This window comes from Neobacillus sp. C211 (assembly GCF_051842875.1).
In the GTDB taxonomy this organism is placed as follows: Bacteria; Bacillota; Bacilli; order Bacillales; family Cytobacillaceae; genus Neobacillus.
Map to the genome: position 1 here is coordinate 1 of NZ_JBPXRO010000006.1, position 57,671 is coordinate 57,671.

The 57,671-nt window shown below is 38.5% G+C and carries 57 protein-coding genes and 2 pseudogenes (1 of these 59 running past the window's edge); 41 read left to right on the plus strand and 18 right to left on the minus strand.

Features of this window, described 5'->3' with window-relative positions:
• The first annotated feature begins 125 nt into the window (after window positions 1-125).
• Window positions 126-1,475 carry an NAD-dependent malic enzyme gene (locus ACSU6B_RS07630; protein ID WP_410884072.1) on the plus strand — a complete coding sequence of 450 codons (1,350 nt, stop codon included), beginning with the start codon at window positions 126-128 and terminating at the stop codon, window positions 1,473-1,475.
• Window positions 1,476-1,683: 208 nt separating this feature from the next.
• Here ACSU6B_RS07630 and guaC read toward each other — a convergent pair whose 3' ends face one another.
• Window positions 1,684-2,667, minus strand: coding sequence for a GMP reductase (guaC, locus tag ACSU6B_RS07635; RefSeq protein ID WP_215007074.1), 984 nt, complete (start codon window positions 2,665-2,667; stop codon window positions 1,684-1,686).
• 287 nt (window positions 2,668-2,954) lie between these two features.
• Between guaC and ACSU6B_RS07640 the strand changes: the two genes are divergently transcribed.
• The 7 genes from ACSU6B_RS07640 (at window position 2,955) to ACSU6B_RS07670 (ending at window position 8,805) form a co-directional block, all read left to right on the plus strand.
• A complete protein-coding gene (locus tag ACSU6B_RS07640; protein ID WP_215007071.1) occupies window positions 2,955-4,418 on the plus strand; it encodes a sensor histidine kinase in 1,464 nt (487 codons plus the stop codon).
• Window positions 4,415-5,107: a response regulator transcription factor gene (locus ACSU6B_RS07645; protein WP_215007068.1), complete on the plus strand. Its 693-nt coding sequence runs from the start codon at window positions 4,415-4,417 to the stop codon at window positions 5,105-5,107. Before ACSU6B_RS07640 ends, ACSU6B_RS07645 begins: the two co-directional genes overlap by 4 nt.
• A gap of 15 nt (window positions 5,108-5,122) precedes the next feature.
• Complete coding sequence (locus ACSU6B_RS07650; RefSeq protein WP_410884074.1) at window positions 5,123-5,737, plus strand: hypothetical protein; 615 nt, start codon at window positions 5,123-5,125, stop codon at window positions 5,735-5,737.
• Window positions 5,737-6,396 carry a DUF2306 domain-containing protein gene (locus ACSU6B_RS07655; RefSeq protein WP_410884076.1) on the plus strand — a complete coding sequence of 220 codons (660 nt, stop codon included), beginning with the start codon at window positions 5,737-5,739 and terminating at the stop codon, window positions 6,394-6,396. The genes ACSU6B_RS07650 and ACSU6B_RS07655 overlap by 1 nt, the downstream gene beginning before the upstream one ends.
• A gap of 156 nt (window positions 6,397-6,552) precedes the next feature.
• Window positions 6,553-7,665: a DUF1835 domain-containing protein gene (locus ACSU6B_RS07660; protein WP_410884078.1), complete on the plus strand. Its 1,113-nt coding sequence runs from the start codon at window positions 6,553-6,555 to the stop codon at window positions 7,663-7,665.
• Window positions 7,666-8,000: 335 nt separating this feature from the next.
• Window positions 8,001-8,201 carry a Fur-regulated basic protein FbpA gene (gene fbpA, locus ACSU6B_RS07665; protein ID WP_142292131.1) on the plus strand — a complete coding sequence of 67 codons (201 nt, stop codon included), beginning with the start codon at window positions 8,001-8,003 and terminating at the stop codon, window positions 8,199-8,201.
• Between the two features lie 319 nt (window positions 8,202-8,520).
• Window positions 8,521-8,805, plus strand: a complete 285-nt coding sequence (locus ACSU6B_RS07670; RefSeq protein WP_215007058.1) for a hypothetical protein — start codon at window positions 8,521-8,523, stop codon at window positions 8,803-8,805.
• 45 nt (window positions 8,806-8,850) lie between these two features.
• Here the strand turns inward: ACSU6B_RS07670 and ACSU6B_RS07675 are convergent.
• Window positions 8,851-9,276: pseudogene (locus ACSU6B_RS07675) on the minus strand (multicopper oxidase domain-containing protein); the annotation flags it as partial.
• 181 nt (window positions 9,277-9,457) lie between these two features.
• Here ACSU6B_RS07675 and ACSU6B_RS07680 point away from each other — a divergent pair.
• A complete protein-coding gene (locus ACSU6B_RS07680) occupies window positions 9,458-9,997 on the plus strand; it encodes a hypothetical protein (RefSeq protein ID WP_439276688.1) in 540 nt (179 codons plus the stop codon).
• Between the two features lie 201 nt (window positions 9,998-10,198).
• Here the strand turns inward: ACSU6B_RS07680 and ACSU6B_RS07685 are convergent, their stop codons facing one another.
• Window positions 10,199-11,110 carry an EamA family transporter gene (locus tag ACSU6B_RS07685; RefSeq protein ID WP_410884083.1) on the minus strand — a complete coding sequence of 304 codons (912 nt, stop codon included), beginning with the start codon at window positions 11,108-11,110 and terminating at the stop codon, window positions 10,199-10,201.
• Between the two features lie 262 nt (window positions 11,111-11,372).
• The gene (locus ACSU6B_RS07690; RefSeq protein WP_410884085.1) at window positions 11,373-12,275 is read right to left on the minus strand and encodes a DMT family transporter; all 903 of its coding nucleotides are present in this window, start codon (window positions 12,273-12,275) and stop codon (window positions 11,373-11,375) included.
• 167 nt (window positions 12,276-12,442) lie between these two features.
• Here ACSU6B_RS07690 and ACSU6B_RS07695 point away from each other — a divergent pair, with 167 nt between their 5' ends.
• From ACSU6B_RS07695 to ACSU6B_RS07715, 5 genes are all read left to right on the plus strand, one after another.
• Window positions 12,443-13,345 (plus strand): VanW family protein, encoded by a 903-nt coding sequence (locus tag ACSU6B_RS07695; RefSeq protein ID WP_410884087.1) that lies wholly within the window; start codon window positions 12,443-12,445, stop codon window positions 13,343-13,345.
• 141 nt (window positions 13,346-13,486) lie between these two features.
• Window positions 13,487-13,996, plus strand: a complete 510-nt coding sequence (locus ACSU6B_RS07700) for a protease inhibitor I9 family protein (RefSeq protein WP_410884089.1) — start codon at window positions 13,487-13,489, stop codon at window positions 13,994-13,996.
• 80 nt (window positions 13,997-14,076) lie between these two features.
• Window positions 14,077-15,621 carry a spore germination protein gene (locus tag ACSU6B_RS07705; RefSeq protein ID WP_410884091.1) on the plus strand — a complete coding sequence of 515 codons (1,545 nt, stop codon included), beginning with the start codon at window positions 14,077-14,079 and terminating at the stop codon, window positions 15,619-15,621.
• 8 nt (window positions 15,622-15,629) lie between these two features.
• The gene (locus ACSU6B_RS07710) at window positions 15,630-16,739 is read left to right on the plus strand and encodes a GerAB/ArcD/ProY family transporter (protein WP_410884093.1); all 1,110 of its coding nucleotides are present in this window, start codon (window positions 15,630-15,632) and stop codon (window positions 16,737-16,739) included.
• The gene (locus ACSU6B_RS07715) at window positions 16,714-17,952 is read left to right on the plus strand and encodes a Ger(x)C family spore germination protein (protein WP_410884095.1); all 1,239 of its coding nucleotides are present in this window, start codon (window positions 16,714-16,716) and stop codon (window positions 17,950-17,952) included. The genes ACSU6B_RS07710 and ACSU6B_RS07715 overlap by 26 nt, the downstream gene beginning before the upstream one ends.
• Before the next feature lie 230 nt (window positions 17,953-18,182).
• Here the strand turns inward: ACSU6B_RS07715 and ACSU6B_RS07720 are convergent, their stop codons facing one another.
• The 3 genes from ACSU6B_RS07720 to xylA all read right to left on the minus strand — a co-directional run bounded on the left by ACSU6B_RS07720 (window position 18,183) and on the right by xylA (window position 22,673).
• Window positions 18,183-19,214, minus strand: coding sequence for an aldose epimerase family protein (locus tag ACSU6B_RS07720; RefSeq protein ID WP_410884352.1), 1,032 nt, complete (start codon window positions 19,212-19,214; stop codon window positions 18,183-18,185).
• Between the two features lie 12 nt (window positions 19,215-19,226).
• Window positions 19,227-20,729, minus strand: a complete 1,503-nt coding sequence (gene xylB / locus ACSU6B_RS07725) for a xylulokinase (RefSeq protein WP_410884097.1) — start codon at window positions 20,727-20,729, stop codon at window positions 19,227-19,229.
• Between the two features lie 612 nt (window positions 20,730-21,341).
• Complete coding sequence (gene xylA, locus ACSU6B_RS07730; RefSeq protein WP_410884099.1) at window positions 21,342-22,673, minus strand: xylose isomerase; 1,332 nt, start codon at window positions 22,671-22,673, stop codon at window positions 21,342-21,344.
• Between the two features lie 250 nt (window positions 22,674-22,923).
• On the opposite strand from xylA, the gene xylR reads away from it, so the two are divergent.
• The 3 genes from xylR to ACSU6B_RS07745 all read left to right on the plus strand — a co-directional run bounded on the left by xylR (window position 22,924) and on the right by ACSU6B_RS07745 (window position 26,123).
• Window positions 22,924-24,081, plus strand: a complete 1,158-nt coding sequence (xylR, locus tag ACSU6B_RS07735; RefSeq protein ID WP_410884101.1) for a transcriptional repressor XylR — start codon at window positions 22,924-22,926, stop codon at window positions 24,079-24,081.
• A gap of 42 nt (window positions 24,082-24,123) precedes the next feature.
• Window positions 24,124-25,095 carry a 2-hydroxyacid dehydrogenase gene (locus ACSU6B_RS07740; RefSeq protein WP_410884103.1) on the plus strand — a complete coding sequence of 324 codons (972 nt, stop codon included), beginning with the start codon at window positions 24,124-24,126 and terminating at the stop codon, window positions 25,093-25,095.
• Window positions 25,096-25,406: 311 nt separating this feature from the next.
• Complete coding sequence (locus ACSU6B_RS07745) at window positions 25,407-26,123, plus strand: CAP domain-containing protein (RefSeq protein WP_410884354.1); 717 nt, start codon at window positions 25,407-25,409, stop codon at window positions 26,121-26,123.
• Between the two features lie 654 nt (window positions 26,124-26,777).
• Here ACSU6B_RS07745 and ACSU6B_RS07750 read toward each other — a convergent pair.
• Window positions 26,778-27,257: a GyrI-like domain-containing protein gene (locus ACSU6B_RS07750; protein WP_410884105.1), complete on the minus strand. Its 480-nt coding sequence runs from the start codon at window positions 27,255-27,257 to the stop codon at window positions 26,778-26,780.
• Between the two features lie 159 nt (window positions 27,258-27,416).
• Here ACSU6B_RS07750 and ACSU6B_RS07755 point away from each other — a divergent pair, with 159 nt between their 5' ends.
• The 5 genes from ACSU6B_RS07755 (at window position 27,417) to ACSU6B_RS07775 (ending at window position 29,757) form a co-directional block, all read left to right on the plus strand.
• On the plus strand, window positions 27,417-27,830 hold the full coding sequence (locus ACSU6B_RS07755) for a hypothetical protein (protein WP_168242006.1): 414 nt from the start codon (window positions 27,417-27,419) through the stop codon (window positions 27,828-27,830).
• Window positions 27,831-27,927: 97 nt separating this feature from the next.
• Complete coding sequence (locus tag ACSU6B_RS07760) at window positions 27,928-28,398, plus strand: hypothetical protein (protein WP_410884107.1); 471 nt, start codon at window positions 27,928-27,930, stop codon at window positions 28,396-28,398.
• A complete protein-coding gene (locus tag ACSU6B_RS07765) occupies window positions 28,398-28,910 on the plus strand; it encodes a hypothetical protein (RefSeq protein WP_410884109.1) in 513 nt (170 codons plus the stop codon). The genes ACSU6B_RS07760 and ACSU6B_RS07765 overlap by 1 nt, the downstream gene beginning before the upstream one ends.
• 243 nt (window positions 28,911-29,153) lie before the next feature.
• The gene (locus ACSU6B_RS07770; RefSeq protein ID WP_369445955.1) at window positions 29,154-29,423 is read left to right on the plus strand and encodes a hypothetical protein; all 270 of its coding nucleotides are present in this window, start codon (window positions 29,154-29,156) and stop codon (window positions 29,421-29,423) included.
• A 37-nt stretch (window positions 29,424-29,460) separates the two neighbouring features.
• A complete protein-coding gene (locus ACSU6B_RS07775; protein ID WP_251026634.1) occupies window positions 29,461-29,757 on the plus strand; it encodes a DUF2085 domain-containing protein in 297 nt (98 codons plus the stop codon).
• Window positions 29,758-29,825: 68 nt separating this feature from the next.
• Here ACSU6B_RS07775 and ACSU6B_RS07780 read toward each other — a convergent pair whose 3' ends face one another.
• Window positions 29,826-30,299, minus strand: a complete 474-nt coding sequence (locus ACSU6B_RS07780) for a divergent PAP2 family protein (protein ID WP_215016966.1) — start codon at window positions 30,297-30,299, stop codon at window positions 29,826-29,828.
• A gap of 181 nt (window positions 30,300-30,480) precedes the next feature.
• On the opposite strand from ACSU6B_RS07780, the gene ACSU6B_RS07785 reads away from it, so the two are divergent.
• Window positions 30,481-31,317: an aldo/keto reductase gene (locus ACSU6B_RS07785; RefSeq protein WP_410884111.1), complete on the plus strand. Its 837-nt coding sequence runs from the start codon at window positions 30,481-30,483 to the stop codon at window positions 31,315-31,317.
• Between the two features lie 167 nt (window positions 31,318-31,484).
• Window positions 31,485-34,676, plus strand: a complete 3,192-nt coding sequence (locus ACSU6B_RS07790) for a DEAD/DEAH box helicase (RefSeq protein ID WP_410884113.1) — start codon at window positions 31,485-31,487, stop codon at window positions 34,674-34,676.
• A 40-nt stretch (window positions 34,677-34,716) separates the two neighbouring features.
• Here ACSU6B_RS07790 and ACSU6B_RS07795 read toward each other — a convergent pair whose 3' ends face one another.
• The gene (locus ACSU6B_RS07795) at window positions 34,717-34,998 is read right to left on the minus strand and encodes a YggT family protein (protein WP_410884115.1); all 282 of its coding nucleotides are present in this window, start codon (window positions 34,996-34,998) and stop codon (window positions 34,717-34,719) included.
• Between the two features lie 110 nt (window positions 34,999-35,108).
• On the minus strand, window positions 35,109-35,708 hold the full coding sequence (locus ACSU6B_RS07800) for an HAD hydrolase-like protein (RefSeq protein ID WP_410884357.1): 600 nt from the start codon (window positions 35,706-35,708) through the stop codon (window positions 35,109-35,111).
• Window positions 35,709-35,845: 137 nt separating this feature from the next.
• Here ACSU6B_RS07800 and ACSU6B_RS07805 point away from each other — a divergent pair, with 137 nt between their 5' ends.
• Window positions 35,846-36,034, plus strand: coding sequence for a hypothetical protein (locus ACSU6B_RS07805; protein ID WP_215003679.1), 189 nt, complete (start codon window positions 35,846-35,848; stop codon window positions 36,032-36,034).
• 103 nt (window positions 36,035-36,137) lie between these two features.
• Complete coding sequence (locus ACSU6B_RS07810; RefSeq protein ID WP_410884117.1) at window positions 36,138-36,569, plus strand: DUF1801 domain-containing protein; 432 nt, start codon at window positions 36,138-36,140, stop codon at window positions 36,567-36,569.
• A 106-nt stretch (window positions 36,570-36,675) separates the two neighbouring features.
• Here ACSU6B_RS07810 and ACSU6B_RS07815 read toward each other — a convergent pair whose 3' ends face one another.
• Window positions 36,676-37,485 carry an alpha/beta fold hydrolase gene (locus tag ACSU6B_RS07815; protein ID WP_410884119.1) on the minus strand — a complete coding sequence of 270 codons (810 nt, stop codon included), beginning with the start codon at window positions 37,483-37,485 and terminating at the stop codon, window positions 36,676-36,678.
• Window positions 37,486-37,746: 261 nt separating this feature from the next.
• Between ACSU6B_RS07815 and hemY the strand changes: the two genes are divergently transcribed.
• The 8 genes from hemY to ACSU6B_RS07855 all read left to right on the plus strand — a co-directional run bounded on the left by hemY (window position 37,747) and on the right by ACSU6B_RS07855 (window position 46,518).
• The gene (hemY, locus tag ACSU6B_RS07820; RefSeq protein ID WP_410884121.1) at window positions 37,747-39,153 is read left to right on the plus strand and encodes a protoporphyrinogen oxidase; all 1,407 of its coding nucleotides are present in this window, start codon (window positions 37,747-37,749) and stop codon (window positions 39,151-39,153) included.
• Between the two features lie 485 nt (window positions 39,154-39,638).
• Window positions 39,639-40,886 (plus strand): cation:dicarboxylate symporter family transporter, encoded by a 1,248-nt coding sequence (locus ACSU6B_RS07825; RefSeq protein WP_215003687.1) that lies wholly within the window; start codon window positions 39,639-39,641, stop codon window positions 40,884-40,886.
• A 251-nt stretch (window positions 40,887-41,137) separates the two neighbouring features.
• Window positions 41,138-41,641, plus strand: coding sequence for a GNAT family N-acetyltransferase (locus ACSU6B_RS07830; RefSeq protein ID WP_410884123.1), 504 nt, complete (start codon window positions 41,138-41,140; stop codon window positions 41,639-41,641).
• Between the two features lie 353 nt (window positions 41,642-41,994).
• Window positions 41,995-42,153 (plus strand): YezD family protein, encoded by a 159-nt coding sequence (locus tag ACSU6B_RS07835; RefSeq protein WP_410884125.1) that lies wholly within the window; start codon window positions 41,995-41,997, stop codon window positions 42,151-42,153.
• A gap of 219 nt (window positions 42,154-42,372) precedes the next feature.
• On the plus strand, window positions 42,373-43,443 hold the full coding sequence (locus ACSU6B_RS07840; RefSeq protein WP_410884127.1) for a sulfate ABC transporter substrate-binding protein: 1,071 nt from the start codon (window positions 42,373-42,375) through the stop codon (window positions 43,441-43,443).
• An 83-nt stretch (window positions 43,444-43,526) separates the two neighbouring features.
• Window positions 43,527-44,360 carry a sulfate ABC transporter permease subunit CysT gene (cysT, locus tag ACSU6B_RS07845; protein WP_410884129.1) on the plus strand — a complete coding sequence of 278 codons (834 nt, stop codon included), beginning with the start codon at window positions 43,527-43,529 and terminating at the stop codon, window positions 44,358-44,360.
• A 198-nt stretch (window positions 44,361-44,558) separates the two neighbouring features.
• On the plus strand, window positions 44,559-45,446 hold the full coding sequence (gene cysW, locus ACSU6B_RS07850) for a sulfate ABC transporter permease subunit CysW (protein WP_410884131.1): 888 nt from the start codon (window positions 44,559-44,561) through the stop codon (window positions 45,444-45,446).
• A gap of 1 nt (window position 45,447) precedes the next feature.
• Complete coding sequence (locus ACSU6B_RS07855; RefSeq protein ID WP_410884133.1) at window positions 45,448-46,518, plus strand: sulfate/molybdate ABC transporter ATP-binding protein; 1,071 nt, start codon at window positions 45,448-45,450, stop codon at window positions 46,516-46,518.
• Window positions 46,519-46,598: 80 nt separating this feature from the next.
• Here the strand turns inward: ACSU6B_RS07855 and gnd are convergent, their stop codons facing one another.
• From gnd to ACSU6B_RS07875, 4 genes are all read right to left on the minus strand, one after another.
• Window positions 46,599-48,002: a decarboxylating NADP(+)-dependent phosphogluconate dehydrogenase gene (gene gnd / locus ACSU6B_RS07860; RefSeq protein WP_410884135.1), complete on the minus strand. Its 1,404-nt coding sequence runs from the start codon at window positions 48,000-48,002 to the stop codon at window positions 46,599-46,601.
• A gap of 149 nt (window positions 48,003-48,151) precedes the next feature.
• Complete coding sequence (locus ACSU6B_RS07865) at window positions 48,152-49,498, minus strand: GntP family permease (RefSeq protein ID WP_410884137.1); 1,347 nt, start codon at window positions 49,496-49,498, stop codon at window positions 48,152-48,154.
• Between the two features lie 87 nt (window positions 49,499-49,585).
• Complete coding sequence (gene gntK / locus ACSU6B_RS07870; protein WP_410884139.1) at window positions 49,586-51,127, minus strand: gluconokinase; 1,542 nt, start codon at window positions 51,125-51,127, stop codon at window positions 49,586-49,588.
• A complete protein-coding gene (locus tag ACSU6B_RS07875) occupies window positions 51,127-51,852 on the minus strand; it encodes a GntR family transcriptional regulator (RefSeq protein WP_410884141.1) in 726 nt (241 codons plus the stop codon). Before ACSU6B_RS07875 ends, gntK begins: the two co-directional genes overlap by 1 nt.
• 253 nt (window positions 51,853-52,105) lie before the next feature.
• Between ACSU6B_RS07875 and ACSU6B_RS07880 the strand changes: the two genes are divergently transcribed.
• A complete protein-coding gene (locus ACSU6B_RS07880) occupies window positions 52,106-52,270 on the plus strand; it encodes a hypothetical protein (protein WP_410884143.1) in 165 nt (54 codons plus the stop codon).
• Window positions 52,271-52,289: 19 nt separating this feature from the next.
• Window positions 52,290-52,409 (plus strand): hypothetical protein, encoded by a 120-nt coding sequence (locus tag ACSU6B_RS07885; RefSeq protein ID WP_410884359.1) that lies wholly within the window; start codon window positions 52,290-52,292, stop codon window positions 52,407-52,409.
• Between the two features lie 59 nt (window positions 52,410-52,468).
• Here the strand turns inward: ACSU6B_RS07885 and ACSU6B_RS07890 are convergent, their stop codons facing one another.
• On the minus strand, window positions 52,469-53,323 hold the full coding sequence (locus ACSU6B_RS07890) for a hypothetical protein (protein WP_410884145.1): 855 nt from the start codon (window positions 53,321-53,323) through the stop codon (window positions 52,469-52,471).
• Window positions 53,324-53,552: 229 nt separating this feature from the next.
• Complete coding sequence (locus ACSU6B_RS07895) at window positions 53,553-53,894, minus strand: DUF3889 domain-containing protein (protein WP_410884147.1); 342 nt, start codon at window positions 53,892-53,894, stop codon at window positions 53,553-53,555.
• Window positions 53,895-54,046: 152 nt separating this feature from the next.
• Between ACSU6B_RS07895 and ACSU6B_RS07900 the strand changes: the two genes are divergently transcribed.
• The 5 genes and pseudogenes from ACSU6B_RS07900 to ACSU6B_RS07920 all read left to right on the plus strand — a co-directional run.
• Complete coding sequence (locus ACSU6B_RS07900) at window positions 54,047-55,051, plus strand: DUF3231 family protein (protein ID WP_410884149.1); 1,005 nt, start codon at window positions 54,047-54,049, stop codon at window positions 55,049-55,051.
• Window positions 55,052-55,217: 166 nt separating this feature from the next.
• Window positions 55,218-55,694 (plus strand): annotated as a pseudogene (locus ACSU6B_RS07905) (GNAT family N-acetyltransferase); the annotation flags it as partial.
• Between the two features lie 9 nt (window positions 55,695-55,703).
• Entirely contained in the window at window positions 55,704-56,276 is a 573-nt protein-coding gene (locus ACSU6B_RS07910) for a GNAT family N-acetyltransferase (RefSeq protein ID WP_410884361.1), read from the plus strand.
• A gap of 32 nt (window positions 56,277-56,308) precedes the next feature.
• On the plus strand, window positions 56,309-56,848 hold the full coding sequence (locus ACSU6B_RS07915; protein WP_410884151.1) for an HD domain-containing protein: 540 nt from the start codon (window positions 56,309-56,311) through the stop codon (window positions 56,846-56,848).
• 128 nt (window positions 56,849-56,976) lie between these two features.
• On the plus strand, window positions 56,977-57,671 hold the start of the coding sequence (locus ACSU6B_RS07920) for a tetratricopeptide repeat protein (RefSeq protein ID WP_410884153.1). It continues 724 nt past the right edge of the window; the window shows 695 of its 1,419 coding nt (coding positions 1-695); the start codon lies at window positions 56,977-56,979; the stop codon falls past the right edge of the window.

A 57,671-nucleotide genomic window follows, 5' to 3' on the forward strand; every position in this document is an offset into this window, starting at 1 on the left:
AACATACCAATCATTTATTTAAATGGTCAAAAGAAATTGTATAAAATGTTAACGATCAAAGAGGAAAATGGGAGTCACTTCTTCCCTTGCCCATTCATAGACAAGTAGTTTTGGAGGAATTAGATATGATTAGCAAACAAATTATTCGAACGTTGATGGTAGAAACACCTTCCTTCCCCGGTAATCTCGGGAAAGTAGCAACGACAATTGGTCTTGCAGGTGGAGATATAGGGGAAATAGAAACGGTAAAGGTAGGTCCAAATTACACAATACGTAATATTACTGTTCAGGTCGATCATGAGGAGCAGATAGAAGAATTGGCAGACGCTCTCTCCCGGTTAGACGGGGGAATTCGTCTTCATACTGTTTCAGATGAAGTCCTTCATGCACATGAAGGAGGGAAAATTCATATGAAAAGTAAAGTGAATCTTCAAACATTAGCTGATTTAAGAAGAGTTTATACACCAGGTGTGGCCGATGTTTGCCGAATTATCGAGGCAGAACCGGATAAAGCAAAAATTTATACGAGTATTGGTAATTCGGTAGCGATCGTTACTGACGGAACCGCGATTCTTGGCCTGGGAGACATCGGCCCTGTTGCCGGAATGCCAGTTATGGAGGGGAAGGCTGTTCTCTTCGACCAATTAGCCGGTATTAATGGGATTCCGATTCTTCTTAATACGAAAGACCCGGATGAGATTGTACGGACAGTGAAAAATATTTCTCCGGGTTATAGTGGTATTTTACTCGAAGATATAGGTTCTCCACACTGTTTCGAGGTCGAAGAACGACTTAAGAAGGAGCTGGATATTCCTGTAATGCATGATGATCAGCATGGAACGGCTGTCGTTACCCTGGCTGCCACGATATCAGCGTGTAAAAGTGCCGGTATTGACTTGAAAAATGCACAAGTTGGCCAGATTGGCCTTGGAGCAGCAGGGTTGGCGATTTCTCGAATGCTTATGGCATACGGAGTAAAGGCTGTATTTGGAGCAGATTTATCTCCGGATGCGAAGGCGAGGTTAGAGAACTATGGCGGTCATCCAGTTGATAGCATTGAACTATTATTGAGGAACTGTGATATCGTTATCGCTACTACAGGTGTTCCTGGACTGATTCAACAGCAATGGGTACGCCCAGGGCAGGTGATTTTAGCATTATCAAACCCTAAACCGGAAATCGAACCGGAATTAGCCCTGCAGGCGGGAGCTGCATATGCGGCAGATGGCCGCTCTGTTAACAATGTTCTTGGATTTCCTGGTATTTTTCGAGGAGCTTTAAACGCGCAAGCTAGTGAAATCACCCATCCTATGCTAGTCGCTGCCGCTGAAGCGATCGCAGCATGTACTAAACTTGGAGATTTGGTTCCGCATCCTTTAGATTTACATGTTCATGAAATGGTGACCGAAGCGGTTGAAAGAGCGGCTGTTCAATCTAATAGGAAAGTAGACGGAGCGGAATACCTGCCAAACTAGGATAAGAGGAAGTCGATCAAAACTAGTTCAATATCATCAAAATTCACTTGCTAAGCGGAAGCTATTCAGCCATTGCCCAAAGGGTTCATTGGTAAGGTGAGCTATTTTTCGTAATTCAATGAAATTGTTTAACAACAGATAAAGGACGCTTTTGGCGTCCCTTTTCCATTTATAACCACTAATAGTTTATACAGAACTCTTCAACCCTTTAATAGACCTTATCCCCATTAAAGATTGAATTCTTAACAACCACATAATCTACATTACGGATGGCTGCTAACTTATTTCCTCCTGCGTAAGAAATAGAGGATTGAAGGTCTTGTTCCATTTCTATCAACGTTTCTTTTAAAGAGCCTTTGTACTCAACAAACATTTTTTTGCCTTCTACATTTTTCTTTTCCCCTTTTTGAAATTCCGATGCTGATCCAAAGTATTCTTTATAACACTTACCATCTTTCTCGATCGTTTCTCCTGGCGACTCTTCGTGTCCTGCAAACAATGAACCAATCATCACCATGGTTGCCCCGAATCTAATGGATTTGGCGATATCACCATGTGTGCGAATCCCTCCGTCAGCAATAATCGGCTTACTTGCTGCCTTTGCACACCAACGCAGCGCAGCTAATTGCCAGCCGCCAGTCCCAAATCCAGTCTTAATCTTGGTGATACATACCTTCCCAGGTCCAATCCCAACTTTAGTCGCATCCGCACCAGCGTGCTCTAATTCTCTGACTGCTTCTGGAGTTCCGACATTTCCAGCTATGACAAAACTGTTAGGTATGTACTTCTTAATATGCTGAATCATTTTAATTACCGCATTGGAATGACCATGTGCGATATCAATGGTTATAAATTCGGGTGAAATCTGTTCATCCGCTAATTGTTTGATAAATTGGTACTCCTCCTCTTTAACTCCAACACTGATAGATGACAATAAACCGCGTGATTTCATATCTTTGATAAATGATAATCGCTTACCTGGCTCAAAACGATGCATGATATAAAAGTAACCATTTTCAGCTAAGTAAATGGCTATCTTTTCGTCGATAATTGTCTGCATATTTGCAGGAACCACCGGCAGCTTAAATGTATGCCCGCCAAAGGATACAGTTGTATCACACTCAGAGCGACTATTTACAACACTTTTTGCCGGAATCAATTGGATATCTTCATAATCAAATACATTTTCCATAATTGTCCTCCTTGAAAACAAACAGTAATTAGCTTAAATGTTCACTCAATGCAAAGATAGGGTTATCGGTTTCAATTGGTCTCCTATACATTGAGCTAATTCAATGATAGTCCTTTTTGGAATCAAACTACACTGTTTAAATAATTTTTATACTTTTTTTAGGATTGGTTTAGAAGGGATTTATAATTCCCGGTTATGATAAATAACAGAAAGCGTTGGCTGGCCTAGTTTGGAGATATATCAGGGTTCATTCTGTTCGAAAAAAAATGCGTTAAGGAGATTCGCTCATGTCGATCAAGACGAGACTACTACTATCCTATATGGCCATGACCTTCATTCCCATCGTGTTGTTCGCCTTAATTTCCACAACACTTGTTTCAGCTTTTTATAAGGATATGGCTGGAACCAGGGATGGTAGGGGAATGCCAGCCTTTTGGGAAACGGCCAATCAACGCAGAGACCTGATTGCCGGCGTGAAGTTTATGACAAAAAATGACCCAGACCGATTCAACGACAACGAGTTCTTGAAAAGCACGGACAAACAATTGAATCGTGTTCATTCAGGACTCGTGGTAATGAAAGATAATCGAACTGGCTTCACTTCCCCTTTCGTGAACCGCCTTGATCTAAATACTACTGAGATTAAGGAGATGCAAAGGGGACAGACTCATGGCCGATGGGGAAAAAGTCGTTTTTCAGTGGAAAAGTACGATATCACTCTTAGCGATGACACTACAGGTACAGTATATATATTTTCTGATTTATATCCTTTTTTCAAGGAAGCAAGAAAGTTTTTCCCGCTGCTGGTATTGTCGCTGCTACTTGTTATTGGCCTAACGAATGGTATTCTTACCTATTTAGTTTCCCGAAGTTTTATCAAACCTTTGTACACGCTAAAACATGCTGCAGAACAAATTAAAAAAGGGATCCTTGCTCATGAGGTGAAGTTGGACCGCAGAGATGAATTCGGAGAATTGGGGGCTTCCTTTGATGAAATGCGCGCCCGCTTGAACGAATCGATCCATCTTCAGCTACAGTATGAAGAGAACCGGAAAGAATTAATTTCAAACATTTCACATGATCTGAAAACGCCGATTACTGGAATTAAAGCGTGCGTTCAAGGCATTCAAGATGGAATCGCAGATACGGTTTCGAAAAGGGATAAATATATAAATATGATCGCGAAAAAAGCGGACGATATGGATCAATTGATAGACGAATTGATGTTGTATTCTAAGCTTGATTTAAAACGACTGCCATTTGATTTGAAACCTCTGGACATTCGCGGGTATTTGCAGAATTATATAGAAGAATTACGTCTCGACCTGCGGATGGAGAATATTAAGATTACGTTCTCTTCCGTCAGCGACAGACCGGTTCTCGTTATGGGAGACCATGAAAAGATGAGCAGGGTAATGATGAATATAATCGACAACAGCTTAAAATATATGAACAACGAACAAAAGGAAATCAAGGTGGAATTGTTCGACGACGAGGCAAAAGCAACAGTACACATCCTGGATAACGGACCGGGAATTGACAGCGAGGAACTCCTCCATATTTTCAAACGTTTTTACCGGGCAGAACCTTCGAGAAATACAGAATCGGGAGGTACAGGCCTTGGTCTCGCTATTGTCAAACAGATGGTCGAAGGACAAGGTGGAACCGTTTGGGCTGAAAGTCAATTAGGGGAAGGGACAAGCATTTATTTTACACTACCAAAGATCAATCATAAGGGTGAGGACGAGTGAAACGAATTTTAATCATCGAGGACGATCAGGTTATTGTGGAAGTGGAAAAAGATTATTTAGAAGCAAGCGGCTATGAGGTAGATATCGCTATTAGCGGAGAGGTGGGTCTAAAAAAGGCCTTGGAAGAGGAATATGATTTGATCATTCTCGACCTCATGCTTCCAAATACAGATGGATTTGAAATCTGCAGGCACGTCCGACAAGCGAAAAACATCCCAATTTTAATGGTTTCCGCCAAGAGGGAAGAAATTGATAAAATACGCGGGCTTGGCCTCGGGGCAGATGATTATGTGACCAAGCCCTTCAGTGTGGGCGAGCTGGTGGCACGGGTCAAGGCACATCTGGCACGTTATGACCGGTTAATGACAGATAACTTCGCGAGACAAAAAGACGAAATAAGGATTCGAGGAATTCGTATTGATAAGTTATCTCGAAAAGTGTTCGTAAATGAAACCGAAATTCCGTTTACCTCAAAAGAGTTTGATTTATTACTATTTTTGGCCATCCATCCTAATCAGGTGTTCAGTAAAGACGAGCTGTTTGAAAAGATTTGGGGATTGGATTCCATCGGGGACAATGCCACGGTAACTGTTTTTATTGGAAAATTGCGTGAAAAAATTGAAACGAACCCGTCAAAACCACAATATATTGAGACGATTTGGGGTGTCGGGTATCGGTTTAATGTATAACAAGGGGGGAATCATATGAGGAAATTGAATCTTACCCAGAGAAGATGGCTGATTATCTTACATTTATTATTTGCTGCAATCATGTTCGGGGTGGCCATTGTTTTTTTAATTCTAAGTATAACTGCGGCTAACACGAACGATGCTGGTGTGCTCAAGGCATGTTATATAAGTATGCATATGCTAGCCCAGACATCGGTTCGTGCATCCACGATTGGCACGGTGGTAACGGGGATTTTGCTATCTGTGCTTACGCAATGGGGCTTGTTCAAATTTTACTGGATTATCGTCAAAGAAGGTTTGACGGTCCTCTCAATCTTATTAGGTCCTTTCGCAATGTATACCTTAACGCTAAAAGCAGTAACGTTGACAACTAGTGGAGGGCTAAACGCTCTTACGGATCCATCGTTCACAGTAAACAAGTGGCAGCTATGGATCGGAATTATCCTTCAGATTATTTCGCTTGGAGCGATGTTTGTAATTTCGGTATTTAAACCATGGGGACAGCGAAAACAAAAAAAGCATCGAACCTTGCTTGAAGATGAAGGGGAGAAGAGACATGATTTAGAAATTAGGAAAGAAAAAGGAAACAGCAGAAGAGATTCGGTTGAAGAGTCTGGAGTGTGTAAGTAGTGAAACCTAAAAAAAGTTGGTGGATTTTATTTATTATCTCATTAGGAGTCATCATTCCTTTTGTGGTTCCTTATTTAACATTAAATCCCGCCAATAGCCGAGTATCTATCACATCGTCTGGCATGCAATTTCCCTTATTAATTGCACATATTGTAACAGCATGTTTGGCACTACTATCCGGTTTTTTCCAATTCGTTGGACATTTTCGAATCAAAACACCAAAAGTCCATCGCTTTCTTGGCAGAGTGTATGTAGGCAGTGTCTTAATAAGCGGTGGGCTTGGTCTAGTATATGTTTCGTATATTGAAAATTTTTCGAAAGCCACTTCTTTTCTTGTATTGTCACTTATCTGGCTTTTTACCTGTTGGAAAGGATATCGTACGGCAGTAAGAAAACAAATTGCAGATCATCGCAAATGGATGATTCGAAGCTTTGGTGTCACGTTAGTGGCAGTAAGCGGCCGAATAGTGGTGCCAGTTTTGCTGCTAACCTATTACGCGTTAAATGGCTTCACTCTTCCTGGAGGGAGAGTGAAGATGGTCGAGGAAGTTCTGAATGTAAATATATGGGTGGGGCTAATAGCTAATTTCATTGTCGTTGAGTGGGGAATCCTTCGTAAAGGTGTCAGGCACCATGTGAAAAATTCACATGGTGCCTGACACCTATTTTTACTGGTAAAAAACTAATAAATCGTTTGATTAGAATGTTGATAGGGTGTAAATAATCGAGAAAGAGGGATTTTTAGAAGGTTGATTGAAATATATTTATAGGGGATGGTCCCCTCAAAAGTTTAAATTAAGAAGGGGAATAGCGGTATGAAAACGCAAGATCATTATCCATATATTTATTTTTTCACGGAGCCAAATGTCGTGTTTGTTTACAAAATTGAAGGGGAAGATTATTTAACCGCATCTGAATTGTCGCAACAAGGAGAATGGGAAACGTATGAGATCCGCCACGCGGTTGAATTTCGATGCTTTAATCATGAAGCACATATTCCCCTTGTAGGGCGGGGTTATTTTCTTCGCCAAGACGATCTCAACTTCATGGCAGGAAAAATCAATCAACTCATTCAAAGTCAGCGGAAAGTAAGTTCCTTTAACTATCAGAATAAGGGCGCATTCCATCTAGTTTCTTCCGACTCGACTGCGGGTGCATTAAGGGTAGGCTTAGACCGGCCAAAGACGGTGATTGGATTTTATGATTTTTTTTCGATCGGGCCTTTATGGAAACTTGATCAAAAGGCGGGCCAAGATTTTCGTTTTGAATGGTTGAATGAGCATATTAATGTAGAGCAGGATGATTTTGAATTACAAAATAACTTTTCCAAGACGTTGTTAGAAATAGAGGATATTCCTGAGTTTGTGCCTATTTACATATGGACGGCCAATAATGGCAACGAACAAACGGGTCTTCGTTTTATTCTTCATTTATTAAAAGAGAAAGATAATGATATTGTTCTACTCAATACGACCGAACTTCATCATCAACGGATCGACTCCAACAATAAAAAACTATACTCCAGCATGCTTCACCCCAATCAATTAAAACAACTACTAGACCAAGCACTATCGACGGAACCTTTATCGTATCAGGAGCGTATCCAATTCCAAAGAGATTGGGAAGTACTGGCGCAATCGAAAGATGTCCTTCGTTTATGGAAGAATGGACGTGTTACCAGTGTTCCCGAAGATTATTTTGATGACCTCATCCTAAAAACAGTCGGCCATTTGCAAAGGGAGCAACAAAACAAAGACTTTATTAAGACTGGAAAAGTGATTGGTGAAACATTACATCAAATGGAAGAAATGGTTGGTGACTTTTATTTAGAATATCGAATCCGGCATTTAATTTATTTTGGATTCCTTGAGTTAAAAGGGATACCAAGATCAATGCGGCATTATAGTGTAAAATTACGTGAAAAATAGACCTGAAAAAAATTGTAAATTTTCCAATTATTGATTGACAGGAAAATCCAAGGATGATAATATCCTATTAAGTAATCAGATAAGTATTATCGGAATTAAAAGTGGTGAACAAACAAGGACACCTTTTGAAGAAATGATCTCAATCTTACGAATAAAATAACATAGTTACCCAGTCAACTGGAGACACAAATTAAAGTGTCTCCTTTTTGTTTTTAAAGATTAATACACTAGTCGACTATTCGGATAGAGACTTCTCGCACCTATGAGAAGTCTATTTTTTTATCTATTTTAAAAGAGCTGATTCTAATGAGACGATTAATAAAGGAGAGGATTTCATGGAAAATATACTTCGGAATGCTGTGGAACAAAGAAGGAAAACATTAATTAACATTCTGCTTACCTTTAAAATCTTTGATAGTGAGGAACAGCTTTTGAAGTTACCTTTAACAGATTTAGAAAATGAATACAAAAGATTAAAGTCGAATTGTCATCCTCATAGTGATACAGGCTCGATTCAATGGAAAAATAAAATATAAACTTAGGGCGAACAGTGATATTCACTGTTCGCCTATTTACTTACTTTTAATAAAATTTGTAAATCTTGTTTGTTTGTGAAACTAAGCCAGTTATTTGCTAAGCATTCCAACAGCCTAGTTTTTCAATAATCTCTGCATATTTGCAGGCACCAAAGGCAACTTAAACATATAGCTTCAAAGGATACGGTTGTATTACACGCAGATACTGAATCCAAACATACGGAATGTGTTACCTCTAGGTAGTCACTAGTCATTGAAATGAAAGTGTATGATTTTAATTTAGAACTTTATAAACATATTTTTAAAAGGAGATACACCGATGACAAACGAAGATTATGAATTAAATTTAGTAAATAAAGCGATTGAGAATGCTCCTGCTTGGTTAAATGATGACCTTGAAGGGATAGCAAAAAAGGAGAAAACCAAACTCAGAATAAGCTTTGTGGTTTCCGAACTTTATTCGAGATATACATTTAGCTACCGGCATATTACAGCATCAATGAATCATAGTTCAGAATGGTCCACTACTGCCCGAGAAAGATTGAACTTCATTGATAACAATATTGACTTAATTCAGTATATGATCAAGAGAATGGAAGAATAAATTAGGAAATTGATATAAAATGTATTTTTGACAGAGCACCGTCCATCATCGGATCACAATAAACGGTCTCATCATCTCATAATCCTCGTGCTCCAAGATATGACAGTGCCAAACATACAGCCCTGTAAAAGGACCAAACTTCATGATAGCTCGAGTAACTTGGTTAGGATTAGCTCGAACGGTATCCTTCCAGCCTCGTTCTTGTGGTTCGGGAGGGATCGCCGGACCCATATAATCGATGATATTCTCCCTTTTATACTTTTCTACATCAAACTCTCTACGGTCTAAGATTTGAAAATCAACTAAGTGGAGATGAATTGGGTGGGAATCCTTCGTTAAGCTAATAATATACCATATTTCAGTGAAGCCCAATTTTGGATTTTCAGTGATCGGGGCATCCCACTGTTTATTATCCAACAGGATCCACTCTCGACCGTATGGATCCATATTGTCATTTAAAGTTAAGTATCGGAAGAAAGGACGAGCTGGTGGGTGAAAAATTATTAAAGCAGCCATTCTAAGAGCTCTAGCGTTTATTGCCGTTATCATATTATCGATCGGTTTTTTTATATTAATATCCGCTATTCAAGAAGCATTGTTTATTCCTAAAGATTATATCATCTGGATTTTTAAATCACCCTACTCAGGGTTGGTGATTATTTTTGAGATTTATCTATTTATTGGTTTTTTCTATCTTTTCAATAAAGATTTGAGGGAGATCTGGAGAAATGGGAGACTTTTTAAAAAGTACAGAAAACTAGTGATTGCTGCTTTCTCCACCTTCAATGTTGTTTTGATATATACGATTATTTCAGCTGTTGCTGTAATAACCCACGACAAGATTATCGATTATTCATTTCTATCTCCACAAGGCAGGGAATATAGCCTTGTGGAGATTGTAAAGATTAATACAGGAGTGTACGGTAAGGGGCGTCCTTCTCTGTTTAAACACTCAAAGGGTGATTTCTTTTACATTATTGAACTAAATGATGGTACAAAGATTGATTTGACTCAAGTGGGTGGAGTAAAAAATGATGAAGATGAGCGTTTTGTCATTGAAAAACTTGATATTCAATTAGTAAACATGGGTATCACGAAAGAATCAAGTATGAAAAACTTCGAATACAGTAAGAAAGGCTTAGCTAAGGTCTATACTGATAAAATACGGAACATATTGGAAAATATGAAATAAAATAAAGATCAAGGATTCGCTCATTGAAACACCATATTCGCCCATAAAGGTTCAAAATTCGCCCATAAAAACCCGGAATTCGCCCATAAATCTCAAAAATTCGCCCATAGAAAGAATAGTAGGCAATAAAACTGGCGAACAGTGCACTGTTCGCCAGTTTTATTTTGAATTTGTTAGGCGGGGAATCCCACCACGACAATTTTATGTCAAAGATTCACTTTCTAAAGAGACTGATTCCACTTTAGTTGTGGGCAGTTTAACATTGCCCGCCACAATTCCGCCTAAAATAAGGGCCACTCCGAGCCATTGTGACAAACTTACGTTTTCGGCTAAGACGAGCGATGACAAGATAACCGCAACCGGAAGTTCTGAAGCTGTTAATATCGTTCCAAGTCCTGGGCCGATATGCTTCATTCCAATAGAAAATAAGAGCGGTGGCAATGCTACGCCAAATAGTCCAAGGATCAATCCATACGGTGCTACTCCCATTAAAACTGGTAAGTGGAATAAATCCGTTGGCGTGAAAAATAAAAAAACAGTGATCAATCCGCCAGTGGAAAGTAGAGCACTTTTCTGCACGGGTGGTGTATCTTTTTCCACGGAGCCGCTAAGAAAGATGAGAGCGGTATACGTTAAAGCGGAAAGCAGACCCCAAACTATCCCCTGCCATGATATATGAACGCCGCCTTCTGTAATAATGCCGGCTGCTAAAATAGAGCCAATGATTAAAATACCAATCGAAACCATTTTCCCGGTGCTTGGTGTTTTTTTATAAACTATCCACTCAATTAAAGAGCCAATCCATACAAATTGAAATAAAAAGATGATCGCAAGTGAAGCATCCAGGGTTTGCAGTGACTGATAATAAAATACACCTGTTAAACCAACAGGAATTCCTGATAAAAGTAATTTACCTATTTGAGGTAGAGAAAGTTTTTTCTTTTTCGAAAAAAGAGCGACCCCCCAGATTAGCAAGGTCCCAAGTAAGTATTGACTTCCTGTTACCTGTGTCACGGTAAAACCTGCCGTGTAAGCAAGCTTTACAAAGGTCGATAATACTCCGTAACAGCAGCCGCCTAAAAAAACAATTAGTGCATATTGCCAAGTTTTCATTTTTCCTACTCCTTTCATTCCATAAAAAAAGCCACACAGCTCTCATATGAAAGCTGTGTGGCGAAAATAGAGATATCTCTAGAAAAGTCCACAAACAAATGAATTTTGTTATTTAATTTGACTTTGTTACTTTAAAACAATTGAAAAAGAATGTCAATGAAATTATTCCTCGAAATAGAGCGGTCCTTATTGAACCGCTCTATTTTGTTATTTCTTATTGAAGTGGAAATAACAAAAAAAACCAGGTGGGATCAGACCTCTATTACGGTGTAGTTGTGGGAGTTTGCCCTTTTTTCGCAACGTTTAATTCGAGTTTTTCACTTAAGAAAGTGGAGCCCAGAACCAGGCCGCCGCCAATCATTTGAATCCATGTCATGCCCTCGCTTAAGAAAATTGAGGCAATGATCACAGCTGAAATCGGATCAATGTAGCTAAGAACAGCAATTGTTTGCCCCTTGAGTTCTTGGAGAGAAGTAAAGTATAAAAAATAAGCAAAACCCGTATGCACAATACCAAGGATCAAGATAAAAATAATCGAAGTTGGGTTTAAACGACCCAAGTCTAGATTGCCCTGCCACAGTACATAGGGAAACAGAACCAAGGCGCCTGCCATTAATTGCACTAACGTGATTTCGAAACCAGATAAATTTTTGATGAATTTGTTCATTAAGACTACACTTGCATAAAATGCGGCCGCTAAAAGGCCATAGAAAATACCGAGGGTGTTGTTCTGCGAACCGCTTGTACCGCCAGCTCCAGGATTAACGATTAAAAATAGACCAATCATTGCCATTACGATGCAAATAACCTTCACACTTGTTAGTTTTTCTTTCAGTAACCATGGTGCTAGGATCATCACAAATATCGGTGCAAAGTAATAGCTAATGGTGGCATTAGATATCGTTGTATACCGATAGGACTCAAATAAAAAAATCCAATTAAGGCCAATCGCAGCCCCTGATAATAGAAGAAGAAGCGCATTTTCTTTTAACACTTGATAAGATGGCTTATGTTTGACAAGGAAACTAACAAGAAGAAGGAATAGACTTCCGATGACCCCTCTTAAAAACGCTATTTCACTTGAAGACAGCTCAATCTTTTTTACAAAAACCCCGATGCTTCCAAAAATAAGCATCGTTAGGATTAGTCTCATTTTCCCTTTCATGTGGATCCCCCTAGTTCTTTATCTAATACCGAATGACTAATCTTTCAACTGCTGTTGCAGAAGGAGCATATTAAAATCATACCTTACTTTGTTATAAACTTGAATAACGTAAATTGTATGAAATGGATGATTTCGATTCATATTAAATGAAAGGAGGCATCCTGGAAATGAATTTTACTTGGTTATTTGGGCTATTATTTTTATCTCAACAAGTGAATATGCCAGACAGTTTATTAATCACTAACAACGGGCACCCTTTATCGGTTGTTAATTGTACTGATTTATCGATGAACTTACCTGGATTACCTATTATTAATACAGAAAAGTTAAAAAAATGTATGGATCAAATTGACAAACATGTTTATAAAATGCCTAAAAATGCAATGAAAGATGAGTCCGGAAAAATTATACCCGAACATGTTGGTTATCGCTTATATCGTCAGAGGTTCACAGAAAAAGTTTTTTCTTATTATTTTAACAATGGTTCATCTAAAATAGAGATCCCCTTACTTGCCATTTATCCAAGAGTTGACAGTGAATTACTTGGAAATATTCAAAATGAAAAAATCGGTAAATATGTAACATCCTTCAACACGTCTAACAAAGGACGAACCAATAACATTTATCTTGCAACCGAGGCTATTAATAATTTTGTTCTTTTCCCAGGTGAAATATTTTCCTTTAATAAAGTTGTTGGAAAAAGAACAGCAGGAAAAGGATACTTGCCTGCACCAGTGATCCTAAGAGGAGAATTAGCAAAGGATATTGGCGGTGGAATCTGTCAGGTATCATCTACCCTATTTAATGCAGTAGATAATGCCGGATTAGAAGTTACTCAGCGTTCCTCACACAGCAGAAAGGTAACATACATTCCACCTGGGCGGGATGCCACCGTTAGTTGGAATGGACCAGATTTTGTTTTTAAAAATAAATACAATCAACCAATTCTAATACAATCAAAAACGGTAGGAAACCAGTTAACCATCGAGATATATTCTTCAGATGTCATTAACTATACTCCTAAAAAAGTGCCACACCTTCCTTATGATCAAAATCACCTACCCAAGTAAGGTTACGGGGTAATATAAATAGTATTAAACGAAAGCTGCCTGTCTCTTGATCTTGAGTGATAGGCAGTTATTTTTTGCGACAGGGTGGATGAATACTATAGGGTAAAATTCCTTTCAGCTTAAAAAGGAGACGTAAAGATTATGAAGTGTAATAGTGGAGCCATTTTGACAGCAGGCATCATCCTTACTATTATGAGTGGATGTCAGGAAAGTAGTTTTGAGAACAATTTTACTTTAGATAAAGGAAAGATGGTGGAAGAAACGATGACCCCTTCAGTTCATGTAGATCCTGAAATTGACCTCTCAAGCGAACAAACCACCTCGATTATCATTGAATTTAAAACAAAACCAGCGAAAGTAGCTGTTATTGAAGCTGAAGCAAAGGGGATTCCATTAACAATAGAGGAAGCGCAGGAGCAGGTAGAAGAAAGTCATCAAACGTTTCAAAAGGAACTTCACGAGTTATTAGATAAGAACCAAGTCCCCTATACCGTAAGACACAAATATAAAACTGCCTTTAACGGTGTTTCTATGGAATTACCCGCAAATGAAATCAAAGGGTTGGCAGAATTCTCTTCTGTCATTTCAAAAATATCTCTAAATCGAAAAATCAAACTAGACCCTCCTATTTTACCTTCTGAACAACTGTGAAAATAAAGTAAGGTTGTTCTTATCTTTCGTACATAAAGACCCCTATAACTGGAAAACTATATAAAAATTGGGGGTGGTTCATGTTGAAGAAAAGGATCTTAAAGCCACTTTTTAAGAAGCTAAGTACGGAACCACAATTTCAGGAAAAGTCCAATTCACAGGAGATTGATTTAAAAAAACAAGATATTAGCAGTAATTATGATCAAAATTTAGCGACATTTAAGTCCATTTTCAGTGTTCCTAAAAATACGGATGTCAAGGTACGGGAGTTTACCATTCGTGCCCTAAATTGCCGTGCCTTTATCATTTTCATCAGTACAATGGTTGACTTAGAGCATATTAAAGAAAGCATATTGGAAAAATTATTGGGAAACGAGCAACCTTTAGTAAAGATTCCAGATATTGTTTCATACCCAATGGCAAAGACGTCCACCAATATAGAAGAAATTACTGAATTCATTTGTGGTGGAATCACAGCACTCTTTGTGGAAGGCGATTCTCAATGCTATTTATTTGAAACTACGAAAACTCGAGGCCGTTCAATCGAAAAATCAGATAATGAAGTGATTGTAAAAGGAGCAAAAGAAGCTTTTAACGAAAAGGTAGTTGACAATATTGCCTTAATCCGTAAAAAGATTAAAAATGAAAATCTTATCGTGGAAACTAAGATAATTACAAAGCGATCAAGAAACGATGTGTTTCTTGTCTATCAAAAGGACTTGGCAAATGATGAACTCATTCAAACCATAAAAGATAAGTTATCTTCGCTCGAAACCGATAGTATTCTCGATTTAAGTATTTTAGAGCAATACCTTGAGGAACGACCGAGGTCCTTATTTCCAACGATATTATATACGGAACGACCTGACCGGGCAGCTTCATTCATTGAAGAAGGTCACGTTATTTTGTTAATGTCAAATTCACCAAGCTGTCTTGTACTGCCTTGTACCTTTTGGGCATTGTTCCATTCACCGGAAGATCATTACCTACGTACACCATATGGTAACTTTATCAGGATTTTGCGATTTCAAGCTTTATTTGTCGCCGTTTTTGCCTCTCCTATTTATATTGCGATTACAAATTATCATGTAGGGATGATCCCGCCTGATTTATTAATGGCCATTGCTGGAACTAGGGAACGAGTCCCTTTTCCATCTGTTATTGAAATTTTAATGATGGAAATTGCTTTTGAACTTATTCGAGAAGCCGGATTACGTGTGCCATCCCCAATTGGCCCAACGATTGGGATTGTCGGTGCATTAATTTTAGGCCAAGCCGCTGTTCAAGCCAATATTATTAGTCCAATTGTTATCATAGTTATTGCCTTGAGTGGCTTAAGCTCTTTTATTATCAGTGATGTGAGCATGAATTTTGCGATCCGGATCACTCGCTTTTTGTTTATCTTTGCAGCTGCCTTTCTCGGTATTTATGGAGCCACTTCTTTATTTATCCTTGGACTCTTTTATTTAGTTTCCTTAAAATCATTTGGCACTCCTTACTTTGCACCCATGACGCCACATTCCTCCTCGTCAAAGGACTTACTTATCCGTCATGTTCCCTTTAAAGAAAGGTTTCGCCCAGGGTATGTAAAACCAAAGGATATGGTCAAACAAAGAAAGGGATAAAAAATCATATGAAGCAGCAACCTGGAAAGCTTGGTATTCGTGAATATGTGTCCATCGCTATTTTAATGGTGGGTGCGAAAGCAAGTGAAGACACACCTGCTAAACTGTATAATCAGGTCCAAAACGCAGCATGGATGATCCCAATCATAGCAGCTGGAATCTCTTTTATCCTGCTCTTTTTATTAATAAAAACTATGTCATTGTTTCAAGACAAAAATCTATTTTCGGTTATTCAAAAATTACTCGGACGATATATTGGTTTTTTTGTTTGCCTTCTGATATTGGTCATCAACTCATTTTCGATTTCGTTCGATTCAAGAACATATACAAATATCATTAAGACGTTTTATTTTCCAACAACACCAAATGTAATTATCTATGCCCTGTTAATGGCCGTTTGTACCTATGGGGCGAAAAAAGGAATTCAGCATATCGGTTCGGTTGCCTATCTTATCATTTTTTATGCAGTACTTTCCTTGTATCTTGCCTTATTTTTAAGTACTCAAGAAAGCAGTATGCAATCCCTTCTCCCAATTTGGGGTTCGGGAAAACTGGAAATTTTGAAGCAAGGCACACTTAATCTATCCCTTTTTTCTGAACTTCTTCTGTTTGCCATGATTAAACCTTACATCAAATCAAGCAAAGAATTTCGAAAAGGAACATGGATTGCCTTAGTTTATGTCAGCTTGCAATTGAGTGTTGCTATTATGGTTTACATCTGTTTGTTTGATACATCCTTACAAGGAATTGGTTATCCATTCCACACAGCCATTCGTTTTATTTCACTGGGAACTTTTATTCCGAATATCGAAATCATCTTTTTCGTCATATGGTTACTGGCGGCATTTATTCGTTTCACAGCATTTTTGTACATCAATGCCCTTATGTTTGGTCATCTATTTAAAATTAAAGACTTTGAATTCCTGATTCCATCACTTGCGACGCTTTATTTATTGATTGGATCCATTCCGGAATCAGCTATTGAGGTCATCCTAGGTATTAAACCGTTTATTTTATATACTTCTGGACCGGCGTTTATCACCATTCCAATCATTTTATGGTTGGTCGCATTGGTAAAAGGAGAATTTAAGCATGCAAAAAACAGGAACAGTATGTAGATTATTATTGCTTCTAGTCATTGTTAGCACATTAACTGGCTGTTGGGATCGTGCGGAACTTGAAGATAAAGCCTATGTGATCGGACTAGGATTAGATCACTCCAAACAAGACGGAAAAATCAAAGTCACCATGTTACTTGCCAATCCCGAAGTAGGGACTATGCAAGGGGGCGGCGGTTCAACAGAAAAGCCGCGAGAAATTGTCTCGTTTGATGCCAATGATTTCATTGCGGCAAAAGCGACAGGCAATGCCATCATCTCCCGTGATATTAGTTATGAACTATTAAAGATTATTGTGGTTTCCGAGGAATTGGCAAAAGACAAAAATTTTATGACAAGCTTTTACGACGTCGTAAAAGATAAAGAGATTCGTACGAGTAGTTATTTAGCAGTATCAAAAGAAAAGGCAAGTGAGTTTTTTGTAAATAATCGTCCAAAAATGGAAACAAGGCCACATAAGTACTTTCAATTCATGGTCGATCACGGGATTGAAAATGGTTTCATTCCAGATTCTACTCTATTCCGCTTTTTTACCACATTGGAAAGAGAGACTGACCTCTTTTTGGCGATGTACACAACAGCTGAAAGGGCAAAGAATCCTAAAATAAAAAGCGAAGATGAATACATGGCAGGGCAATTGAATGCAACAGGCGAGCTTGATGATACACAATTTATTGGGTCCGCAGTCTTCAGGAATGGAGTGATGATAGGGAAATTAAACGGTCAAGAAACACGCACGATTAATATTCTTGATGACACAACGAATATTAAGGATATATTGATGGATATACCAGATCCTTTTTCAAATAATCATAAACAGTTCGCAGCAAGAGTCTTAAAAACAAAAAGTAATAAAGTAAAAATGAACGTGAAGGGCGTTAGGCTAAAGATTGACATAATGATACCATTAAAGATTGAAATTATATCAAACCCATCAATGACCAACTATATCGAGAAAAAAAACCAGCAAATAATCAAAAAACAAATCGCTAATCATATCAAAAAAGTAAATGAAAGGTTATTTAAAAAAACCCAAACTAAATTAAAAGGTGCACCATTTCCCTTATCCATGTATGCTCGAAGGTATTTTGGAACCATTCAAGAATTTAAGAAATTCAATTGGCGAAAATCGTACCTAAATGCGGACATAAGGGTGCATCCGAGTATTGAAATTATTGATTATGGGAAACAAGCAAAACGAATGAAAAGGTAGGGAATAAGGATGAGCCTATTTATTTACGTTAGTCTTTTTAGTATTACTATATATACTATTGGATTTGCTGTATCACTATGGAAGGGAAAACAAAAGATGGGTGCAGTGGCCGTTTTTTTCCTGACCATTTGTATTATCATCCTGCCTTACTTCACGATATTATAAAATGCGGACAGTGACAGGCACTGTCCGCATTTTAATTGGCGGTTGGGGCTGGCACCGCTGTGTTCCTATTGAAAAATGTATTTTGTCTTGGATGTGTAAACTTGATCTTTTTCTACTATTAAGGAAGGGAAATTGTGGTCACCAGGTGGTTTCTGTGTTTCAAGACATAAGCCTAAATGCTTTTCCGCTTGTTTTCCTCTGATCGAAAAATCATTCCCTAACATATTGCCAGTATAAAAGACAACAGCGGGCTCATCTGTCTCAATTTCTAGTTTCCGACCGCTTTCCCGATCATATAAACTGATTTGCTTATGATTCTGAGCACTAAGGAGGAAGGGGTGGTCAAACCCGCCGCCAACTATTTCCGTTTGCGGATGGTCAGATTTAATTCCTCGAGCTACCTTTTGACCTTCTCTAAAATCAAATACTGTCCCTTCCACAGGGATAACCTTGCCAGTTGGAAGAAGAGAGGCATCTAGTTCTAAGAATGCATCGCTTTTTAACTTTAACTCATGATCAAGAATGGTTCTTTTTAAATTACCGCTTAAATTAAAGTAAGAATGGTTAGTTAGATTGACGATTGTTTTTTTATCAGAAACAGCCTTGTAGGTAATCAATAACTCATTATCCTCGTTGAACGTATAGATGACGGTAACATGAAGATTGCCTGGAAAGCCTTCTTCCATATCAGGGCTTGTATAGGAAAAGATGATATTCACTTCATTTTCTTTGTTCTCAACAGTAGAATCCCAAATAACGTTATGAAAACCATTCGGTCCGCCATGAAGGTTGTTTTCTCCATCATTTTTGGACAAGTTATAGCACTCTCCATCTATTTCGAAGGAAGCATTTTTCATCCGGCCGGCATTCCTGCCAATCACACAACCGAAATAAGGGGAGTGATCGATATACTCTTGCAAAGTGTCAAAACCTAACACAACATTCTCTAAATTCCCATGACTATCTGGAACATTAATTTCCGTAATAATACATCCATAGTCAATACAGGTTAATTCCATCCCATTCGCATTTGTAATGGTATAAGATGTAACCTTTCTTCCATGCAGGGTTCCAAATACAGTTTCAGTTAGCTTCATCATAATCCCTTTTTAATTCCCTTTTCGAAGATCAAATAATTGATGATTAATCGCAACAGTATGCGGATATATATCTTTGTACACTTGATAGAATTCCTTATAGCGCTGAACATTTTCTGGTTTTGGTTCATATACCTTATCGGCTTTAATGAAGACCTTTGCACATTCTTGAAGAGAGGTGAACCAATTCAATCCAGCTGCCGCAATCATCGCTGCCCCCATACCTGGGCCTTGTTCATTTTGTTGCTTCACGACTCTTGCGTTAAAGACATCGGCTTGTATTTGCAGCCATAATTCACTCTTCGCACCACCGCCTATAGAAATAACGGTATCAATGGTCTTGCCATAGTTGCGGAAGATTTCGACACTCTCATTAATTGAGAAAACAATTCCTTCGATGACCGCTCGAGTAAAGTCACCTTTGTTGTGGGAGCCGTCAATTCCAGTAAAAGTTCCTCTTATTTTTGCATCCGCATAGGGTGTGCGTTCACCTACTAAGAATGGAGTAAAGACTAGACCGTTTGCACCGATTGTGGATTGTGCGGCCTCGTCTAGTAGACTGTCGAATGATTGATCCTTGGCGAAGGTGTCCTTAAACCAGGTTAAGCTATAGCCAGCTGCAAGCGTGACACCCATGGTATAGTAGGAGTCTTTTTGTCCGTGATTGAAAAGATGAACTTTACCTCCGTAATTTTTGTTTTTATCGTTCTCATATGAAAGGAACACACCTGATGTTCCGATACTGCAAAGGGCCGTTCCCTCGGATAAAATCCCTGCTCCAATCGCACCGCAAGCATTGTCCGCCCCACCTGCAAACACTTTAGTCGATGAAGATAAACCAGTGAGCTCCGCAATCTCTGGTAAGAGCGTTCCGACGAGGTCTTCAGTTTCCACTAATAGAGGACATATGGCAGCAGAGATTTCAAATGTGCGAAGAATATCGGCACTCCATGATTTGTTGACAACGTCTAACATCAGCGTACCTGCAGCATCTGAGTAATCCATATGTATTTTTCCTGTTAAACGATAGCGGAGGTAATCTTTTGGAAGTAAAAATACGTTTGTATTTTCTAGGTTTTCGGGTTCATTCTCTTTTACCCAAAGAATCTTTGGTAAGGTAAAGCCTTCTAGAGCAGGGTTTTTTGTTATTTCAAGCAGTTTGCCGCCTAGCTGCTGATCAATTTTCTTGCATTGTGGGGTGGTTCTAGTGTCGTTCCATAAAATGGCGTTTCTGATTACTTGATGCTTTTCGTCAAGTAAGACTAACCCATGCATTTGTCCGGAAAAACTAAGACCCTCAATATCGTCGGGCTGTATGTTTGATTCAGTTACTAACTGCTGTAATGCTGCAATTGTTTGTTCTACCCAATCTTCGGGATTTTGTTCACTATATCCTGGCTGCTGCTGGATTAACAGGTAGTCTTTTGAAACCGAATAATTGACGGTGCCTTCTTGGTCAACGAGAAGCACTTTCACAGAGCTAGTCCCTAAATCTACACCGATTACATATTTCATGTTGATCTCCTCACTTTTTATAGAGTTGTATAGAACTTTTGTTATGGATGTAACTTCCTTTTATAATTAGAAAAATCCGCTGGAGGACAAAAATGCCTGAAAATTCACCAAAGGTGTTGCCAATAGCCTCCATTGGAGCCAAAAGGACCTGGATTTTCATCAGAAATGTCGCCAATAGCCCTTATTGGAGCCAAAAGGACCTGAAATTTCATCGAAAGTGTCGCCAATAGCCCTTATTGGAGCCAAAAGGACCTGATTATTCATCGAAAGTGTCGCCAATAGCCCTTATTGGAGCCAAAAGGACCTGAATATTCATCGAAAAAGTCGCCAATAGCCCTTATTGTAGACAAAAATACCTTAATTTTCACCAAAGGTGTCGCCAATAACCCTGATGATGGACAAAGCTTCCTAACTTGACATTAAAGCTGTCTTCAACCACAAGGCTGATCCAAAACTAATTATTATCATATGGTTATAAATAAACGCTATCCTTCATGTTTGTTTCAAAGGATAGCGTTCTAATCATTTAAGCTGTTTTCGTCCAAAATTATTCCATTTCATCCAATGAATTGGCCTTCTTCAGTTGGAGGGTCCATTAGAAAGGAAAAATTTTTAAACTTCTAATAAGTATTGGTTTAACAATGCTTTCAAGCGTTCGGTTTTACCTGATAAATTTTTAATTGTGTCATTGTTAAGGGCATATGTCTCAAGTGTGTGGAAGTTGGCTCTGCCTTGAACAATGTCCAGGCCAATTCCTTTCGTAAAGCTGCTGTAACGTTCGGCAATCACATTTTCAAAAACACGGTCTTCGATTAATTTATGAGCTACTTTTAAGCCTCGGGCAAAGGCATCCATTCCAGCTACATGCGCATGGACTAGATCTTCAACTTCAAAGGATGTTCTTCTTACCTTGGCATCAAAGTTTAAGCCGCCGCGGCCAAGACCACCGTTTTGTAGAATTTCATACATTGCTAGGGTTGTAGAATATAAATCGGTTGGGAATTCATCAGTATCCCAGCCAAGTAAAGGATTTCCTTGGTTTGCATCAACGGAACCAAGAAGGCCGCTTGTTCTTGCCACACGTAACTCATGTTCAAATGTATGTCCAGCAAGTGTAGCGTGGTTTGCTTCAAGGTTTAATTTAAAGTAATTCTCTAAGCCGTATTGTCTTAAGAAGGCAATCGTTGTTGCTGCATCAGTATCATATTGGTGGGTGGTAGGCTCTTTTGGTTTTGGCTCAATTAGGAATTGACCTGTATAGCCGATTTCCTTCGCATAATCAACGGCCATATGCATAAATCTTGCTAAGTTATCCAGTTCAAGTTTTAAGTCGGTATTTAATAATGTTTCATAACCTTCGCGGCCGCCCCAGAATACATAGTTTTCTGCGTCAAGCAGTTTGGCTGTTTCTAAACCTTTTTTCACTTGGGCTGCTGCATAGGCAAATACGTCAGCATTGCAAGAAGTAGCTGCACCATGGACGAAGCGAGGGTTGGTAAACATATTAGCTGTGTTCCATAATAGTTTCGTGTTACTTGTTTTCATGTAATCTTTAATCATTTCGACAATGATATCTAAATTTTTATTTGTTTCGCTTAATGTTCTGCCTTCAGGAGCAACATCACGATCATGGAAAGCAAAGAATGGTACACCAAGCTTTTCAAAAAGTTCAAATGAAGCTTCTACTCTTGCTTTTGCTAAATCCATTCCAGTGAATTGGTTCCAAGGTCTTTCCATAGTAGCGGCGCCAAATGGATCGGATCCATCTGCAGTAAAGGTATGCCAGTAAGCCACTGAAAAACGTAAAATGTCTTTCATTGTTTTCCCGCCAATAACTTCCTCAGGATTGTAATATTTAAACGCTAATGGATTTTTAGAATCCTTACCTTCATAAGCCACCTTGTTTACGCTTCCAAAATAGGTATTCATTTTTGTTTGAACCATGTTTTTTCCCTCCTGAAATAAATTGTTATTTAAAACTATGTAGCTTTAGTGGATGTATAGTCATGTTAGTTTGTTGTTTGGATAAACTAACTTTAATCTGATTATATCTTATAAAATTAAAGCGCTTTAATCAATAGTTTTTTTAGAATGTTTTATGTATATTTCCGATAAATATTGATTTATAATAGGATTATATAACTATAAAACATCGAGACTTAATTTACGCATTATACAAACGGGGTGCAAACTTGTGATTATTGCCGATCAAATGTTAGTGAAAAAAATGAATCAAAAGGTACTGTTAAATGAAATTGTTTCCAATTCTCCTGTTTCAAGGGCAAGGTTATCTGAAATAACCGGATTAAATAAATCCACTGTTTCTTCTCAAGTCAATACGTTAATTGAAAAGAACCTTATTTTTGAAATCGGACAAGGGCAGTCCAGCGGCGGGAGGAAGCCTGTCATGTTAGTTTTTAATAAAAATGCCGGATATTCTATCGGAATTGATATAGGTGTTGATTCTATAAATGGTATATTAACTGATTTAAAAGGAAATATTGTTCTAAATCAATATCATCATCTAGAGAAACCTTCACTTGATACGAACAAGGATGTTTTATTTTCGATGATTAAAGACCTTACTAATCAAATCCCAGATTCTCCTTACGGGTTAATCGGCATTGGTTTATGTATACCAGGCCTTGTCAATACCGAGCAAAAGGTTATTTTCACTCCAAATATCGACTGGAATTATGAACTTGACTTAAAATCGCTCATTGAACAGGAATTTCAGGTACCAGTTTTTATTGAAAATGAAGCCAATGCAGGCGCATATGGAGAAAAAGTATTTGGGGCAGCTAAAAATTATGAAAACATAATCTACGTTAGCGTGGGTACTGGAATCGGGATCGGAATTGTTATTAATAATGATTTATATCGAGGCGTCAATGGTTTTGCTGGAGAAATGGGTCATCTGACTATCGATTTTAATGGGCTCAAATGCAGCTGTGGAAACCGAGGGTGCTGGGAATTATACGCCTCTGAAAAAGCATTACTACATACTTTTCAGAATAACGATACCATCACTTCCTATCAGGAACTAATTAATCTTGCAAACCAAAATGATCCGGATATATTAATGGCATTACAAAATTTTGGCTTCTACCTTGGGATTGGATTAACAAGTATCTTAAATACATTTAACCCGCAAGCGGTCATTATCCGAAACGACATTGTTGAAGCTCTGCCTGTGGTGTTGAATTCGATTCGAAATTCTATTTTATCAAGAAGTAATGACAAACTTAATAACAGTCATGAGTTATTATTGTCTTCCTTAGGAAAAAATGCTCCCGCATTAGGGACATCCTCGATTGCTATTGAACATTTCTTAGAAAAGTTTACATCGTAAGATTGTATGGCAATTTCGCCAGATGGAAAGGTGGAGCACGATTTGAAAAGAACAGTATATATTACAAGAAAGCTACCCGATGAAATGATCGATAAACTTTCAAATCATTTTCAGGTGAGAATGTGGCACGAGGAATATGTCCCTGTTCCAAGGGATGTTTTACTAAAAGAAATAGTAGATGTGGATGGGCTTATTTGTCTTCTAACAGAAAAGATAGATGAAGAGGTCCTAAGTAAAGCCAAACAGTTAAAGGTCATTAGTAACATAGCGGTAGGCTATAATAATATCGATGTTGACTTTGCTGCAAAGAAGGGAATCGTCGTAACCAACACTCCTGGCGTGTTAACCGAAACGACAGCTGATTTAACGTTTGCGCTATTAATGGCGACAGCACGTAGAGTCGTGGAGTCATCTGAGTTCCTGCGCAGTGGTGAATGGGGAGCATGGTCCCTTATGCAGATGACTGGACAAGATATTTATGGTGCAACCTTAGGGATTATTGGATTAGGAAGAATTGGAGAAGCACTCGTCAAGCGGGCAAAGGGCTTTGATATGAATGTTCTCTATTATAATCGGACACGGAAACCGGAAAAAGATGAAAAGTTGGGAATTCACTACAGGGAAATGAAGGATTTGTTGCAGCAATCTGATTTTGTCTGCCTTCTGCTGCCTTATAGCGCCGAGGTATACCACCTAATTGGAAAAGAAGAATTGTCCCTAATGAAAAGAAATGCCATCTTGATCAATACGGCTAGAGGTGGTCTTGTCGATGAGGATGCTTTATTTCAATCATTGAAGAATGGGGAAATTTGGGCTGCTGGGCTGGATGTGTTCGAACAGGAGCCAGTTCCAATTGATCATCCATTATTATCCCTGCCAAATGTGGTTACACTGCCTCACATTGGAAGTGCCAGTGTGAAAACAAGAATGAGTATGGCTCATTTAGCTGCCGATAATATGGTAAGTGTATTAACTGGTAATGAAGCAATTACCGCAGTGATTTGCCATAAATAATAAATGTAAAATACGATACTTGTTTGAAATATTTGTTAAAAAAGCCGGTTGTTTAAAGAGTTGTCAACTCTATTTCGCCTTATAATTATTGGTAATTTTTCCGATATCTAGTTAATAGTGAGAAGAAAATTCAATTTTTATAATGGACTCTAGAGACTTGGAGTATCAGGAGATTATTAGATTTGAAGCTGTCAAAAGAACCAATTGCATTTCATTTCTGTAAAATCCTTCCTCAAATATGACGAAAATCATATGTTACGATGAATTTGCGAAAGATCGGCAAATTGTCAAAACAGGAGGAAGAAACGATGATGAAGAAAAAAGCAATTCTAACTGTAGCAGCTGCGGCCGCGTTAATGATGTCAAATCCGGTATTAAATAAAGCTCATGCAGCTACTACTAGCCCTTCCGTGCAGGAAAAGGTATTTGTTTACCAAGGGACTAATATGAATGAGATTAATAGTGTAATCGAAAAATATCTTGCTAGTTTAGGATTCTCATTTTCACATAATACAGTAAAGCAGCCTGTTCCGGCTCAACCAAATCAAACCGTACCAACTCAGGAGCCTGCTCAAACAGCGACACCACAACCTGTGCAGCAACAACCGGTAACTGCGACACCACCAAGTTCAACACCAACTACAAGTTCGTTAAGTGCTTATGAGCAAAAAGTAGTTGACCTAACCAATCAAGAACGGTCAAAAAATGGTTTACCAGCACTTAAAGTGGATGGAACACTTGGCAAAATGGCCCATGAGAAGTCCCGTGATATGTCTGCAAATGGCTACTTCAGCCATACAAGCCCGACATACGGTTCACCGTTTGATATGATGAAAAAATACGGCATCACCTACCGATATGCTGGTGAAAACATTGCGATGGGACAGCGAACTCCTGAAGAAGTAGTCAAGGCTTGGATGAATAGTGAAGGTCACCGTAAGAATATCCTTAGCCCGAACTACAACTATATCGGTGTTGGTTATGTATCACAAGGTAATTACTGGACACAGGAATTTATCGGTAAATAATGAGGGCTCGGGGACAATATGTCCCCGAGCTTTTTGCAGTATTTATTTTGGTTACCACTACCTGCGGCGATCAAAGCGATACCCCAAGTTGGATTCGCTCATTGAAACCTAAAATTCGCCCATTGAACTCAAAAATTCGCCCATAAAACCCAAAAATTTGCTCATAAAACTCAGAAATTCGCCCAATGAAGAGAAAAGTCGTTAAATAATCAAAAATATACAAATACGCAAGTGTAGTTTTACACCAAATATCATTTTTAATGAGTTATACCAACGTTAATAACGGAAACAGGCAATAAAAAACGGTACACCTCCTTCTTAAAGAGGTGCACTCCTGTTGGGTTTTCATATGTATCAAACAAGTGAGTCAAAGATTTACATATTTAAGGGAGCTACTGTTTAACTAGTGCTCTTCCTAAGGTACCGGCTCCACCTACGCCAAATACCATGATGGCCACGCATGCCATCCCCTCTAAATGTACTTTAACGCTAAATTATTAATAAAATATGAACTAGATGTTAATCGTTCATTAATTTTAATAGAGGTATTTGGTCTAAAAAACTAACTCAACGTTTGATTAAAACGCTGAACCCCTTGATAGACGTTGCTTGGAAAACCCAAACGTTTAATTAAAAGATTAAGCATAATAATTTTTATTTTAAAGGAATCCAGATTTCTGAGTAGTAATCGGGGCCCCAAGGATCTCCGGCGGAATAGACTTCTAAATCAGGTGTGCCTGCATGCTTGTAATGACTTGACGGAAACCATTCAGAGTGTATTTGTTTCCATACTTTCTGGATTGCCTCGGGCATTGGACCGTGAACTTCAAATACGCCCCACACTGAAGGTGGAATAACGAGATTCAATAAACCTTCTGGCGCGTCACCGTTATGTTCCGATGCAATCCAGTAATCCATTAATTGCTGCTGCGTGTCTTGTTTATCGACACATACCCCAAGCACCCCATTAATTTCCCCATTATTCAATTGGAGTAATAAATCGTTGGTTCCATCTGCATGAACATCCCCCCACATTTTTGGTATCTCCGTTAAGTTCTCCCCATTTGCACATGAGAACTCTCGCTTGATTCCGATAACTTGGAAACTGTCTCTTTCAATAATTTTGTAATTCATATAATTCATCCTCCTTACATCTATTTGTAATTATAAGTCTTTTTAACAACTAGTTTGTTACAAGTAAAAATAATTCATTTTTCTATTTCTCTATTTTTTACATACTATCCTGTCAGTCGAGAAAAATAATATAAAAAATAGCAGGGAAGGTAAGAAGATATGTTTTCATTTCGAGGCGATGCGCATAAAGTTTACCTTCGGCTTAACAAAGCCATAAACAACGGTGAATCCACCAAACATATGAGGGAATACATAGAAATTGAAGAGGTTCAAAGACTGTATCAATCACTTGATAGCAGCATGTTGCAATTAATTAATTATCGAATGATCAAGGAAAAGAATGGATCTGGGATTATACCGATTTTTGTTTCTTCTGTCCCATGGCTTTTGTTTCTATTTTCCAAACCATTGATGGACTTCCTTTTCAAGGATGGAAGCAAACTTTGGGCAATATTTGGGGTTACATATTTGATGATTTTAACTTTAAGTGTCATCCTTCATTTTCGAGAAAAGGCATGGGCTGCTTTCCATATGGAAATCATTCAGGATATTTTAAAAGAAAGAAATCAATGAATTCAATAATTTATATCAAGAAATGAGGCCTGTCTTTTTTTAGTATGAATATTCATTAAATAGCTAAACTAATATTAAAATCTTTGGGAGGCTTTTTATGGGCTTAGTAGTTTTTTTCTTCATAGCATGGCTGGTAATATCCCTTTTTGCAGTAATAAAGAAGAAACTAACATTGGCTGAGAATACATTGATCTTTTTAGTTATTTTAATTGTTAGTATTAACTTTTCTTGGATTGTCATTGAGGAACTAAGGCTAATAAAACGTACTCAAGAAAATTTGCAATATACTGCCTATCTACTTAATCGAAGTGTCATCATACCAATGCTAGCCCTTATTCAGTTGAATCTTCTACTTTGGAGTAAAACGATGATGATGAAAATGACACTAATAGTTTCTATTGTAATAATAATGACGGGTGTAAGTATACTCTCTACCTTTTTTGACATAACTGAATATAACCATTGGCATTATTGGTATGATGGAATCTATTTTTTTATAGTAAATTGTATTGCGATTATTTCTTATAAGTTTTTTGCGAGAGCCTCTCGGAAGGTGGTGAGTTTTTAATGATTTTATGGGAAGATTTTGATAAAAATGAGATTTATATCTTAATTTTGCTGGTTGTTTCTTATACTGCATTTTTTCTATTTCCGAAAAGATTACCCACATCGATTACCATATTATTTTTAGTTTGGGGATTCGCGAGCTCTACTTTGTTTGATTTCACTATCGGCGGTGGATTACTAGATTTTTATAAGGTCAATGATTCTAACGAATATGAGCTTTTTGATTTGCTCAGCTATTTTTTGTTTGCCCCATTCAGCTATTTTTTCGTCTATTTTTATGAAAGATTTAAAATCGGCAGAAAGGCATTTATCATTTATGTGCTTGGGTGGTGCATTGTCGGTTTATTAATGGAAAAAGTCTCCGGCTTTATGGGCCTAACACATTATCAGCATGGTTATAGTATGAAGTATTCATTGATTGTTTTTTTAGTGGTTCAGACAAGCACAGCCCTTTACTATGAATTAATAAAGAAAAAAGAACCATTTTTAGAAATGTTGAAACAAGGACATTAAGCCCCAGAGAAACTTAACATCAAAAAACCGCCAGGCTCAAAACAAGGCTTTGGCGGTTTTTCTCATGAGCAATGCGAAGGTAAATGGAAGAAGGAAAGAAACTCTTCAAAGGAGAAATAGAATGATAGTATTCTTTATAGTGTAAGGATCGGTCAGGTGTCAGGGAATATTTTAAAAAAGACATTAACATAAAAATGGTAAGAAGTGAGGTCCTGTAGCATAAATGATAGAAGTTAAGTCTAAATGACAAAGGTGATGGGAATGTTTTTTCTTTTTTTAACTGCAATGATTATTTGTTTTGTCGTGGGTACCACTTTATTGGTAAAAGGTACAGTAACAGTCGGGGCCATTGCTATTGGTGCCGGAATACTACTGTTGCTGTTTATTTTGATTTATTATGGAAAAAAGAAACATCGAAAAAAGAAATACGATTGGACTCCAGACTGTGATTGTATTCCGGACTTTGATGGGGATTGTGGGCCGGATTGTGATTGTGGACCGGATTGTAATTAAAAAAATGAGATTGCTAGATATCGTTCCTTGTCATCGGATGAAGTCTCGGAGTATTACGATTAAGGGGTATACTCTCCCCTTATGTGCAAGATGTACGGGTATCTTGCTAGGCTATTTATTTTTCCCGTTTTTGCTGATTGCGGGTATACATTTGTCATTATGGCTCGGACTACTTTTAAATGTCCCGATGGTTCTTGATGGTTGGACACAGAAAAGGAAATATAGGATGAGTAATAATGTCTTGAGGGTTATCACTGGTATAATGAGTGGATTGGGGCAAAGCGTTCTTATCGTAAGCGGCAGTGATTATATAATTTCCATGCTTGTAGGTTGATAGAGTAGCGGCAAAATTTGGCTGTCATGGCAACAGCCAAATTTAACCTAGAACACACTCCAAAACGACTAGTTAAACGGATAGAACTGATAGGTTAGCACACCAACAATGATTCCTGTGATCAATCCAAAAAATACTTCTGCCGGTTGATGCCCTAATAATTCTTTCAGCTTTTCTCTAGACTCTGTTTTCTTTAACTTCGGGTTTTTTAAGGTGTCAATTAAAAGATTGAAATCAGCTAACAATGTATTTAATACCTCTGCATGATAGCCTGCATGTCTTCGAACTCCAGTCGCATCATGCATGACAATTAGTGAAACGATCACAGAAATCGCAAATTCATTAGAATGGAGTCCTGAAGTTAAACCGATAGCAGTAGTTAATGAAATAATTGTAGCTGTATGAGAACTAGGCATACCACCAGTGCTAAACATCAAATTCCATCTTAATTCTCCTGAAGCAAAATAGTGTATCGGAATTTTTACAAATTGGGCAATAAACATTCCTAAAAGGGCGGCTAAAATGGGATAGGATAAAAACATGTGAACCTCCTTTTTTTTAATACGGATAGGGAATCATGATGGTCCCTCCAACGGTTTTACATGATTTTACCAAAATGAACGACACCCTGCTACATTTTAATAAATAAATTCCTTAGAATGGAATTTTTTCAATAATTATGTGATTATTATAACAACGACCAAATTTAAGGAGGAATAACCGATGCCAACAAATTTGACAGACACGACTACATTAAGCAATGGAGTAAAGATGCCATGGGTGGGATTAGGCGTTTTTAAAGTAACCGAAGGGGAAGAGGTTATTCAGTCTGTAAAAGCTGCTATCAAAAACGGATACATAAGCATTGATACAGCCGCTATTTATGGTAATGAAGAAGGTGTAGGTCAGGCGATTAAGGATTCTGGCGTTCCCCGTGAGGATCTGTTTATTACGACAAAGCTTTGGAATTCCGAACAGGGATATGAATCCACGTTAAAGGCGTTTGAAATAAGTCTTACTAAACTTGGACTTGATTACTTAGATCTTTATTTAATTCACTGGCCAGGAAAAGAAAAATATAAAGAAACATGGAAGGCGTTTGAAAAACTTTACAAAGAGGGGCGTGTGCGCGCGATTGGCGTAAGTAACTTCCAGGTTCACCATTTAGAAGATTTAATCAGTTCTGCAGAGATTAAACCGATGGTAAATCAGGTGGAGTTCCATCCGCACTTAACCCAAAAAGAGCTGCTTGCCTATTGTAAAAATGAAGGAATTCAACTGGAAGCATGGTCGCCTTTAAAACAAGGGCAGCTTCTAAGTGAACCGGTTCTAGAAGATCTTGCGCATAAATATAATAAATCTGTTGCTCAAGTCATCTTACGCTGGGATTTACAGCATGGAGTGGTTACAATTCCAAAATCAATCAAAGAACATCGCATTATTGAAAATGCGGATATTTTTGATTTCGAATTATCCACTGAGGATATGGACAAAATTGATGGATTGAATCAAGATAGCCGTGCTGGGTCCCATCCGGATACGATGAGCGTAGGCTTTTAATATTTCAGCGTCTGCCATTCAGAAATAAATGGCAGACGCTTTTTTTTACTTCAACTATCTTATCATTCCTTCCTATTACTATGTTGAAGTAAATTATAAAAAATAGTACGTATGCTATAATGTTCTATATCTTAATTGGTGCAGAAACTCAGGAAGGAGCAGGACACGTGAACATCCCATTAAATCAAAAACTCATCAAAGAAATGTGTGGCACTGTCTCCTTCAAACGAGGAGATTATTTTTATCAAACGAATAAAGTCACATTTGAACAATATCGACCTGACCGTTGTCAAGCTACGGTAACAGGAGAGGAAGTCTTCCATGTGACAATCGAAGCGGATGGCAACGATGATATTTTAACGGAATGCAGCTGCCCGAAGTTAGCCTCTTTTACAAAGGATTGTCAGCATATTGCCGCCGTTTTATTGTCCATTTACGAGCACCAGCAGAAAGGAACCATCCCGATGGTTCCCAATTCAACTAACCAGGATCTGACGGAAGGGTTACTGACACTTTTTACGGATCAGCCTGTCCGCTCAAGCAGTCATCAACTCCATTTTGAAAAAAGAAATGTACTTGATATCGAGTTTACCTGTAAACCCATGGAGGTTGGCAAGGGAAGATACCTATTCGCTATCGAAATGACCGTCGCATCAACTGAGGTGGAAAATATCCGAATGTTTTTGGGGCGGGTAAGTACGGGAAAGACTTACCCACTTTCGAGCTCATTCCAATACGATCCAAATCTCCATTGCTTTCAAAAAGAAACCAATGCCATTTTGGAGCAGCTCATCCAAGTACTACGGGATGAAAAGGTTTATGTGGATGTGGTGCCTGACACCGATCAACATCAGAAGCTGTTCCTTCCATCATCCTCTTGGGAACGGCTGCTTCCGTTGCTCATAAAAATTCCCTATGTGAAGGTGAAATCTGAGGGACATACCTTTCAAGGTCTGCACCTATCAGCCGAATCACTGCCATTACAGTTTGATTTTACAAAAGCGGTAGGAAACGGTTATCAACTGAAGGTTAAAAACTTGCATCGGATGATTTTCTTAAGTGCCTATCATTCCGTTTTATACGAAGGGAAAGTAAAACAACTAGAAGATCAGGACTATAAACGCCTATCGGATCTGAAAAAGATGTTGGATGCCTCAGGGACCAATCAAATTTCCATTCCGCAAGAGAAAATCCGGTTTTTTCTGGAAAAAGTGGCGCCAGGGTTAAAAAAACTAGGACAGGTTACGATTGCAGAAACGATTACGAAGCAATTGATGAACACACCACTCGTGGCCAAACTCTACTTGGATCGTGTCAAAAACCGCTTGCTAGCGGGACTCGAATTTCATTACGAAAATTGGATCATTAATCCATTGGAAAGTAGAGATCTCCCATCTGGCTCTTTAGTAATCCGTGATGTAGAAAAGGAAGATGAAATCCTCCAGCTCTTTGAGGATAGCTCGTTTGCCAAGACAGATGGTGGATATTTTCTTCATAATGAAGAACTGGAGTATGACTTTCTGACCTATGTCGTTCCAAAGCTCCAAAAGCTCGTCCGAATTTATGCGACGACGGCTGTAAGAAATCGGATTTCTAGAGGGGAATTTCTCCCGCAGGTTAGGGTGAGGGTCAAAAAGGAACGAACCAATTGGCTTGAATTTAAATTTGAAATGGACGGCATTCCTGAAAGACAAATACGTGAAGTTTTGTCGGCTTTAGAGGAAAAACGGAAATATTATCGTATGCCTAATGGGTCGCTGCTCTCGCTTCAGACGAGAGAATTCGATGAAATCCAGCGTTTTCTTTACTCACCACTAGCCAAGAATAAGGATCTCGCCAGTGGTTTGGATTTACCAATTGAGCAGAGTCTTCAACTTCTTGATACGGTTGAGGTTAGTGATGCGTTTAAGTTAGAGGAATCCTTTCGGCAGTTCCTTGATCACCTTCACAATCCAGGCCGGTTGGAGTTTGAGGTGCCAACGAGTTTAGAGCCCATCCTTAAAGATTATCAAAAGCATGGGTTTAAATGGATGAAGACTCTGGCATACTACGGCTTCGGCGGGATACTGGCCGATGATATGGGACTTGGAAAAACGATTCAAAGCATCGCATTTATCATGTCCGTTCAGTCCGATATCCGTAAAAATAACCAGCCAGCCCTCGTTATTTGTCCGTCATCCTTGACGTATAACTGGCTAAGTGAAATCAGGAAATTTGCTCCCCAGGTAAAGGCCGCTGTCATTGATGGAACAAAAGCTGAGCGAACCAAACTTCTGAAGGAAGGGAAGGATGTCGATGTAATGATCATCTCCTACCCGTTACTGCGCCGCGAGATCAGTTGGTTTGAGAAGCAATCCTTTCATACGGTGTTGTTTGATGAAGCGCAAGCCTTTAAAAATCCGTTGACGCAAACAGCCCGTGCAGCAAAGATGTTACAGGCCAATCATCGCTTTGCACTTACGGGGACACCCGTGGAAAATTCCTTGGAAGAGCTGTGGTCAATTTTTCATGTTGTCTTTCCTGAACTGTTCCTTGGGCTAAAGGAATATAGTAAGCTTTCAAGGAAAAACATTGCACGGAGAATCCGTCCTTTTTTACTGCGCAGGTTGAAGGAGGATGTCCTTGCCGAACTTCCTGAAAAAATGGAGTCGCTGGAGTCTGTGGAACTGCTCCCAGAACAAAAGAAGCTGTATGCAGCCTACTTGGCGAAACTTAGGCATGACACATTAAAGCATCTGGACAAGGACACGATTCGAAAAAATCGAATCAAAATCCTAGCGGGTTTGACTCGTTTGCGGCAGATTTGCTGTCATCCAGGCTTGTTTGTCGATGGGTATCAAGGGAATTCAGCGAAATTCGAACAACTCTTGCAGATTGTTGACGAATCAAAGCTTTCTGGAAGAAGAGTATTAATTTTTTCACAGTTTACGAAAATGCTTGATCTTATTGGCCGAGCGTTAACTGCGAAAGGATTGCCTTATTTTTACCTGGATGGACAGACTCCATCTGAAGAACGAGTTAAAATCTGCGAGCGCTTTAATCGCGGTGAACGAGATTTGTTCCTCATTTCCTTGAAAGCAGGAGGAACTGGTCTTAATTTGATGAGTGCGGATACCGTTATTTTATATGACACGTGGTGGAACCCGGCTGTCGAGGAACAAGCAGCCGATCGTGCCCACCGGATGGGCCAGAAAAATATCGTCCAGGTCATCAAGCTGGTTGCCCGAGGGACAATCGAGGAAAAAATGAATGAACTGCAAGATAAAAAGAGACATCTTATCGAAGAAATCATCGATTCTGATGAGAAAGTCATGTCAACTCTTACTGAAGAGGATATCAGGGAGATATTGATGATATAGAAAAAAGGAGCTGCAGCGCAACTCCTTTTTTTAATAGCTTTTATGCCCCGATGACATTCAATGATTGACGGAGACCTTCTAAAGCAAATTGCCTGATAAATCTAAAGACAAATAATGCGATGATCGGGGAAAAGTCAATCGGACCCAGAGGGGGGATAAACCTTCTGAACAATCCTAAATATGGTTCGACAAGCTTGGCAATCCAGATACCAATCTTTGTTGCTTGAAACTGAGGAAACCAGGAACTGAAAATAGATATTAAGATTAACCAATAATAAATCTCAAAAGCATACTGTCCAATCAGTAAAATATTCGAGCCCAATATAGATCTTCCATTCTATAATAATTTTTTAATCGTACAAACCTAACTTATGTATACATATACGATTGAGGTCCAATAAAGTTTCAAAATATTAATAAAGAACTTTCAACCTATTTCTGTTGAAGAGGGTTAAGAACTTCTGTAATAAAATCGGCATAGCTGTCGATATGAAAATCAGCTTCAATGTTTCGATTTTGAAATGCACACGTTTTAATATTTAATTCTCGAGCGGGAATTAAATCTAAGTCACGGTCACCGACGACCAAATCAATATGGTGACTTTTTAGAACATATTCGTAGGAGGAGCTGTGGGGTTTTCTTGTAAAACCTTGTTCCTCAACAGAAACAATCTCTTTAAAGTATTTGTCTAAATGATATTTTTTAAGCAGAAAGATGGTCGATTCCTTATCGCGGTGCGTAACAATAATATTGTGATCAACAGAAGATAGGGCTTCCGCTAAGTGCTCAAATGGCTTGCTTTCCGTCTTTGAATAATAGTTATGTAAGGTTTGATACTCAAGTCTCTGCTTCTCATCTATTCCATAATGTTTAAAGGCTGTTTTGGAATCAATTTTTAGCCATTTTAGAACCTCATCGCGATCAAGGTCTTGCTTGCTTAAGTTGATGAAACCTGAGACAAGTGCTGGATAGGTATCAAAAAGAGTGCCGTCGAAATCCCATAATACGTTAATAATAATCCCTCTTTTCAGAAACGTTTGATTTTATCTTTAATGAGATTACCATAAGATTAAATAAAAAAGAAACGATCAGGTCACATTGATGTCTGAAATTTGTTATACTTTTCATGGGTAATGTACATGTTAAAAGATAGAAATGGGGGATAACCATGTCATTTGATAACTCAAAACTGGGGTTACCATACTTCAGCTTAGAAGCAGCAGCAGTGGACAAGAGTCCGAGTGAAATGGTCATTACTGACCAGAATAAAGAAAATTATTACATAGTCTCTCGCGAAGTATACGAGGACGGCCCGCAACAACATGGTTACCTTGTTGTTGTAGAAGAAGGAGAGTAGTGATACTCTCTTTTTTTATTACTTTTTGAAAAAGTCCAACATGTGTCTCTAATTAGTTCTTTTTACCAATAATGTATTTGATATGAAGAATAGGAGTGAAAAAATGAGCTATCAGCAAAAAACAAAAGAAACCGATCATAGTGTGATCGAGTTTATTGAAAATGTCGAAAATCCGAAAAAACGTGAGGATGCGAATAAACTAATAGATATATTTTCTGAAACAACAGGTTATGAGGCAAAGATGTGGGGGCTGAGTATTATTGGATTCGGCTCCTATCATTATAGATATGAATCTGGCCATGAAGGAGATGCCCCTTTAGTTGGCTTTTCGCCACGAAAGGCAAAAATTAGTTTGTATTTTGCACCGGGTGAAACCAAGCGTGAGGAATTGCTAAAGGACTTTGGGAAACATACAACTGGAAAAGGGTGTGTATACATCAATAAGGTCGCTGATATTGATATCGATGTGTTAAAAGAGCTAATTACCCAATCGGTTCAATTTTTGCAAAAAAAATATCCGAATATCAATTATTAACTCTATTAATCGATTACTATCAGCAGAAATAACAAGCGCTTCCCACTAATAATATTTAGAAGCGCTGTCTTTATGATGTGGTCACTCTAGCAAAGAGAATTTCACCTTACCCAATAAAATTAGCCAATTCCTGTGTAAACTTTTTCTGCTCTTCCCAGAACAAACCATGACCACTGTGTTCAAACCAAACAAGCTTAGAGTTGATAATTCCCTGGTGCAAGATGGAAGCCAGAGGTGGCAAACAAATTTGATCATGTTGACCATGAAGAATCAATGTAGGCATCTGAATTCTCTTGATATCTGTAAATAAGGTTTCATCTCTTAAGGAGTTTAGTAAGCCTGCAGTGGAATGCCCTGCTGCTTCAATTCCTAATTGAAAGAACCAGTCCGAGAAAGGTTTAGTGAGCGCCTGATGGAAGAACATGTTCGTGAAATCAGAGAGCATTTTCGGCCGATCGTTATAAATCTGCCCCAGTAGTAAATTGACATCCTTCGCCTCTAATCCAAAAGGAAAGCCTGGCCGCTTTATAAAACTAGGGGCAGCCGCACCAAAAAGGGCTAATTTCGATACCCCAAAGCCCTTATGGCGTTCCATATACCTGATAACAATCGCTCCACCGACAGAATGACCTGCAAGCGTGAAACTCTGTAAACGAAGTGCTTTAACAATTTCCCGAATATCATCAGCAAGTCTATTGTACGAGTACCCTTCCCAAGGTCTATCTGACTTCCCAAATCCCCTTAGATCGATCCCAATACACCGATATCCCATCGCAGGAAGGACATTAAACTGATATTCAAATAATTTATGATTGGCTGGCCAGCCATGGACAAAGAGGATGGTTTTACTACTTTTACGATTTACATCTTCAACATATATATTCACTTCAGGTGCCACTTTAACATAATATCCCATTTTTATCCCTCCTTTGAAAAAGGTATGGAATAGTCCTTTTATCAATAAGCTATTCATAGATAGCTAGGCTAATACATTGGTGAACATTTTAGTACAAGTTGTAAATTTCTACTTTTTATTTTATTTAATAGTTTAAAATGATAAATGTAGGAGCATGGATCGCACTCTCCTTTATAAAAATATGTGAAAATATGAGCAAATTAACTTTCATCCAACATAGAATTTTTTTCTAAAAATAATTATCTGGAGCTGGTTTTTGATATGGAGAAAAAGAAGGTCGTCATAATAGGTGGAGGAATCACAGGTTTAGCAACAGCATTCTACCTGCAAAAGGAGATCAAGGAGAGTGCACTGCCGCTTGAAGTCAAGCTATATGAAGCTAGTGACCGTTTTGGCGGTGTGATTCACACGGTGAAGAGGGATGGCTTTATGATTGAAAAAGGTCCCGATTCCATTCTGGCTCGAAAAGCCAGTGCGCTTAAATTAATTAAAGAAGTCGGCTTAGAAGACAAAGTGGTCGCGAATACAGCCGGGAAATCTTATATATACGCTAGAGGAAGGATCCATTCGATGCCTGAGGGAGCATTCATGGGTATCCCAACACAGGTTACACCATTTGCGTTCTCAGGACTCTTTTCCCCACTAGGAAAACTACGGGCAGCAGGTGATTTTATTTTACCAAAAGGAAAGGAAAAGGCAGATCAATCCCTCGGTGAGTTTTTCAGAAGAAGGCTTGGGGATGAAATAGTGGATAACTTAATCGACCCTCTACTGTCAGGAATTTACGCAGGCGATATCGACCGCTTAAGCTTAATGTCATTGTTTCCGATGTTCTATTATATGGAGCAAAAACATCGAAGCCTTGTGCTTGGCTTGAAAAAAACGATGCCAGCCCCACCTAAAACAGCGAAAAAAGAACCTTCAAAAAAAGGAATGTTTATCTCCTTATCAACCGGTTTGGAATCGTTAATTGAAGAAGTCGTCAAGAGGATGGATAAGGGAACTGTTAGGAAAGGAGTCCCTGTTGAAAAAATTGTGAGAGGTCAAAACCACTATTCGATTACCTTCGCTAATGGAACGGTTGAACAGGCGGACAGCGTGGTCATTGCGACAGAACATTTCCATGCACAAAAAATGCTTTCTGATTATCCGTTCATGCACACGTTTGATGATATGCCATCCTATTCTGTGGCCAACGTTGCCATGGCATTTCCAAAGTCGGCAATTAAACAGGACATCGAGGGGACAGGCTTTTTAGTGTCGAGAAACAGTGACTTTAGAATAACTGCCTGCACATGGACGCATAAGAAGTGGCCTGGTACGACACCAAAGGATAGGGCCTTATTACGCTGTTATGTTGGAAAACCAAATGATCAAGCGGCGGTTGATTTATCAGATGAAGAAATTATAAATGTTGCATTACGGGATTTAAATAAAACCATGAACATAACCGATAAACCATTGTTCCATATCATCACAAGATGGAAAAAAGCGATGCCGCAATACAATGTTGGTCATATTGAACGGATGAAGAGTGTGAAGGAATCACTGACTAAGGAATTACCCGGAGTATTTCTAGCTGGAGGTTCCTATGAAGGTGTTGGTATTCCAGACTGTATCGACCAGGGAGAGGCGGCAGTTAAAAAGGTACTCGAGTTTTTAAGGTAGTCATTAAGACGGAGTAGGGATTTAAGATTCCTGCTCTATTTTTTTGACTGGAATCAATATCCTTTAATAGGGGATTTTCCGATAAAATTCCAAAATTGAGAGGGAGCAAACCTCTCTCTTTTTTATTTTTAGAATAACTTCTAATGACTTTTTGTGTAAGTTTTGTTACCAACTTTTTACACTGATTCGAATGTGAAAATGGTATGTATGTCAATTTGATGGCGGGTTTTCTGAAAGAAATAACTAATGAATTAATAGGCGCGGAGCCTTGGTATCTATGGTTTTTACTATATCAATATTATAAATGAGAGTAATTCCCACTTAAATATATGTTGTTTAATAGGAAAATTATTATTAAAATAAATAATGTTAAATTGTTTAGTAAATAGAAATTTTCATTTTATAAAAAATTTGAAAGATTGTACTTCTTAGTTGATACCTCTATGTAATCAATTTTTTAATATTATAAAAAAGGGGAAATGCATATGAAGAAGATTAGTTTAGCATGGCAGATTTTCATTGGTCTGACACTTGGTATTATTGTCGGTGCGGTTTTTTACGGAAATCCACATGTGGCAAGCTACCTTCAGCCAATTGGAGATATATTTATTCGCTTAATTAAGATGATTGTTGTCCCAATTGTTATCTCCAGCCTTATTGTTGGTGTTGCTGGTGTTGGTGACATGAAGTCTTTAGGAAAACTGGGCGGGAAAACCCTGCTTTATTTTGAAATCATTACCACGATTGCGATCATTGTTGGACTTCTTGCTGCGAACGTGTTTCAGCCAGGAGACGGCGTTGATAAATCGAAACTTACTAAAACGGATATTAACAGCTATGTAAGTACAGCCGAAAAAACTGAGGCCCATTCTATGATTGACACTGTTGTGAATATTGTTCCGACGAACATCATTCAATCATTAGCTAACGGAGAAATGTTACCGATTATTTTCTTCTCTGTTATGTTTGGACTTGGTGTGGCAGCGATTGGAGAGAAAGGGATACCAATTATCAATTTCTTCCGAGGAACGGCCGATGCGATGTTCTATGTCACAAACCAAATCATGAAGCTCGCTCCATTCGGTGTGTTTGCATTAATTGGTGTTACTGTTTCGAAATTTGGAATTACTTCATTAATTCCACTGGGAAAACTAGTCCTGGTTGTATACGGATCCATGTTTTTCTTCATCCTTGTCGTCCTTGGATTAGTAGCAAAAATTGCCGGATTCAATATTATCCACCTCATTAAATATTTAAAAGACGAATTAATTTTAGGTTACACGACAGCAAGTTCAGAAACCGTTCTTCCAAAAATTATGGAAAAAATGGAGAAATTGGGCTGTCCTAAATCGATTACATCTTTCGTAATTCCAACAGGATATTCCTTTAATCTAGATGGCTCTACGCTTTACCAAGCGATTGCCGCACTGTTTATTGCGCAAATGTATGGAATCCATTTGAGTATTGGACATCAAATTACATTAGTTCTTGTATTGATGTTAACATCTAAAGGAATTGCTGGGGTACCAGGTGTATCGTTTGTTGTTCTACTAGCCACTTTGGGCAGCGTAGGTATTCCTGTAGAAGGGCTAGCATTTATTGCCGGAATTGATCGTATTCTTGATATGGCTCGTACTTGTGTAAACATTGTCGGAAACTCTTTGGCTGCAATTGTTATTACCAAATGGGAAGGCCATGAGCTTAAAAATTATCAGGAACGTAAGGTAGCTTAAAATAGGGAAAGCAGGACATCTTCTGAAATGGGAGATGTCCTTTTTCATTGGGTTAATGATTCTGAATCTTAAATAAAGTCAGGTAATATTATTGACTTATAAAAGTTTTACATACTAAAATGGATAAAACCGATAGAAATACTCATATTTTAATTTGTATATAAACGAGAAAATTGATTTTCCAAATCTATGGAATAAGGTTGAAAAGGTTTTAATACATTGAGAAAAACTGACTAGAAGCAGGTGTTAAAATGATTATTCGTAATGCTGCAGCGGATGAGTTATCATTCATTCGAGAACAAAGAGTAAACTCATATGAAGAACATGCCCAAAATATTCCTGAAGATCATTGGAAGGCTCTTAAACACGCAATCTCGTCGGATACTGATGCGCAGGAGGATGTGGAACGAATTGTTGCTGAAATTGAAGGGAAAATAGTAGGCAGTGTTGCCTTGTTTCCTGCAAAAACCGATGCCTACGAAGGATTGGTAGATGAGTTGGATTATCCTGAAATACGAATGCTCGCAGTGATACCGCAAGCTCGAGGCAATGGGGTGGCAAAAGCACTGATTTCAGAATGTGTTCGACGAGCGAAAGTGCAAGGCTGTCATTCAATCGGCCTGCATACCGCAGATTTTATGAAAAGTGCGATGGGACTATACGGGCGCCTTGGTTTTGAAAGGCTACCGCAATTCGATTTTGAACCTGCGGATGACGGCATCATTGTGAAAGCGTATCGACTTACTTTTGATTAGTACTTTATTGTTTTGGAAAGCTGGTACTAGAAATTATTTTGTAAAACCCACTTGACAGGTAGGAAAAGTCAGAATAAAATGTAAATAATTCAAATAGATTCAGAGAACGATTAATTTAATATTAAGCTGATTGGAAAACCAAAGGCTTATACTCTTAATTAGGGTATAAGTCTTTTTTTATTCGAAGGGGGACAAATCATGATCTATCCAATTAGTAAGTGGAGTCCACATTGTTGTCAGTCATTTTGTGTTTTTTCAGGTTTATGTAGATGAATAGAATCAAAGGGTCTTTTTTTAGACTATAAAACCAAGTATTCCTATGTGGTATTAGGAATTTAAGGGAGGATAAAAATATGGCAATTGTGGATCAAGCAAAAGCAAACTATATTCTTTCGACACTAAAGGGTATGGAGTATGGTTCTGTGGTCATAACCGTTCATGACGGTACGATCACTCAAATTGATAAGACAGAGAAAACACGATTTGCACTAAATAAGAAAACATCTAAATAACAAAGATGATTTGCAAAAAGTGACCACACTTATTATTGGATTTATTTTTAAAAAATTTTGCCGATCAGTCTACTGAAGGCTACTTATTTTCTAGACTATGCAAGAAATGATTGTTGCTCACCGGACTTATCTTAACTCCGAAAAGCAGACAACCGACCTTTAAGCGATAGTCCTAAGAATAGGTAGCCTTTTTTGTTTAAAAAAAGGAGGAAATCACAAATGAAACTAGCTTACAAATTCACAACCGTACTTATTCTTATCGCCCTTATTCTAGCAGGGTGCAGCAGTCAGTCTAGTAATCAAAGCACTGAAAAAAAAGATGGGGGAACCAAACAAGAGGCTGCGAAACCAAAAGAACCTGTCCAATTATTAAATGTTTCATATGACCCAACCCGAGAACTATATGAAGAGTTTAACGGAGAATTCGCTAAGTATTGGGAAAAGGAAAAAGGTCAGAAGGTAACCATTCAACAGTCACATGGTGGTTCAGGAAAACAAGGACGTGCTGTCATCGATGGTCTTGAGGCAGATGTTGTTACGCTGGCATTGGCATATGATATCGATGAGATTGCAAACTTAGGCGGCTTACTTTCGAAGGATTGGCAAAAGAAGCTGAAGGATAACTCGACTCCGTATACGTCAACGATTGTGTTTCTAGTTAAAAAGGGGAACCCAAAAGGGATTAAAGATTGGGACGATTTAACGAAAAAGGGAACTTCAGTCATAACTCCAAATCCAAAGACATCCGGTGGTGCCCGTTGGAATTACTTAGCAGCTTGGGCATACGCAAAAGATAAATATAATGGGGATGAAACAAAAATTAAGAAATTTATGAGCCAACTGTACAAAAATGTTGAAGTATTAGATTCTGGTGCCCGCGGAGCAACCACCACTTTCGTTGAACGAGGCATTGGTGATGTCTTGATTGCCTGGGAGAACGAGGCTTTCTTAACACTTAATGAATTAGGAAAAGACAAATTTGAGATTGTTGTCCCATCCATTAGTATTCTTGCTGAACCACCGGTTGCTGTGGTCGATAAGAACGTCGAGAAAAAGGGAACGAAAGAGGTAGCTGAGGCCTATTTGAATTATTTATACAGTGATGTAGGACAGGAAATTATCGCAAAGAATTATTATCGCCCCCGTAATCAAGCGATTCTTGACAAGTATTCAAATATCTTTCCAAAAATTAATTTAGTGACGATTGACAAAGATTTTGGAGGATGGAAAAAAGCACAGGAGACGCACTTTAATGATGGCGGGACGTTTGATCAGATTTATCAGCCTTAGTAAGTAGTTTAGTTAGACGGGTGTCCTTCATCAGGTGTGATGGGGATGCCCTACATGTATCTTATCCGGAAGGGGTCAACCTCATGGCTCGTTTAGAAAATTTAAAAGTGAAAAGAAATAGTGTGCTGCCGGGATTCGGCCTTTCGCTCGGATTTACGATGTTTTATATAAGCATCCTTGTCATTCTGCCATTATCCATGATATTTATTCATTCGATGACCGTCGAGTGGCCGAAAATTTGGGAAACCATTTCTGATCCGAGGGTGGTTGCCTCCTATAAACTGAGTTTTGGTGCCGCCTTTTTCGCCGCTTTTATTAATGTTATTTTTGGCGTACTAATCGCATGGGTGCTGGTACGTTATCAGTTTTTTGGTAGAAGAATCATTGATGGGCTAGTTGATTTGCCTTTTGCCTTACCAACAGCGATTGCCGGGATTGCCTTAACGACCTTGTATACGGAAAATGGCTGGGTTGGGCAGTTTTTAAGTTTTAAAGTGGCGTTTACTCCGCTCGGTATTACATTAGCATTAACATTTATCGGGCTGCCCTTTGTGGTGCGCACCGTTCAGCCCGTCCTGCAAAGCTTGGAAAAAGAAATCGAAGAAGCATCAGCTAGTTTAGGAGCAAACCGATCACAAACATTTGTAAAAGTTATTTTTCCAGAAATCCTGCCAGCTGCACTAACGGGGTTCGCGCTTGCCTTTGCCCGGGCGCTTGGGGAATATGGCTCGGTCGTCTTTATTGCAGGGAATATGCCGATGAAGACAGAAATAACTCCGCTGCTAATCATGACCAAGTTAGAACAATATGATTACGCCGGTGCTACAGCGATAGCAGCCGTTATGTTGATTTTTTCCTTTACGATGCTACTTATTATTAATGTATTGCAGTGGTGGACGAATCGGAAATTTATTTAGAGATAACTAGTGTTAGAGGAGGTTTTATCGGTTTCACAAACAAACTTGGTATTTCCGCAAACAAACATCTGTCACAAAGCGAAATATAAAATTTATTAGCGGAATATTACCTTTTATCAGCGAAACTAAGCCATATATCAGCGAATCAATATTAGCAACCAAAAAAGGATCGATTTTTTGATCCAGAAGGAGGTACCTATGGCCGGAAATGTTCCAATCCAATATTCCAGTACACCGCTTCAAACTACAACCCGCAATTCAGAACCGCGACTTGTACGCTGGTTACTAATCACACTCGCATTAGCATTTTTAGGTTTGTTTTTGGTATTACCGTTGGTTGCCATTTTTATAAAAGCCTTTGATAAGGGTATAGCCGTTTTCCTAGAGGCCGTTAGCAATCCAGATGCATTATCTGCAATCAAGTTAACTTTGGTCATTACCTTGATTACCGTGCCACTTAATGCCATCTTTGGCGTGGCAGCCGCCTGGGCCGTAACCAAGTTCAATTTTAAGGGAAAAAGTCTACTGATTACGATTATTGATCTGCCATTTGCCATCTCCCCAGTCATCGCCGGATTGGTATTTGTTCTATTATTTAGTGCGCATGGCTTATTTGGACAATGGTTAATCGACCATAATATCAAAATTATTTTCGCAGTGCCTGGAATCGCCCTTGCCACACTTTTAGTGACATTGCCCTTTGTCGCCCGGGAACTCATTCCATTAATGCAAACTCAGGGGACGGCCGATGAGGAAGCATCCTTGACACTGGGTGCGAGCGGCTGGAAGACATTCCTTTTGGTAACTCTGCCGAATATTAAATGGGGATTATTATATGGGATTATTCTCTGTAGTGCTCGAGCAATTGGGGAGTTTGGAGCTGTTTCAGTCGTTTCAGGACATATCCGCGGAATGACAAATACGATGCCGCTCCATATTGAAATTTTATACAATGAATATCAATTTTCCGCGGCATTTGCGGTTGCTTCCTTAATGTCACTTTTTGCCATCATCACCTTGGTTGTAAAAAATGTCATTGAATGGAAAGCAAAAAAATCATTTGAACCTGGAGAAGGAGTTCACTAAGATGAGCATTCAAATTCAAAATATCTCAAAATCATTTGGAAACTTTCAAGCCCTCGACCAAATTAATCTTGATATTCAAACAGGGGAGCTCGTCGCTCTTCTTGGTCCATCTGGTTCTGGGAAAACATCACTTCTAAGAATCATCGCAGGCTTAGAAGGTGCGAATCAGGGAGCCATTTTGTTCGGAGAAGAAGACATGACCCATATCAGTACAAAGGAGCGGAAAGTAGGATTTGTCTTCCAGCATTATGCTTTGTTTCGTCATATGACTGTTTTTGAAAATGTGGCTTATGGATTAAAAGTTCGGCCAAGAAAAACACGTCCTTCCAAAAACGAAATTAAAGAAAAGGTCATGGAATTACTAAAGCTAGTAAAACTAGAGTCCTTTGCTGATAGGTACCCATCCCATTTGTCCGGCGGCCAGCGGCAACGGGTGGCATTAGCGAGAGCACTGGCTGTTGAGCCCAAGGTTCTCTTGTTAGATGAACCATTTGGTGCGTTAGATGCCAAAGTCCGCAAAGATCTTCGCAGATGGCTTAGAAAGCTCCATGATGACTACCAGATTACAAGCATTTTTGTGACGCACGACCAAGAGGAAGCGCTGGATGTTGCCGACCGAGTTGTCGTGATGAATGAAGGGAAGATTGAGCAAATCGGCACGCCAGAGGAAGTATATGAAAATCCAAACAGTCCTTTTGTTTATCACTTTTTAGGGAATGTTAATTTGTTTAAAGGGCGCCTCCATAAAGGGAAATTACGACACGGTAATTTTGAAGTCGATGCACCCGAATTCTCCGCAACAGAGAATACCGAGGCAGTCGGTTACGTTCGACCGCATGATATAAGTATCGAAAGAGAGGCTAGCCTTGATTCAGTTGCTGCAAAAATTAATTATATTCATTTAGTCGGAGCCTCCGTCCAACTTGAACTGATTCGAAAAGATAATGGCGAGTTCCTGGAAGTGGAATTAAGAAAGGAGCAATTTCGAAGCCTCGATCTAAAGTCAGGGGAAGAAGTGTTTGTAAAACCAAAACAACTAAAGGTCTTTATCCCTGCGGATTATTCTATTTAAAAAAGAAAACCAAAGGCCGATACTCAATTTCGAGCATAGGCCTTTAATGGTTCGGAAAGGAGGTGGCATACCTCAATCTATTAGTTCCAGTCCGTATGAAAGACTCCTTCCATATCAGTTCGCTCATACGTATGGGCACCGAAATAATCCCGTTGTGCCTGTAAAAGGTTGGCATTTGAACGGCCGTTTCGGTAACTATCGAAATAAGAAAGGGAAGTACTTAAACATGGAAAGGCGATACCGGAATTAATACCCTCGCATACCATTTTCCTCAGTCCTGATTGATACTCTTTTGTTTTTTCAGCGAAAAATGGTGCGATTAATAAATTCTTCAGATTTACCTGATTCTGATAGGCTTCACTGATTACGTTTAAAAACTCGGCCCGAATAATACAGCCACCCCGGAAAATAAGTGCAATCTCTTCTAATGGTAAATTCCAGTCATAGAGATCAGAAGCCATTTTATATTGTGTAAAACCTTGGGCATAGGCGCAAACTTTCCCCATATATAATGCTTGTCTAACGTACTCAATCCATAAATCCTTATCTAAAGCCTGATGGTCCATTCCTGCGCCTGCTAATATATTTTCTGCGATTACCCGTTCCTCTTTTAATGAAGATACATACCGGGCGAACAATGACTCGGTAATGATTGATAGGGGGATACCGTTATCTATCGCTTGCATGCTTGTCCATTTACCTGTGCCTTTTTGCCCTACTTTATCAAGGATGACATCGATCAGTGGTAAGCTGGTTTTTTCATCTTTTTTCTTTAAAATTTCTGCCGTGATTTCGATTAGGTAACTTTTCAGTTCACCCTGATTCCATGTTCCAAAGATATCAGCAATTTCATTCACAGATAACTGTAACCTATCCCTTAAAAAGGTATAGGCTTCGGCAATCAATTGCATATCTGCATACTCAATTCCGTTATGGACCATTTTCACATAATGTCCTGCACCTTTTGGACCAATATATGTGCAACATGGGGTCCCATCGACTTGCGCAGCTATTTTTGTAAGTATGGGCGCAACTTTTTCATATGCTTCTTTATCTCCGCCAGGCATGATGGACGGGCCATTTAATGCGCCTACTTCACCACCGGAAATACCAATCCCTAAATAATCGATTCCTTTAATTTTCAAATCATCATACCTTTGGGCAGTATCTTCGTAATGGGAGTTGCCGCCGTCCATGATCATATCACCTTGGTCAAGAAAAGGAACTAACGAAGAAATCACAGAATCTATCGCCGCACCAGCTGTGACCATAAGAAAGATCTTTCTTGGGGTTTCTAAGGACTGAACAAAACTTTGCACGTCATAGTACGGGTCGATTTGTTGATTATCAATTCTATGTAAAAGTTTATCTGTTAAATCTCTGGTGTAATTATAGACCGCTACTTTTTCCCCATTGTTCGCCATATTTAAAGCGATGTTGCTGCCCATTACACCTAAACCAATAACTCCAATTGTATTGTCCATTTAACTTCCTTCTCCTTTTTATAAAAATAAAAGGCAGTAAATCCGCCGCTTTAATACTTAGTGGATTCTAAGTATAAGAGGGGGGATCCTGCCCTTTAGATAACTAAGCAGCAGCAGATGTATAAAATTTCTGCTGCTGGTCACGATTATTAAACGAATAAACTTAGTAATAGAATAAATGCTAATCCGCATACGGAAATAATTGTCTCAAGTAATGTCCATGTTGCGAATGTTTCTTTCATGCTTAAACCAAAATACTCTTTGAACATCCAGAAACCAGCATCGTTAACGTGTGACAGGATTAAACTACCCGCTCCAGTAGCAAGGACGACTAATGCAAGATTAACATCTGATTGACCCAACATTGGGATAACTAAACCAGCAGTTGTTAATGCTGAAACAGTGGCAGATCCTAAGGCAATTCGTAGAATTGCTGCGATAATCCATGCAAGTAAAATCGGTGATATGGAAGTACCTTTAAATAATTCGGCTACGTAGTCACCTACACCGCCATTAATCAATACTTGTTTGAAAGCACCGCCGCCCCCGATGATGAGGAGCATCATACCAATAGCATTAATGGCTGATGTACAAGAATCCATTACATCTTTGATCGGAATTTTTCTTGCCAAGCCCATGGTATAGATAGCAACTAATAAGGAGATCACCATCGCAGTAGAGGCGCCGCCAATAAAACGGATAATTGCAAGTCCAGTATTATCTGCAAAGCCCATTGTTTTTTGAAGCAACGTAATAATTGTAGAAATTGACATTAAAATAACAGGAAGCATGGCGGTAAATACACTGATACCAAAACCTGGTGTGTCTTCAAGTTTAAATGTTTTTTGTTCACCTAGAGAGGCGATACTACCAGTTCTTGTAAATGAAGCAGGTACCATTTTTTTAGCAACCTTTGTAAAAATAGGTCCAGCAATAATGGCAGTTGGAATCGAAATAATAAAACCATAAAGTAATACTTCACCAAGATTGGCACCATATTCACCAGCGATGACGGTTGGTCCTGGGTGTGGCGGTAAGAAACCATGTGTTACGGATAATGCTGTTGCCATCGGAATCCCGAGATATAAAATAGAAACTTTTAATTGTCTTGAAATGGCAAATACGATTGGGATTAATAACACGAGTCCAACTTCAAAGAATAATGCAATACCAATGATGAATGAGGATACGACTACAGCCCACTGAATATTTTTTTCTCCAAATTTGTTGACTAGGGTCATGGCAATTCGTTGTGCGCCCCCAGAATCTGCAATTAACCTACCTAGCATCGCTCCGAGTCCGAAGATTAATGCTAAATGACCAAGTGTTCCGCCTAATCCAGCTTCAATGGTTGTGACAACATCATCTAGTTTCATTCCAAGTGCTAAAGCTACGCCGAACGAGACGATGATGAGTGAGACAAAAGTGTTTAATTTTAAGCCCATGATTAAAATAAGTAATGCGATAATTCCAATGGCGACAATGACTAATGGCATAATAATTCCTCCAAAAAATTCATAATGATTTTAAAACAATATGAAAGTAAGCAGCCAAGCGGCTAGTGGCAGCCGCTAAATGGAGACTTACGCTTTTCTAATAATACTTCGTTGATAGTTGGCAATTCGTGTATAGTCTTCTTCTAATACTCTCGATAAATTAATAAAGATCGGCAATAATTGTCTATACTCTGTTGCAGCCTCTTCTTTAGGTGTATGTTTGTAGGTACTGCCAATCATTTCAGAAACGACTTCAAAGGATTCGATTTTCCCGGTAGCATATAGGCCTAAGATACAAGCACCGAGACAAGAACTTTCGTAGCTTTCTGGAACGACTACATCCAGGTCAAAAATATCAGACATCATTTGACGCCAAACTTCTGACCTTGCGAAGCCACCAGTTGCTTGGATTCGAGTCACTGGCCCCTCCATACATTCAACTAATGCTAAAAATACGGTGTATAAATTGTAAATAACACCTTCGAGCGCAGATCGAATCATATGTTCCTTCTTATGTGCCATCGTTAAGCCGAAAAAGGATCCACGCACGTCCGGATTCCATAAGGGAGCACGTTCACCAGCAAGATATGGATGGAATAACAATCCATCTGACCCCGGTTTTACACCTTCTGCAATTTTGGTTAATACTTCATATGGATCAATTCCTAGTCTTTTCGCGGTTTCTACCTCTGCAGCTGCAAACTCATCCTTAATCCAGCGAAAGACCATCCCGCCATTGTTTACTGGCCCGCCGATAACCCAATGTTTTTCCGTTAATGCGTAGCAAAAGATTCTACCTTTCTCATCGGTTTGCGGCTGGTCAATGATGGTTCGAATTGCCCCGCTTGTCCCAATGGTTACGGCAATCTCACCTTTTCGAATCGCATTTACACCAAGATTGGAAAGGACGCCATCACTTGCACCAATTACAAAGGGAGTTAGAGGATCAATGCCCATTTGTTTTGCTAATTCTGGATTACAGTTTGTAAAAATCTCGGTGGTTGGCACGAGCCTAGATAATTGCTCACGTGATATCCCGGCGATTTCTAATGCTTCCTTATCCCAATCCAATTCTTTGAGATTCATCATGCACATGGCAGAAGCAAGGGAATAATCGACTACATACTGGTCAAAGAACTTTTTAAATATATATTCCTTTATTCCGATATATTTTTTTGCTTTTTCGGCTATTTCAGGACGTTCATTCACAATCCAAGTGATTTTGCTCAATGGTGACATCGGGTGAATCGGCGTTCCTGTTCGTCTGTAGACTTCATGCCCATTTAATTCATTTTTTATTTTATGTGCCCAGGCTTCACTGCGGTTATCTGCCCAAGTAATACAAGGTGTCAGCGGTTGGTCATTTTCATCCATGGCAATGAGGCTATGCATCGCACTGCTAAATGAGATGAATGAAATCTCTTTTTGAGGATGTTGTTTCATGATCCTCGAAATGGCTTGTACCACAGCCATAAAGATCTCTTCTGGGTCTTGTTCGGCTGTCGAAATATCAGGAGTATAGAGTGGGTAACCGATATTCTCTTGTTGGATGACTTCGCCTTTTTCAGTAAATAAAACAGCTTTTGTGCTTGTTGTACCGATGTCTAACCCTAACATATAGTTTGTCATTATTCCTGCACAACTCCTTTGTAAAGCATTAGTTGAGACCTCCAAAGGTCTTCTACTTTTCCTGCAACATCATCAAAGTTTTGATGCAAAGAGAGAATCATCAGGTCTCTATTTTTCGCATCGATCGCATCAATATAAAGTTGATGATTGTCCACAATACGTGGAAAGTCATCGTATTTTTCCTCGAAGCGAGCCCGCATCGCCAATAGGATGAAAGCTTCCATTACAGGTTTTGCATTATTCCAGATCATCATGATGTAGGAATGATTAATCGCTCGAATAATTGTTTCATGGAATAAGACATCCTGATATGAAAACTCATCGGCATCATGATATTTGATGGCAATTTTCATCATCTCGAGTATTTTACTCAGTTCCTTAACTAACTCTCTGGTGTCTAATTTCACAAGCCGTTCATATACAAATGTTTCTATCATTAATCGGACTTCATAAATTTCTACTATTTCTTTAATGGTGAAACCAATTACAACGGCACCCATTCTTTCTAAACGGATCAAATTTTCTGACGCAAGAGTTTTTAATGCTTCCCGAATAGGGGAACGGCTCACATCAAAGTCGGCAGCTAATTTATTTTCTGATAGGGTGGTACCGCTTTCAATAAGGCCGGAAATTATTCGCATTCTAAGCTCACATGTAACACGTTCACCAGCAGAAGCTTTTAAAAGCCATTTTGCGGGAAATAAGAATTCCTTTGATTCTGTCATTGATTCACCTTCTTGTTATACGAGTATACTTGTATACAAGTATTATAGAATACATATTAAAAAATGCAAGCGCTTTTTTTAATAAAGTCATGACAACACAGGAAGGTGTATTCATTATTCTTAGCGGATTTAATAAAAATAATCTAAAAAATGCCCATTAAATATAGGACACATGACGAAGAGGCAATATTACAGATGCATGAATAAATACATACATTGAAAATATTGGCAGTATTTTTAGGAGGAAATTAAGATGAGTATTTTTCTAAAACAAGTTTTTGTTGGTTTACCGATAACGATCGGAAATAAAGATGCAAAGAATCCGATGGTTTTGTTGAAGAGGGGCAGAGGTATACTTTGGTTGACCGACCATATCCACAATGGACCATTCAAAAGTGCAATCAAATTATCATGCTAAGAAACAAAACATTGAGGAAATGCGTGAACTTTCCCAATGTGAATTACTTGAACCAGGGATGAGAACCACGCTAGAGAAACGAATAGAAATGAGGGAAACACTGGATATCAGAAATAGAGTGTTTGGGCCAAATGATTAATTGCTAATTGTCCTTCCCTTTCAAAAAAAGCTGTAATATATAAATATTTTACAGCTTTTTTATGCTTCCTCTTTATAGGGGACCCTAAACAATCTTTTATTAACAATCCCCGTAATAAGGGTAAGTAATAAAGATAGCCCCACATAGTACGGCTGGTCCCACCATACCAAACTATGAAGGACTCCAACTCGGATCAGAACTTTGTTCACCGCAAACATAAGTAATCCTGCTAAGATATATTTGCTCCACTTCTTTTTCCAGCTAAATTTAGTCATTAGACAATAAAACAGACTTTCACATAAATAGAAAATAGCTGCTAAGGCAATCGAATCCCGTCCAGAATTTTCAAACCACCCAGGAGTGTATATTCGATTCGAGAAAAAGATGATCGGCAGAATATGGGTACTAGCAGAAATGGATCCAGTGATTAAATAAAGCATCCAATAATGTTTGAGCCCTTTTGAAGGGTGTTTAATCCATTTATAATAAACTTTAGACATCGCAAAATAAAAGGGGAGTCCAAACCCAGTATATGCTAACCTCCACCAATTATGGGTATAAATATGAAGCTTTAAAAATAACCATTCAATCCCGACAAATACCCCTGAAAAGAAAACCATCCAAATCCACCCTAAGTGCAAGATCGCTATTAAGGTGGCAACGACGGGTAAAGAAAAGGTATTGGAGACGAATGCCCCTAAATTGCTGTCATAAAATGTATTATACTGGATAAAATTTGGGTCGTATTCATAGCTTCCTAAGAAATTAAAGATAATGGTTTCAATAATATAGCCCATACCAATCATAGTTAATAATAGGAATAGAGTTTGCGTATTTCTTTTTTTGAATAGTATAATACAAAATACACAAGTGCTGAGAACCAGTAAAGCATAATACCAATATGAATTATGCATATTATTCACTCCGATAGTAACTGGATTAATATAGTTTGTTCCTAAGAATGGAAATTATGCACTAGGGCTTACTATTTATAAACAAAACCACTAAGTAGAAACTTTTCTTAGTGGTTTACTTGGTTTTTAATAATGTTCTTATTTTTTATCAATCAGGTCATAGCCAGCAATATCCAAATTCCTATAGAATCCTGTCTTACTAGGCATTTAGATCCACCTTCAAAAGGAATTACCTTGCTGTCTCCTCAAAAGTTATCTTAAGGACCTTTTCGGTCTGCTTGTTAAATTCAATTGTGATGAAAACGCCGAATTCTCTATTGTTTTCTTTTAACCAAAGCTTGAACCTTTCAGTGGAGGTTTGTGGTCCACTCGTTCTTCCGATGTGGAGATAATCAATTATTTTTGCATGCGGATATTTTTCATGAGTTTTCTTTAGTGCTAATGCACCCCACTTGGCATAGGAGGGAATCGGTTTGTGTTGTGCACTTACTTCATGAATGGGGGTCAGTGGATGTACACTTACCGAGATGAAAAGTAAGCTTATATATAAACTAATCAGGATCTTTTTCACGTAATTACCCTCTTTGTTTTTGCTTATATCATTTCATTTCGGGCAATAACTTATGTAGGTTTTTGTCAATCACTTTATTTGTTTACCTTAAACACAAAATAATTCATAACCCTCGCTCATTTGGTAAATAATACAATTGAGGTGGCGAAAATATGGATAAGGGAAATTTAAGACTCACAGCTTCCGAAATAGGTTCTCTTTGGGGACAATATATAAATGGAACGATGACTGACGTGGTAAATAGATATATGGTCTCCATTATTGATGATCAATCAATAAAGGCCTTTTTTGAGGATGCCATTCAGACCTTCGGAGGACAAAAAAAACAAGCCGCTGCTTTTTTAGAGAGTGAGGGCTTTCCGGTTCCGATTGGATTTACTGAATATGATATCAATAAAGGTGCAAAGAGATTATTTACTGATATATTTTGCTTAAATTACTTACATATCATGACCCTGCATGGGCTTATAGGTCATTCAACATCCTTATGTGTTTCTGTCAGAGCAGATTTACGCCATTTTTTCGATTCATGTTTAAATGATGGAAGTAGGATGTACCACCAAACCGTTGAGCTATTGCTCGAGAAAGGGCATTTCCAGCGCGACCCTTATATTTATCCTTCCGCGAACCCTGAGTTTATCTCCAGCAATGATTTCATCGACGGATTTTTTGGAAAAGGGAGAAGTTTAGCATCCATTGAAATCATCAGTATTTTTTTAAACCTAAAGAAAAGTATGATGAGTAAAGCCCTTTGCGTTGGATTTAGTCAGGTTGCTCAATCAACAGAAGTAAGGAAGTTTATGACAAAGTCGCAAAACGTGGCTGAGCAGCATATCGCAACCTTTTCAAAAATCCTGCAGGCAGATCATTTACCAGTTCCTCGTTCCATGGAAACGGAAGTAACCACTTCAACAGTGTCTCCTTTTTCCGATAAGTTAATGATGTATCATATAGGTTTCTTGTCACAAGTTGCGCAAGCCTATCATGGGACAGGTTTGGCATCTTCCATGAGATCAGACCTCGTTGCAGCGTATGAAACCATTATTCTAAAAAATTTGTACGTAACCAAAAAGTGGTTTAACATAATGGAACAAAATAAGTGGTTGGAGCAACCGCCACTTGCCCCTAATAGAACAGAAATTGCCAAAGAAAAATAATTTAGGACCTAAAAGCCAAGATGTAGATGATATCTCGGCTTTTTACGTTTTCCGAGCAATAAACAGGAATGGAATTATATTTATAGAATTAATAAGAGAAGCAATTTGTAGTGGGTAAATTTTAGGTAAATAGAGAAACACAAAATGGATTAAAGGGGGGATCATTTTGAACATTAAATTATTAGATACATCTGATGCAGAGAGGTATTGGAAGTTAAGACTAGAAGCACTTAAACAAAATCCAGAGGCATTTTTAACAAGTTATGAGGATGCCATAAAAAGAGAAAATCCCATTGACCAAGTTGCCCGTAACTTTACCATAGAAGGAAACTTTACGTTTGGTGCATTTGATGATGAAGAACTAATCGGAGTAGTCACCTTACTTCAAGAAAGTGCCGAGAAAATACGGCATCGAGCAAATATTTTTGCGATGTATGTCACGCCCAAGAAACAAGGACTAGGCGTAGGTAAGGCATTAATGGAAGAGGCGATCAATAAAGCTAAAACGATGGAAGAGATTGAAAAAATTAATTTATCAGTGATGGCAAGCAATGAAAAGGCGAAAAATCTTTATACCCAAATAGGTTTTATAGTGTATGGATTTGAAGAAAATGCCCTAAAAGTGAACGGAATTCATTATAATGATGAACATATGGTTCTGCATTTGAAATCGGTAAAGGGAGATTCGACCCTTAAAGGTGAAAACATCTATATTCGACCATTTTCCACAGAAGATGCACATGCACTGCTTACATTACAAACCGAAAACCGAAGTTTTTTCGAAAAGTTTTCGATGGAACGAAATGACGATTTTTATTCGGTTGATACTCAGTTGAACCGGATACGTATGTATGAAGAAGATGGTAAAAGTGATCAGACATATACGTTTGGAATTTTTAAAAATGATGGTCTCTTAATTGGTACTATTAATCTATTTCAAGTACTAAGAGGCTCGCTTCAAAGTGCGTTCATCGGTTATTTTTTAGATGAAAAGCACAATGGGAAGGGCTACACAACTGAAGCGGCTAAGCTGGTTGTGAAATATGCATTCAATGAATTGAAATTACACCGGATAGAAGCCGGTGTCATGCCTCATAATATTGGTTCCATTCGAGTGTTAGAGAAATCCGGATTTCATAAAGAAGGAATCGCTATGAAAAATGTAAAGATCAACGGAAAATGGGAAGACCATCAAGTTTTGGCGATTATTAATCCGAATGACTAATATTATTTAACGTGAAAAGGAAGGTCCCAAAAATGAATATAGTTGAAAAAGCGCTGCAGATAGCGAGTAAAAGTCACCGAAACCAATGCAGAAAGAATACCGACATCCCTTATATCACGCACCCGGTTACAGTCGGAATGATGTTAATGAAAGCTGGGTACGATGATGACATTATCGCAGCGGGGATTTTGCATGATACGGTTGAAGACACAGATCTTACTTTGAAAGATATTGAGCGGGAATTTGGGTTAAGAATTGCTAGCATTGTGGAAGGATGTTCTGAACCCGATAAATCGCTTCCCTGGAAGGAGCGAAAGGAACATACGATTGAGTTTTTAAAGACAGCATCAGAGGAAATTCGTGTGGTTGCCTGTGCCGATAAATTACATAACATTCGCTCCATCCTAAAGGATTATGAACAGCAGGGGGATGCTGTGTGGAACATATTTAACGCCGGCAAAGAACATCAAGCGTGGTACTACACAAATATTGTTGACAGTCTCGGTCACAAGTCAACCTTCCCATTACTAAAGGAATTAGTAGTTGAAGTAAATCTGCTTTTTAAAAAATAATGTCGGTAAGACTCGAATCGGAAGGAGAGGACCTTGGTAAAGGAACTCTTTTTTTCGATTATGCTATAATAAAGTCACAAAAGTAAATTACTTTAATAAGTGTATATTATGATAGGGGGCAAGGGTGAATGGATAAAAAACTAATTATGCCAACTGAAATGTCGATAAAAGATAAAAAACATAATGTAAAGGGTAATATAATAAGGGCAGCTGTATTCGCACGAAGCAAAGTAATCGAGGTAATGACCGCTGACCAGGAAAGATATTATCTTATTTATTATAAAAATGCCCTTATATATGGGGAGAAGCTTGATCAGATTGAAGAAGGAACATTTATAGATAAGGCATTTCATGAAGGTATTATTATTGAATCCCCACATCCGCTCTTAAGCGCATTAATTCCCCACGTAAACAACACCATTCCGAATAAAAATAACCTTTTTTCTCAATTACAAATCCATTATTCTCTTCAGGAAATGGTCTACATTCTGACAACACTTGACTCGTTTTTTCAAAAAGAACAGCTGATTAAGATCATCGACAAAGTTTTCTTCCACTTTAGAAGAAACGGGAAATTTATGAAATCCTTTCAAATCATTCAAATGTTAGCTGATTTTGCACCGACAATAAAATCTGCACAAGAACGTTTGGCCTCTCTCGAATTTAGTTCATACAACCATTTTTACCATTCCTCGAGTTTACCTGTAATCCAAATGAAGGACCCTCTATATGTTGAATTACATTGCTTCAAAAATCGAACCAATCCAGATGAACGAATATTATTAGAAGAAATCGTAAGAAAACAAGACGGTTTAGATGAGTT

Bases quoted from the DNA above. Each gene is read 5' to 3' on its own strand.
- hemY (WP_410884121.1), top strand. From the start codon at position 37,747: ATGGAGAAAAAGAAGGTCGTCATAATAGGTGGAGGAATCACAGGTTTA.
- ACSU6B_RS07765 (WP_410884109.1), top strand. From the start codon at position 28,398: ATGATTTTATGGGAAGATTTTGATAAAAATGAGATTTATATCTTAATT.
- ACSU6B_RS07650 (WP_410884074.1), top strand. From the start codon at position 5,123: ATGAGGAAATTGAATCTTACCCAGAGAAGATGGCTGATTATCTTACAT.
- ACSU6B_RS07760 (WP_410884107.1), top strand. From the start codon at position 27,928: ATGGGCTTAGTAGTTTTTTTCTTCATAGCATGGCTGGTAATATCCCTT.
- ACSU6B_RS07885 (WP_410884359.1), top strand. From the start codon at position 52,290: ATGCGTGAACTTTCCCAATGTGAATTACTTGAACCAGGGATGAGAACC.
- ACSU6B_RS07890 (WP_410884145.1), bottom strand. From the start codon at position 53,323: ATGCATAATTCATATTGGTATTATGCTTTACTGGTTCTCAGCACTTGT.
- ACSU6B_RS07880 (WP_410884143.1), top strand. From the start codon at position 52,106: ATGAGTATTTTTCTAAAACAAGTTTTTGTTGGTTTACCGATAACGATC.
- ACSU6B_RS07775 (WP_251026634.1), top strand. From the start codon at position 29,461: ATGAAGTCTCGGAGTATTACGATTAAGGGGTATACTCTCCCCTTATGT.
- ACSU6B_RS07755 (WP_168242006.1), top strand. From the start codon at position 27,417: ATGTTTTCATTTCGAGGCGATGCGCATAAAGTTTACCTTCGGCTTAAC.
- cysT (WP_410884129.1), top strand. From the start codon at position 43,527: ATGGCTCGTTTAGAAAATTTAAAAGTGAAAAGAAATAGTGTGCTGCCG.
- guaC (WP_215007074.1), bottom strand. From the start codon at position 2,667: ATGGAAAATGTATTTGATTATGAAGATATCCAATTGATTCCGGCAAAA.
- ACSU6B_RS07695 (WP_410884087.1), top strand. From the start codon at position 12,443: ATGAATTTTACTTGGTTATTTGGGCTATTATTTTTATCTCAACAAGTG.
- ACSU6B_RS07670 (WP_215007058.1), top strand. From the start codon at position 8,521: ATGACAAACGAAGATTATGAATTAAATTTAGTAAATAAAGCGATTGAG.
- cysW (WP_410884131.1), top strand. From the start codon at position 44,559: ATGGCCGGAAATGTTCCAATCCAATATTCCAGTACACCGCTTCAAACT.
- ACSU6B_RS07750 (WP_410884105.1), bottom strand. From the start codon at position 27,257: ATGAATTACAAAATTATTGAAAGAGACAGTTTCCAAGTTATCGGAATC.
- ACSU6B_RS07785 (WP_410884111.1), top strand. From the start codon at position 30,481: ATGCCAACAAATTTGACAGACACGACTACATTAAGCAATGGAGTAAAG.
- ACSU6B_RS07745 (WP_410884354.1), top strand. From the start codon at position 25,407: ATGAAGAAAAAAGCAATTCTAACTGTAGCAGCTGCGGCCGCGTTAATG.
- ACSU6B_RS07715 (WP_410884095.1), top strand. From the start codon at position 16,714: ATGCAAAAAACAGGAACAGTATGTAGATTATTATTGCTTCTAGTCATT.
- ACSU6B_RS07630 (WP_410884072.1), top strand. From the start codon at position 126: ATGATTAGCAAACAAATTATTCGAACGTTGATGGTAGAAACACCTTCC.
- ACSU6B_RS07685 (WP_410884083.1), bottom strand. From the start codon at position 11,110: ATGAAAACTTGGCAATATGCACTAATTGTTTTTTTAGGCGGCTGCTGT.
- ACSU6B_RS07640 (WP_215007071.1), top strand. From the start codon at position 2,955: ATGTCGATCAAGACGAGACTACTACTATCCTATATGGCCATGACCTTC.
- ACSU6B_RS07815 (WP_410884119.1), bottom strand. From the start codon at position 37,485: ATGGGATATTATGTTAAAGTGGCACCTGAAGTGAATATATATGTTGAA.
- ACSU6B_RS07900 (WP_410884149.1), top strand. From the start codon at position 54,047: ATGGATAAGGGAAATTTAAGACTCACAGCTTCCGAAATAGGTTCTCTT.
- ACSU6B_RS07710 (WP_410884093.1), top strand. From the start codon at position 15,630: ATGAAGCAGCAACCTGGAAAGCTTGGTATTCGTGAATATGTGTCCATC.
- ACSU6B_RS07835 (WP_410884125.1), top strand. From the start codon at position 41,995: ATGGCAATTGTGGATCAAGCAAAAGCAAACTATATTCTTTCGACACTA.
- ACSU6B_RS07915 (WP_410884151.1), top strand. From the start codon at position 56,309: ATGAATATAGTTGAAAAAGCGCTGCAGATAGCGAGTAAAAGTCACCGA.
- xylA (WP_410884099.1), bottom strand. From the start codon at position 22,673: ATGGTTCAAACAAAAATGAATACCTATTTTGGAAGCGTAAACAAGGTG.
- ACSU6B_RS07865 (WP_410884137.1), bottom strand. From the start codon at position 49,498: ATGCCATTAGTCATTGTCGCCATTGGAATTATCGCATTACTTATTTTA.
- ACSU6B_RS07825 (WP_215003687.1), top strand. From the start codon at position 39,639: ATGAAGAAGATTAGTTTAGCATGGCAGATTTTCATTGGTCTGACACTT.
- ACSU6B_RS07875 (WP_410884141.1), bottom strand. From the start codon at position 51,852: ATGACAGAATCAAAGGAATTCTTATTTCCCGCAAAATGGCTTTTAAAA.
- ACSU6B_RS07700 (WP_410884089.1), top strand. From the start codon at position 13,487: ATGAAGTGTAATAGTGGAGCCATTTTGACAGCAGGCATCATCCTTACT.
- ACSU6B_RS07805 (WP_215003679.1), top strand. From the start codon at position 35,846: ATGTCATTTGATAACTCAAAACTGGGGTTACCATACTTCAGCTTAGAA.
- ACSU6B_RS07840 (WP_410884127.1), top strand. From the start codon at position 42,373: ATGAAACTAGCTTACAAATTCACAACCGTACTTATTCTTATCGCCCTT.
- ACSU6B_RS07810 (WP_410884117.1), top strand. From the start codon at position 36,138: ATGAGCTATCAGCAAAAAACAAAAGAAACCGATCATAGTGTGATCGAG.
- ACSU6B_RS07660 (WP_410884078.1), top strand. From the start codon at position 6,553: ATGAAAACGCAAGATCATTATCCATATATTTATTTTTTCACGGAGCCA.
- gnd (WP_410884135.1), bottom strand. From the start codon at position 48,002: ATGGACAATACAATTGGAGTTATTGGTTTAGGTGTAATGGGCAGCAAC.
- ACSU6B_RS07830 (WP_410884123.1), top strand. From the start codon at position 41,138: ATGATTATTCGTAATGCTGCAGCGGATGAGTTATCATTCATTCGAGAA.
- ACSU6B_RS07780 (WP_215016966.1), bottom strand. From the start codon at position 30,299: ATGTTTTTATCCTATCCCATTTTAGCCGCCCTTTTAGGAATGTTTATT.
- fbpA (WP_142292131.1), top strand. From the start codon at position 8,001: ATGGAAAATATACTTCGGAATGCTGTGGAACAAAGAAGGAAAACATTA.
- gntK (WP_410884139.1), bottom strand. From the start codon at position 51,127: ATGACAAACTATATGTTAGGGTTAGACATCGGTACAACAAGCACAAAA.
- ACSU6B_RS07690 (WP_410884085.1), bottom strand. From the start codon at position 12,275: ATGAAAGGGAAAATGAGACTAATCCTAACGATGCTTATTTTTGGAAGC.
- xylB (WP_410884097.1), bottom strand. From the start codon at position 20,729: ATGAAATATGTAATCGGTGTAGATTTAGGGACTAGCTCTGTGAAAGTG.
- ACSU6B_RS07855 (WP_410884133.1), top strand. From the start codon at position 45,448: ATGAGCATTCAAATTCAAAATATCTCAAAATCATTTGGAAACTTTCAA.
- ACSU6B_RS07720 (WP_410884352.1), bottom strand. From the start codon at position 19,214: ATGAAGCTAACTGAAACTGTATTTGGAACCCTGCATGGAAGAAAGGTT.
- ACSU6B_RS07705 (WP_410884091.1), top strand. From the start codon at position 14,077: ATGTTGAAGAAAAGGATCTTAAAGCCACTTTTTAAGAAGCTAAGTACG.
- ACSU6B_RS07910 (WP_410884361.1), top strand. From the start codon at position 55,704: ATGGTTCTGCATTTGAAATCGGTAAAGGGAGATTCGACCCTTAAAGGT.
- ACSU6B_RS07770 (WP_369445955.1), top strand. From the start codon at position 29,154: ATGACAAAGGTGATGGGAATGTTTTTTCTTTTTTTAACTGCAATGATT.